The sequence below is a fragment of the Streptomyces sp. CA-251387 genome (assembly GCF_050936625.1).
In the GTDB taxonomy this organism is placed as follows: domain Bacteria; phylum Actinomycetota; class Actinomycetes; order Streptomycetales; family Streptomycetaceae; genus Streptomyces.
In genome coordinates this window covers 4,605,344-4,660,202 of record NZ_JBNJMJ010000001.1, presented here as the reverse complement: position 1 = coordinate 4,660,202, position 54,859 = coordinate 4,605,344, and the positions used below count along the sequence as shown (strand labels likewise).

Annotated in this window: 53 protein-coding genes and 3 tRNA genes (2 of these 56 cut by a window edge); 26 read left to right on the top strand and 30 right to left on the bottom strand. The window is 71.0% G+C overall.

Annotation, left to right across the window (positions count from 1 at the left end; genetic code table 11):
* A protein-coding gene (locus ACQEV2_RS20790; protein ID WP_433043431.1) for a hypothetical protein crosses the window boundary here: on the bottom strand, positions 1-425 show its 5' portion. It extends 7 nt beyond the left edge of the window; only the first 425 of its 432 coding nucleotides appear in the window; it begins with the start codon at positions 423-425; its stop codon lies beyond the left edge, outside the window.
* Positions 426-514: 89 nt separating this feature from the next.
* Positions 515-1,381: a bifunctional DNA primase/polymerase gene (locus ACQEV2_RS20785; protein WP_433043428.1), complete on the bottom strand. Its 867-nt coding sequence runs from the start codon at positions 1,379-1,381 to the stop codon at positions 515-517.
* Positions 1,382-1,760: 379 nt separating this feature from the next.
* Between ACQEV2_RS20785 and ACQEV2_RS20780 the strand changes: the two genes are divergently transcribed.
* The 6 genes from ACQEV2_RS20780 (at position 1,761) to ACQEV2_RS20755 (ending at position 7,921) form a co-directional block, all read left to right on the top strand.
* Entirely contained in the window at positions 1,761-2,087 is a 327-nt protein-coding gene (locus ACQEV2_RS20780; RefSeq protein WP_433043425.1) for a hypothetical protein, read from the top strand.
* Between the two features lie 366 nt (positions 2,088-2,453).
* Positions 2,454-3,431, top strand: a complete 978-nt coding sequence (locus tag ACQEV2_RS20775; RefSeq protein WP_433043422.1) for a bifunctional MaoC family dehydratase N-terminal/OB-fold nucleic acid binding domain-containing protein — start codon at positions 2,454-2,456, stop codon at positions 3,429-3,431.
* Between the two features lie 14 nt (positions 3,432-3,445).
* Positions 3,446-3,922, top strand: a complete 477-nt coding sequence (locus ACQEV2_RS20770) for a MaoC family dehydratase (RefSeq protein WP_433054631.1) — start codon at positions 3,446-3,448, stop codon at positions 3,920-3,922.
* A complete protein-coding gene (locus ACQEV2_RS20765) occupies positions 3,919-5,085 on the top strand; it encodes a lipid-transfer protein (protein ID WP_433043419.1) in 1,167 nt (388 codons plus the stop codon). The genes ACQEV2_RS20770 and ACQEV2_RS20765 overlap by 4 nt, the downstream gene beginning before the upstream one ends.
* Before the next feature lie 289 nt (positions 5,086-5,374).
* On the top strand, positions 5,375-5,935 hold the full coding sequence (locus ACQEV2_RS20760; protein WP_433043416.1) for a SigE family RNA polymerase sigma factor: 561 nt from the start codon (positions 5,375-5,377) through the stop codon (positions 5,933-5,935).
* A gap of 342 nt (positions 5,936-6,277) precedes the next feature.
* Positions 6,278-7,921 carry a long-chain fatty acid--CoA ligase gene (locus tag ACQEV2_RS20755; protein ID WP_433054628.1) on the top strand — a complete coding sequence of 548 codons (1,644 nt, stop codon included), beginning with the start codon at positions 6,278-6,280 and terminating at the stop codon, positions 7,919-7,921.
* 209 nt (positions 7,922-8,130) lie between these two features.
* Here the strand turns inward: ACQEV2_RS20755 and ACQEV2_RS20750 are convergent, their stop codons facing one another.
* Positions 8,131-9,351, bottom strand: a complete 1,221-nt coding sequence (locus tag ACQEV2_RS20750) for an MFS transporter (RefSeq protein ID WP_433043413.1) — start codon at positions 9,349-9,351, stop codon at positions 8,131-8,133.
* 144 nt (positions 9,352-9,495) lie between these two features.
* On the opposite strand from ACQEV2_RS20750, the gene ACQEV2_RS20745 reads away from it, so the two are divergent.
* Complete coding sequence (locus tag ACQEV2_RS20745) at positions 9,496-10,074, top strand: TetR family transcriptional regulator (RefSeq protein WP_433043410.1); 579 nt, start codon at positions 9,496-9,498, stop codon at positions 10,072-10,074.
* A gap of 21 nt (positions 10,075-10,095) precedes the next feature.
* Here the strand turns inward: ACQEV2_RS20745 and ACQEV2_RS20740 are convergent, their stop codons facing one another.
* A complete protein-coding gene (locus ACQEV2_RS20740) occupies positions 10,096-14,685 on the bottom strand; it encodes a PAS domain-containing protein (RefSeq protein ID WP_433043407.1) in 4,590 nt (1,529 codons plus the stop codon).
* A gap of 459 nt (positions 14,686-15,144) precedes the next feature.
* Positions 15,145-15,678, bottom strand: coding sequence for an SSI family serine proteinase inhibitor (locus tag ACQEV2_RS20735; protein WP_433043404.1), 534 nt, complete (start codon positions 15,676-15,678; stop codon positions 15,145-15,147).
* Between the two features lie 171 nt (positions 15,679-15,849).
* On the opposite strand from ACQEV2_RS20735, the gene ACQEV2_RS20730 reads away from it, so the two are divergent.
* From ACQEV2_RS20730 to ACQEV2_RS20720, 3 genes are all read left to right on the top strand, one after another.
* Positions 15,850-15,940 (top strand) — tRNA-Ser (locus tag ACQEV2_RS20730).
* A 199-nt stretch (positions 15,941-16,139) separates the two neighbouring features.
* Positions 16,140-16,212: transfer RNA gene (locus ACQEV2_RS20725), tRNA-Arg, on the top strand.
* Positions 16,213-16,328: 116 nt separating this feature from the next.
* Complete coding sequence (locus ACQEV2_RS20720) at positions 16,329-16,979, top strand: MOSC domain-containing protein (RefSeq protein ID WP_433043401.1); 651 nt, start codon at positions 16,329-16,331, stop codon at positions 16,977-16,979.
* A 105-nt stretch (positions 16,980-17,084) separates the two neighbouring features.
* Here the strand turns inward: ACQEV2_RS20720 and ACQEV2_RS20715 are convergent, their stop codons facing one another.
* Positions 17,085-20,054: a SpoIIE family protein phosphatase gene (locus tag ACQEV2_RS20715; RefSeq protein WP_433043398.1), complete on the bottom strand. Its 2,970-nt coding sequence runs from the start codon at positions 20,052-20,054 to the stop codon at positions 17,085-17,087.
* Between the two features lie 189 nt (positions 20,055-20,243).
* On the opposite strand from ACQEV2_RS20715, the gene rutA reads away from it, so the two are divergent.
* Together rutA and ACQEV2_RS20705 are read left to right on the top strand one after the other, a co-directional pair.
* Positions 20,244-21,311 carry a pyrimidine utilization protein A gene (gene rutA, locus ACQEV2_RS20710; protein WP_433043395.1) on the top strand — a complete coding sequence of 356 codons (1,068 nt, stop codon included), beginning with the start codon at positions 20,244-20,246 and terminating at the stop codon, positions 21,309-21,311.
* The gene (locus ACQEV2_RS20705) at positions 21,308-21,988 is read left to right on the top strand and encodes an isochorismatase family protein (RefSeq protein WP_433043392.1); all 681 of its coding nucleotides are present in this window, start codon (positions 21,308-21,310) and stop codon (positions 21,986-21,988) included. Before rutA ends, ACQEV2_RS20705 begins: the two co-directional genes overlap by 4 nt.
* A 62-nt stretch (positions 21,989-22,050) precedes the next feature.
* Here the strand turns inward: ACQEV2_RS20705 and ACQEV2_RS20700 are convergent, their stop codons facing one another.
* The 3 genes from ACQEV2_RS20700 to ACQEV2_RS20690 form a co-directional block, all read right to left on the bottom strand.
* A complete protein-coding gene (locus tag ACQEV2_RS20700) occupies positions 22,051-22,638 on the bottom strand; it encodes a GtrA family protein (protein ID WP_433054625.1) in 588 nt (195 codons plus the stop codon).
* Positions 22,639-22,914: 276 nt separating this feature from the next.
* Complete coding sequence (locus tag ACQEV2_RS20695; protein ID WP_433043389.1) at positions 22,915-23,298, bottom strand: hypothetical protein; 384 nt, start codon at positions 23,296-23,298, stop codon at positions 22,915-22,917.
* 49 nt (positions 23,299-23,347) lie between these two features.
* A complete protein-coding gene (locus tag ACQEV2_RS20690) occupies positions 23,348-23,830 on the bottom strand; it encodes a MarR family winged helix-turn-helix transcriptional regulator (RefSeq protein WP_433043386.1) in 483 nt (160 codons plus the stop codon).
* 117 nt (positions 23,831-23,947) lie between these two features.
* Here ACQEV2_RS20690 and ACQEV2_RS20685 point away from each other — a divergent pair, with 117 nt between their 5' ends.
* The 8 genes from ACQEV2_RS20685 (at position 23,948) to ACQEV2_RS20650 (ending at position 34,149) form a co-directional block, all read left to right on the top strand.
* Positions 23,948-24,322, top strand: coding sequence for an HGxxPAAW family protein (locus ACQEV2_RS20685; protein WP_433043384.1), 375 nt, complete (start codon positions 23,948-23,950; stop codon positions 24,320-24,322).
* 113 nt (positions 24,323-24,435) lie between these two features.
* A complete protein-coding gene (locus tag ACQEV2_RS20680) occupies positions 24,436-25,320 on the top strand; it encodes a DUF2797 domain-containing protein (protein ID WP_433043382.1) in 885 nt (294 codons plus the stop codon).
* A 272-nt stretch (positions 25,321-25,592) separates the two neighbouring features.
* The gene (locus tag ACQEV2_RS20675) at positions 25,593-26,333 is read left to right on the top strand and encodes a response regulator transcription factor (RefSeq protein WP_433043379.1); all 741 of its coding nucleotides are present in this window, start codon (positions 25,593-25,595) and stop codon (positions 26,331-26,333) included.
* Positions 26,330-27,952 (top strand): ATP-binding protein, encoded by a 1,623-nt coding sequence (locus ACQEV2_RS20670; RefSeq protein ID WP_433043376.1) that lies wholly within the window; start codon positions 26,330-26,332, stop codon positions 27,950-27,952. Before ACQEV2_RS20675 ends, ACQEV2_RS20670 begins: the two co-directional genes overlap by 4 nt.
* A gap of 14 nt (positions 27,953-27,966) precedes the next feature.
* Positions 27,967-29,445 carry a glycosyltransferase gene (locus ACQEV2_RS20665; RefSeq protein WP_433043373.1) on the top strand — a complete coding sequence of 493 codons (1,479 nt, stop codon included), beginning with the start codon at positions 27,967-27,969 and terminating at the stop codon, positions 29,443-29,445.
* A complete protein-coding gene (locus ACQEV2_RS20660; RefSeq protein WP_433043370.1) occupies positions 29,442-31,619 on the top strand; it encodes an ArnT family glycosyltransferase in 2,178 nt (725 codons plus the stop codon). Before ACQEV2_RS20665 ends, ACQEV2_RS20660 begins: the two co-directional genes overlap by 4 nt.
* 128 nt (positions 31,620-31,747) lie before the next feature.
* Positions 31,748-33,229, top strand: coding sequence for an MFS transporter (locus tag ACQEV2_RS20655; protein ID WP_433043367.1), 1,482 nt, complete (start codon positions 31,748-31,750; stop codon positions 33,227-33,229).
* 152 nt (positions 33,230-33,381) lie between these two features.
* Positions 33,382-34,149 carry a TetR/AcrR family transcriptional regulator gene (locus ACQEV2_RS20650; protein ID WP_433043364.1) on the top strand — a complete coding sequence of 256 codons (768 nt, stop codon included), beginning with the start codon at positions 33,382-33,384 and terminating at the stop codon, positions 34,147-34,149.
* A 33-nt stretch (positions 34,150-34,182) separates the two neighbouring features.
* Here ACQEV2_RS20650 and ACQEV2_RS20645 read toward each other — a convergent pair whose 3' ends face one another.
* The 4 genes from ACQEV2_RS20645 to ACQEV2_RS20630 form a co-directional block, all read right to left on the bottom strand.
* The gene (locus ACQEV2_RS20645; RefSeq protein WP_433043361.1) at positions 34,183-34,653 is read right to left on the bottom strand and encodes a PPOX class F420-dependent oxidoreductase; all 471 of its coding nucleotides are present in this window, start codon (positions 34,651-34,653) and stop codon (positions 34,183-34,185) included.
* A 9-nt stretch (positions 34,654-34,662) separates the two neighbouring features.
* Positions 34,663-35,490: a YceI family protein gene (locus ACQEV2_RS20640; RefSeq protein ID WP_433043358.1), complete on the bottom strand. Its 828-nt coding sequence runs from the start codon at positions 35,488-35,490 to the stop codon at positions 34,663-34,665.
* A gap of 106 nt (positions 35,491-35,596) precedes the next feature.
* Positions 35,597-38,119, bottom strand: a complete 2,523-nt coding sequence (locus ACQEV2_RS20635; protein ID WP_433043355.1) for an MFS transporter — start codon at positions 38,117-38,119, stop codon at positions 35,597-35,599.
* Between the two features lie 55 nt (positions 38,120-38,174).
* Positions 38,175-38,624, bottom strand: coding sequence for a MarR family winged helix-turn-helix transcriptional regulator (locus ACQEV2_RS20630; RefSeq protein ID WP_433043352.1), 450 nt, complete (start codon positions 38,622-38,624; stop codon positions 38,175-38,177).
* Between the two features lie 206 nt (positions 38,625-38,830).
* Between ACQEV2_RS20630 and ACQEV2_RS20625 the strand changes: the two genes are divergently transcribed.
* Positions 38,831-39,022 carry a hypothetical protein gene (locus tag ACQEV2_RS20625; RefSeq protein WP_433043349.1) on the top strand — a complete coding sequence of 64 codons (192 nt, stop codon included), beginning with the start codon at positions 38,831-38,833 and terminating at the stop codon, positions 39,020-39,022.
* A 12-nt stretch (positions 39,023-39,034) separates the two neighbouring features.
* Here the strand turns inward: ACQEV2_RS20625 and ACQEV2_RS20620 are convergent, their stop codons facing one another.
* The 9 genes from ACQEV2_RS20620 to ACQEV2_RS20580 form a co-directional block, all read right to left on the bottom strand.
* Complete coding sequence (locus tag ACQEV2_RS20620) at positions 39,035-39,778, bottom strand: hypothetical protein (protein WP_433043346.1); 744 nt, start codon at positions 39,776-39,778, stop codon at positions 39,035-39,037.
* Between the two features lie 49 nt (positions 39,779-39,827).
* Entirely contained in the window at positions 39,828-40,739 is a 912-nt protein-coding gene (locus ACQEV2_RS20615; RefSeq protein WP_433043343.1) for an RNA polymerase sigma factor SigF, read from the bottom strand.
* A 268-nt stretch (positions 40,740-41,007) separates the two neighbouring features.
* Entirely contained in the window at positions 41,008-41,892 is an 885-nt protein-coding gene (locus tag ACQEV2_RS20610; protein WP_433043340.1) for an RNA polymerase sigma factor SigF, read from the bottom strand.
* Positions 41,893-42,079: 187 nt separating this feature from the next.
* Positions 42,080-42,373, bottom strand: coding sequence for a Dabb family protein (locus ACQEV2_RS20605; protein ID WP_433043337.1), 294 nt, complete (start codon positions 42,371-42,373; stop codon positions 42,080-42,082).
* Between the two features lie 22 nt (positions 42,374-42,395).
* A complete protein-coding gene (locus ACQEV2_RS20600) occupies positions 42,396-42,572 on the bottom strand; it encodes a hypothetical protein (protein ID WP_433043334.1) in 177 nt (58 codons plus the stop codon).
* Positions 42,573-42,657: 85 nt separating this feature from the next.
* Positions 42,658-42,742: transfer RNA gene (locus tag ACQEV2_RS20595), tRNA-Ser, on the bottom strand.
* A 55-nt stretch (positions 42,743-42,797) separates the two neighbouring features.
* Entirely contained in the window at positions 42,798-43,229 is a 432-nt protein-coding gene (gene tadA, locus ACQEV2_RS20590) for a tRNA adenosine(34) deaminase TadA (protein ID WP_433054622.1), read from the bottom strand.
* A gap of 77 nt (positions 43,230-43,306) precedes the next feature.
* On the bottom strand, positions 43,307-43,834 hold the full coding sequence (locus ACQEV2_RS20585) for a hypothetical protein (RefSeq protein ID WP_433054619.1): 528 nt from the start codon (positions 43,832-43,834) through the stop codon (positions 43,307-43,309).
* 313 nt (positions 43,835-44,147) lie between these two features.
* Complete coding sequence (locus ACQEV2_RS20580) at positions 44,148-44,363, bottom strand: hypothetical protein (protein ID WP_433043331.1); 216 nt, start codon at positions 44,361-44,363, stop codon at positions 44,148-44,150.
* Between the two features lie 164 nt (positions 44,364-44,527).
* Here ACQEV2_RS20580 and upp point away from each other — a divergent pair, with 164 nt between their 5' ends.
* Positions 44,528-45,163: a uracil phosphoribosyltransferase gene (gene upp / locus ACQEV2_RS20575; protein ID WP_398812124.1), complete on the top strand. Its 636-nt coding sequence runs from the start codon at positions 44,528-44,530 to the stop codon at positions 45,161-45,163.
* A 118-nt stretch (positions 45,164-45,281) separates the two neighbouring features.
* On the opposite strand, the gene ACQEV2_RS20570 is transcribed toward upp, so the two are convergent.
* The 8 genes from ACQEV2_RS20570 to ACQEV2_RS20535 all read right to left on the bottom strand — a co-directional run bounded on the left by ACQEV2_RS20570 (position 45,282) and on the right by ACQEV2_RS20535 (position 51,130).
* Positions 45,282-45,899, bottom strand: coding sequence for a LytR C-terminal domain-containing protein (locus ACQEV2_RS20570; RefSeq protein WP_433054616.1), 618 nt, complete (start codon positions 45,897-45,899; stop codon positions 45,282-45,284).
* 146 nt (positions 45,900-46,045) lie between these two features.
* On the bottom strand, positions 46,046-46,342 hold the full coding sequence (locus tag ACQEV2_RS20565) for a type II toxin-antitoxin system VapB family antitoxin (RefSeq protein ID WP_003999914.1): 297 nt from the start codon (positions 46,340-46,342) through the stop codon (positions 46,046-46,048).
* 426 nt (positions 46,343-46,768) lie between these two features.
* Positions 46,769-46,894 (bottom strand): hypothetical protein, encoded by a 126-nt coding sequence (locus ACQEV2_RS20560; protein WP_433043328.1) that lies wholly within the window; start codon positions 46,892-46,894, stop codon positions 46,769-46,771.
* A 47-nt stretch (positions 46,895-46,941) separates the two neighbouring features.
* Positions 46,942-47,271: a hypothetical protein gene (locus tag ACQEV2_RS20555; RefSeq protein ID WP_433043325.1), complete on the bottom strand. Its 330-nt coding sequence runs from the start codon at positions 47,269-47,271 to the stop codon at positions 46,942-46,944.
* Positions 47,272-47,357: 86 nt separating this feature from the next.
* Positions 47,358-48,029 carry an HdeD family acid-resistance protein gene (locus ACQEV2_RS20550; RefSeq protein WP_433043322.1) on the bottom strand — a complete coding sequence of 224 codons (672 nt, stop codon included), beginning with the start codon at positions 48,027-48,029 and terminating at the stop codon, positions 47,358-47,360.
* A gap of 184 nt (positions 48,030-48,213) precedes the next feature.
* On the bottom strand, positions 48,214-48,798 hold the full coding sequence (locus ACQEV2_RS20545; RefSeq protein WP_433043319.1) for an HhH-GPD-type base excision DNA repair protein: 585 nt from the start codon (positions 48,796-48,798) through the stop codon (positions 48,214-48,216).
* A gap of 25 nt (positions 48,799-48,823) precedes the next feature.
* On the bottom strand, positions 48,824-50,311 hold the full coding sequence (locus ACQEV2_RS20540; RefSeq protein WP_433043316.1) for an FG-GAP-like repeat-containing protein: 1,488 nt from the start codon (positions 50,309-50,311) through the stop codon (positions 48,824-48,826).
* Positions 50,312-50,410: 99 nt separating this feature from the next.
* Positions 50,411-51,130 (bottom strand): siderophore-interacting protein, encoded by a 720-nt coding sequence (locus tag ACQEV2_RS20535; protein WP_433043313.1) that lies wholly within the window; start codon positions 51,128-51,130, stop codon positions 50,411-50,413.
* 85 nt (positions 51,131-51,215) lie between these two features.
* On the opposite strand from ACQEV2_RS20535, the gene ACQEV2_RS20530 reads away from it, so the two are divergent.
* The 4 genes in view from ACQEV2_RS20530 to ACQEV2_RS20515 are tightly spaced (each overlapping or abutting the next) and all read left to right on the top strand, a layout consistent with a single transcriptional unit that may run on beyond the window.
* Entirely contained in the window at positions 51,216-53,360 is a 2,145-nt protein-coding gene (locus ACQEV2_RS20530) for a penicillin acylase family protein (protein WP_433043310.1), read from the top strand.
* Positions 53,353-53,973, top strand: coding sequence for a GNAT family N-acetyltransferase (locus tag ACQEV2_RS20525; RefSeq protein ID WP_433043307.1), 621 nt, complete (start codon positions 53,353-53,355; stop codon positions 53,971-53,973). Before ACQEV2_RS20530 ends, ACQEV2_RS20525 begins: the two co-directional genes overlap by 8 nt.
* Positions 53,970-54,443 carry a cupin domain-containing protein gene (locus ACQEV2_RS20520; protein WP_433043304.1) on the top strand — a complete coding sequence of 158 codons (474 nt, stop codon included), beginning with the start codon at positions 53,970-53,972 and terminating at the stop codon, positions 54,441-54,443. The genes ACQEV2_RS20525 and ACQEV2_RS20520 overlap by 4 nt, the downstream gene beginning before the upstream one ends.
* On the top strand, positions 54,431-54,859 hold the 5' portion of the coding sequence (locus ACQEV2_RS20515; RefSeq protein WP_433043301.1) for an SDR family NAD(P)-dependent oxidoreductase. Its footprint extends 231 nt past the window's final position; 429 of the gene's 660 nt are visible here — the first part of the coding sequence; it begins with the start codon at positions 54,431-54,433; its stop codon lies off the right edge, out of view. Before ACQEV2_RS20520 ends, ACQEV2_RS20515 begins: the two co-directional genes overlap by 13 nt.

The window sequence follows — 54,859 nt, the reverse complement described above, 5'->3', positions numbered from 1 at the left end:
TCGTAATCCCGCGCCAGCTCCTCCCAGGGAACCTCTCGCAGCGCCTCCTCCGCGTCACAGCCGGACGGCACGTGCGGGGTCGGCTGGAACCAGATGATCGTCAGGGCGGAGCGGTAGAGGACCGGGTCGTGGTCGGGGTCGAGGGCCGTGGAGCGGAAGGCGCCGACGCAGGCCACCGAGGGCAGCACCTCGACCGGGCCGAAGGCGCCCGCGTACTGGTCGGGATGCTCGCGCGGCGGCGGGACGAGGTGCACCGGAGTGGAAGGGTGGGCCTGCTCGGCCGCGCGGACGAGGCCCTTGATCTTCATGTCGTTGACCAGCCTGCACGGGTAGCCCTCCAGCATTCCGCCGTACGTCGAGGAGAGCCGCAGCTCGGAGAGGTCGAGCGAGCGGCCGGACGTGAGGACGACGCGGGTCAGCGACATGGTCGGCACTCTAGGGCGGTGGTGCATCGAGCTCCCGTGAATTTCAAGGCCACGTGCATTGCGAAGGCCTGTCAGGCGCCGGCGCTGGTTCAGGGCCGGTGCCCTGTCATCCGCGCCGCCGACGCGATCGTGGCCCGGGCCTCGCGTTCGGTCAGGCCTGTGTTGAGGGCCGCCTCGACGAGGGGCTCGACAAGGGCGGGGCCGATGCCGTCCTCGTAGGCGCGGCAGGCCGCCCAGAACAGGCGGGTGTTGCGCTGTCCCTCATGGGCGGCGAGCACGAACTGGACGAGTCCCTGGCCGTGGCCGCCGGTCGCCGGGGGCGTGAGGTGGTGAATGCGGGGTGGAGGGAGCAGAAGGCGCAGGAGGGCGCGCGGGCAGGGCGCGGGGACGATGTGGGAGGTGCCGGGCGCGGTGCTGTAGACGCCGTGGTCGGTACGGGAGCCGGGGCCGACGAGGTAGCCGCCGGCGCCGCGGATGTCGATGCCGGGCGCGAGGCGGCCCGCCGAGTTGGGGACCACGACGTCCGCCGGGCCGGTCAGCCAGAGGTGGCGGCCGCCGCTGGGGGTCAGGACGACCACCGTGGGCGGAATCGTGAACAGGTGGCGCAGCGCCAGTTCGCGCAGGGCGGCTGAGGAGTCCGTACCGGACTTGGTGTCGAGGTCGATGCCGATCAGGTGGTGGGGCGGCAGGCCGCATGCGATGCCGTAGCCCGTCGCCCAGGGGGCGGCCGCGAAGAGTTCGCGGATGCGGGCGGGGTCGGTGGAGGCGTCGTAGACCCCGTGCCCGAAGCGGCCGCACTCGCCGTGGCAGGGCGCGGGATCGGGGTCGTCGCGGTGCGGGGAGCGCAGGGCCGGGAGCTTCGTCCGGGACAGGGGGATGACGGCCAGTCCGCGTTCGGCGGCTGACAGGGCGTGTGCGAGGGCCAGCGTCGTGGCCTGCCGGTCGGTGGTGGCCATGCCTCTATGTTCGTACGAGTGTTCGAAAAAGGAAAGGGGAAATGACTGCGCCCCGCCGGGCGACGCGCCGGTCCGCGGAGATTGGCCGGAAGCGAGCAGGAACGCTTCACCGCTTGGGGGGCTTGGGATGGAGTTGTCCGTACTGCCCCGACTCGGGAGGTTAGAAGTGGCGAAAGGGGTTTATCGACTTGTCATCACGCTTGAGAGCGAATAGAGGCTTCCGGGGTGGTTCGCCGGGGATTCGGTGGGCAACTCTGATCTCGCGACGTCGTGCAGGACTCCGGGGTGGTCGGCCAACTGCCTTGGGGCGAGCAGTACTTCATGCACTACCTATGCGTCCGGCTGGGGAGCCTGGGCGCACCTGTTCTGGAGGAACAACATGGCAAGCATCCGTACCGCCCGCGTCATCGCGGCCGTCTCCGCCCTCCCGCTCGCCGCCGCTCTGTTCGCCGGCGTCGCCGCGGCGGACAACGGCGCCATCGCGGACGACGGATCCAGTGCGGCCGTCACGAACACCGCCCAGGGCCTCGTGGGCAGCGGGGTCGGCGGCGACAACTACGGCACCTCGTCCACCACTCAGCAGCAGGCGACCGGCTCCGGCGCCTCGAACCAGAGCAACACCGCCCACGTCAACGGCTCCGCGTTCACGGCCGTCAACCAGGGCAACGACAACGCGGCCGTCAACTTCACGCCGCTCTGGTGGTGAGCTGAGGGGGTCGGTGCCCCGGTGCTCAGGCATCGGCCCCCTCGGATGTGTCTCGGGTGTGCTCATGGGGTGTAACGCGTCTGCGCGGCGGTACTTCGGTGCCGCCGCGCAGGCGTTTTTGTGTTGCGGCATAGGCGTTTTGGTGTTGTCGGGGCGAGTGTTCCGGCGTTGCCGCAGGCGCCCTCGGCGGCCTTGACAGTGAGTCGTATCTGACGGACAGTCAGAAACCTTCGTTCGCGAAAAGTCGGGGGAAGTCGCGGGGGTCGCCTGGGCCCAGTGGGAACCGGATCGGCGGCTGCGGTGTACCAGAAGTGTCAGTGCGATGCGCCGTGGGGCGACGAGGCCGGTGAGGACGAGGGGGCGACGATGAGCTACGAGCCGGGGGTGAGCCACGAGGTGGCGGCAGGCGACGCGCTCGAGACGAGGCTGAAGGCCTACGAGGGCGAACCGGCCGCGGTCGCCCGCGCGGGCAAGGACCCCGTCAACGCGCCCATGATCCGGCACTGGTGCGAGGCGATGGGCGACACCAATCCGGCGTACTCGGGCCCGGACGCCATGGCACCGCCCACTATGCTCCAGGTGTGGACCATGGGCGGCCTCTCCGGCCATGCGGGACGCACGCACGCGTACGACGAGCTGCTCGGCCTGCTCGACGAGGCGGGCTACAGCTCGGTCGTCGCCACCGACTGCGAGCAGGAGTACCTACGGCCGCTGAGGCCCGGGGACGCAATCACCTTCGACTCGGTGATCGAATCGGTGTCGGAGAAGAAGACGACCAAGCTCGGCACGGGGTACTTCGTCACGACCCGCACGGACATCCACGTCGGCGCCGACCTCGCCGGCACCCACCGCTTCCGCATCCTCAAGTACGCGCCCATACGCCGGGCAGAGCAGCCGGACCGACAGCAGAAGCCACCGCGCCCCCGCCCCGTCGTCAACCGCGACAACGCCGGTTTCTGGGAGGGCGTCCGGCGGCGCAGCCTGCTCATCCAGCGCTGCACCGACTGCGGCACCCTGCGCCACCCCTGGCTTCCCGGCTGCAACGCCTGCGGCGGCCTGGGCTGGGACACGGTCGAGGCGAGCGGCGAGGGGACGGTCTATTCGTACGTCGTGATGCACCACCCGCCCTTCCCCGCGTTCACGGAATCCGATCACGCCGCCGACACGGCGGGGCCTTACGCCGTCGTCCTGATCGAGCTGGCAGAGGGCGTGCGGATGATCAGCAACGTCGTGGGCGTGCCGTACGACAAGGTGTGGATCGGGATGCCCGTGCGGCTCGAATTCCAGCTGTACGACGACGAGTTGGTGCTGCCCGTCTTCCGTTCCCGGGAGGAGGTCGCATGAACGCTGTGATCACCGTGAACGCCGGTGACGAACTGCCCCCGCTGGAGATCCCGATCACCCGCACGCTGATCGTCGCCGGGGCCGTCGCCTCACGCGACTACCAGGACGTACACCACGACGCGGAGTTGGCCCGCGAGAAGGGTTCCCCCGACATCTTCATGAACATCCTGACGACGAACGGCCTGGTCGGCCGCTACATCACCGACCACTTCGGACCGACGGCCGAATTGCGCAGGGTGGCCATACGACTCGGGGCGCCCAACTACCCGGGGGACACCATGGTGCTGAAGGGCACGGTCGAGGACGTCGACGGCGACACGGTGACGGTCCGCGTGGTCGGCGCGAACGGCATCGGCAGACATGTGACCGGCACGGTGACGGTCACCGTGCCGACGGGGTCGGCGATCACCAGGCCGGCGGGATCGGCGGCATCGGCGGTCACCGGGCTCTCAGAGGCCGCCGGCACTGCGGCGTCGGAGGGCCCGGCATGAGCGTGCGCACACGGGACGCTCTGGCCGGGCGGGCGGCGATCGTCGGTGTCGGGGCCACCGAGTTCTCCAAGGACTCGGGGCGCAGTGAGCTTCGGCTGGCCGTGGAGGCGGTGCGGGCTGCGCTGGACGACGCGGGTCTCACGCCGGGGGACGTGGACGGAATGGTGACGTTCACGATGGACACCAGCCCGGAGATCACCGTGGCCCAGGCCTGCGGGATGGGCGAGCTGTCCTTCTTCTCCCGCGTCCACTACGGCGGCGGCGCGGCCTGCGCGACCGTGCAGCAGGCGGCGCTCGCCGTGGCGACGGGGGTCGCGGAGGTGGTGGTCTGCTATCGGGCGTTCAACGAACGGTCGGGGCGGCGCTTCGGCTCGGGAGTGCAGCACCGGGAGCCGTCGGCGGAGGGCGTGGCGCTGGGCTGGTCGTTGCCGTTCGGGCTGCTCACGCCCGCCTCGTGGGTGGCGATGGCGGCCCAGCGGTATCTGCACACGTACGGGCTGACGCCGGAGGTGTTCGGGCATGTGGCGGTGACGGACCGCAAGTACGCGGCGACCAACCCGGCCGCGTACTTCCACGGCAGACCCATCACCCTCGCCGACCACGCGGCCTCGCGCTGGATCGTCGAGCCGCTGCGGCTGCTGGACTGCTGCCAGGAGACGGACGGTGGCCAGGCGCTGGTCGTCACGTCCGTCGACCGGGCCCGTGACCTGCCCCACCCACCGGCCGTCATAGCGGCGGCGGCTCAGGGCGCCGGCCGAGGGCAGGAGCAGATGACGAGCTTTTACCGGGACGACCTCACCGGCCTGCCGGAGATGGGCGTGGTGGCACGGCAGCTGTGGCGGACGGCGGGGCTGGGGCCGGGGGAGATCGACGTGGGGATCCTGTACGACCACTTCACACCGTTCGTGCTGATGCAGCTGGAGGAGTTCGGGTTCTGCGGAAAGGGGGAGGCCGGGGGCTTCGTGGCCGAGGAGCGGTTGCCGCTCAACACGCACGGGGGGCAGCTCGGGGAGGCATATCTGCACGGGATGAACGGAATCGCGGAAGGGGTGAGACAGGTGCGGGGGACGTCCGTGAACCAGATACCCGAGGCGGAACGGGTGCTGGTGACGGCCGGTACGGGCGTGCCGACATCGGGTCTGGTCCTCGCCACCGACGCGTGACCCGCCGACCCGCTGACGAACGCCGCTGGTCTGTTGCCGACGGATGCCGTCTGGCTTGCCGTCCATTGACGCTCCCCGCCTGCGGTCCATCGACGCTCACCGGCCCCCGTCCACGGATGCCCCGGCCCGCGGCCGACGTACGACCCCCAGGGGTAATCCCGCAGTATGCGTCCCCCGCTCGTCCACCTTCAGGAGGTGGAGTCAGCCCCACCCCTACAACCTGAGGCGGACGCCGCTTCGGCACCTGCGGCCGATCCGCTGGAGCAGGGGCCGCTCATAGCGTGGAGCCATGACCACACCCGTCTGCACCAGCGCTTCCGACGCCGCGCCGCGGGCCTTTCCGAACGCGACGTACCCCTCCTTCACGTCGTATGTGCGGGCCCGCCAGCCGGTGCTGCTGCGTACCGCCCGGTCGCTGACCGCGAACCCGAGCGACGCCGAGGACCTGCTGCAGACCGCGCTCACCAAGACCTACGTCGCCTGGGAGCGCATCGAGGACCATCGCGCGCTCGACGGCTATGTGCGCAGGGCGCTCCTGAACACACGGACGTCGCAGTGGCGCAAGCGCAAGGTCGACGAGTTCGCCTGCGACGAGTTGCCCGAGCCGGAGCCCCTGCCCGGCCACGACGACGACCCCGCGGAACGGCAGGCGCTGCACGACGCCATGTGGCGCGCGATCATGCGGCTGCCGGCGCGGCAGCGGGCGATGGTCGTCCTGCGCTACTACGAGGACCTCAGCGAGGTTCAGACGGCCGAGGTGCTCGGGGTGTCCGTCGGCACGGTGAAGTCGGCCGTGTCGCGTGCGCTGGGCAAGCTGCGTGAGGATCCTGAGCTGGGGCTCGTTCGTTAGGCATCCGGTGCCTGTGTGGCCGGGCCGTCGGCTGGGGGCGCCACGACATGACCGGCGCACTCCTGGTCCTCTCGGCCTGGCGGGCAGCGAGCTGCTGGCCGAGCGTCTGCCGCTCCCAGGGCCCCCGCTTCGGCCCTGACCGGGCCCGCGCCCCAGACTCACCCCTCTCGGCTTCGCTCGCGTGGGGGGACCTCGAGGCCTCCACGACGGGCTGGTTTGTCAACGTGACCTGATCGATCAGCGGCACCTAGTGACATACCGCGTGGTATGTGAGCAGAATCAGCGCAACCTTGACCACCGCGTAGGCAATGTCGCCCCCGGGAGGATGCCGTGCTGAGCACCATGCAGGACGTACCGCTGCTGATCTCGAGGATCCTGACCCACGGGTCCACGATCCACGGCACATCGCAGGTGACCACCTGGACCGGCGAGGGCGAGCCGCACCGCCGCTCCTTCGCCGAGATCGGTGCCCGGGCCGCCCAGCTGGCGCACGCCCTGCGCGAGGACCTGGGCGTGGCCGGCGACGAGCGGGTCGCGACGCTGATGTGGAACAACGCCGAGCACGTCGAGGCGTACTTCGCGATCCCCTCCATGGGCGCGATCCTGCACACCCTCAACCTCCGCCTCCCGGCCGAGCAGCTGGCCTGGATCGTCAACCACGCGGCCGACCGGGTCGTCATCGCCAACGGTTCGCTCCTCCCCCTGCTCGCCCCGCTGCTCCCGCACCTCAAGACGGTCGAGCACGTGGTGGTGTCGGGGCCGGGTGACCGTTCCCTGCTCGCGGAGGCCTCCGTGCAGGTGCACGAGTACGAGGAGCTGATCGCCGGCAAGCCGACCGCGTACGACTGGCCGGAGCTGGACGAGCGCCAGGCCGCCTCGATGTGCTACACCTCCGGCACCACCGGCGACCCGAAGGGCGTCGTCTACTCCCACCGCTCGGTCTATCTGCACTCCATGCAGGTGAACATGACCCAGTCGATGGGCCTGACCGACGAGGACACGTCGCTGATCGTGGTCCCGCAGTTCCACGTCAACGCCTGGGGCCTGCCGCACGCCACCTTCATGACCGGCGTCAACATGCTGATGCCGGACCGCTTCCTGCAGCCCGCGCCCCTCGCCGAGATGATCGAGGGCGAGAAGCCGACCCACGCGGCCGCCGTGCCCACCATCTGGCAGGGCCTGCTCGCCGAGCTCACCGCCAAGCCCCGGGACGTCTCCACCCTCGGCCAGGTCACGATCGGCGGCTCGGCCTGCCCGCCCTCGCTCATGCAGGCGTTCGACAAGCTGGGCATGCGGGTCTGTCACGCGTGGGGCATGACGGAGACGTCGCCGCTCGGCACGATCGCCCGCCCGCCGGCCCACGCGGTCGGCACGGAGGAGGAGTTCGCGTACCGCCTCACCCAGGGCCGCTTCCCCGCCTCCGTCGAGGCCCGCCTCACCGGTCCCGGCGGCGAGCGCCTCCCCTGGGACGGCGAGTCGGCAGGCGAGCTGGAGGTCCGTGGCCCCTGGATCGCGGGCGCCTACTACAACGGTCCCGACGCCGAACCCCTGCGCCCCGCCGACAAGTTCAGCGAGGACGGCTGGCTGAAGACCGGCGACGTCGGCACCATCTCCGCCGACGGCTTCCTCACCCTCACCGACCGCGCCAAGGACGTCATCAAGTCCGGCGGCGAGTGGATCTCCTCGGTCGAGCTGGAGAACGCGCTGATGTCCCACCCGGATGTCGCCGAGGCCGCCGTCGTCGCCGTCCCCGACGAGAAGTGGGGCGAGCGCCCGCTGGCCACGGTCGTCCTCAAGGAGGGCGCCACCGCAGACTTCGAGAGCCTGCGCGCCTTCCTCGCGGACGAAGGCAAGATCGCCAAGTGGCAGCTCCCGGAGCGCTGGACGGTCATCGAGGCGGTGCCGAAGACGAGCGTGGGCAAGTTCGACAAGAAGGTGCTGCGCAGGCAGTACGCCGAGGGCGACCTGGACGTCACCCAGCTCTGACACGCATACGGCGGCCGGGACGAGGTGGGTTCGTCCCGGCCGCCGAGCACTTCACTGCGGTACGGCGCCTTCACCGCGGTACGACCCACCGAGGAACGGCGCTTTCATCGCCGTACGGCTCACGCGCCCTCCGGCATCATCATGGCCGTACACCTCACGCGCCCTCCGGCATCATCATGGCCGTACACCTCACGCGCCCTCCGGCATCATCACGGCCGTACGCCACACGCCCTCTCCGAGAGCGTCACCCCCCACCCCACCACCAGCCAAACCCCCGCTACCGCGCACACCCCGCCCCAGCCCCACTGCCCGAAGGCGAAGCCCGCCAGGGCGGACGCGGTGGCGCCGCCCGCGAAACCGGAGACGACGTAGGCGCTGTTGGCCGTCGCGGGCGTGGAGGTGGTCGTCAAGGCCAGGGTCTGGTTGGCCACATGGGAAGCGACAAGCGCGGCATGGATGGCGACGGCGGCCACGAACAGCGCGGCCATCACCCGTCCGCCAAGCCAGAACAGCGGTACGGACACGGCGGCGAGCAGATACGCGGACCGTACGACCCTGGCGGCGCCGAAGCGGTCGACCAGGCCGCCCGCGAGCGGGGCCACGACACTCGCCGCCAGCCCGAAGAGGCCGAAGAGCCCGGCGGTCGCGGTCGAGAGGGTGTACGGCTCACCGGTCAGCAGCAGGGCCAGCGAGGTCCACACGGCGCTCCAGGCGCCGTACATCCCGGCCTGCCGTATGCAGGCGCGCCACAGGTCGGGGGAGCGGCGCACCAGACCCGGCATCGCGGTGAGGCCCGAGAAGAGACCGCCGAGGCTGCCGGTGCGGTGGGGCTTTTCGGCGGGCAGGACAGCGGCCGTCAGCAGGCCGAGGACGGCGGTGAGGACGGCCGCGCCCACGAACACCCACCGCCAGCCGAAGGCCTGCCCGGCGAGGCCGCCGAGGACACGGGCCGCGACGATGCCGGTGAAGAGCCCGGCGATGACGGCGGCGACATGGCGGGCGCGGCGTTCGGCGGGGGCGCGTTCGGCGACGAGCGGGACCAGTAGCTGCGGGACGACGGTCGCGGCGGAGGCGACGAGGACCGCGGCCGCGAGCGCGGTGGTCCCGGTCGCCGCGGCAGCGACGGCCAGGGCCGCGGTCGTGGCCAGCGACAGCACGGCGACCAGCGGACGCCGGCTCACACGGTCGCCGAGCGGGGCGAAGAAGAGCAGGCCGGCGGCGTAACCGAACTGCGCGACCGACGCGATCCAGGCCACGGCCGAGGGAGCGGTGCCGAAGTCCTGCGCGATGACCGAGAGCAGCGGCGCCGCGAGGTAGATGTTGGCGGCGGTGACGGCGGAGCAGAGAGCGATGAGGGGGAGGAAGAGACGGGACGTCTCCGTCTGGGGGGCCGGTGCCTGGAGACGGTGGGCCGTGGTGGTGGACGGCATGACCGGAGGGACTCCTTCGAGCCGGGACTCCTTCGAGCCTGCTCTAACAACTAACTGGTTGGTTGGCGGACTGTCGAACAGTCTGCGCCACACATCCCTTCCCGTCAACCAAACGGTTGGTTACTTAGCCGCTACTCTGAACCCATGGGAGTAAGGGACCCCGAGGCCACCAAGGCCCGGATCTTCGACGCGGCCGTCGCCGAGTTCGCCCGGTACGGCATCGCGGGCGCCCGCATCGACCGCATCGCGGCCGAGGCCAAGGCCAACAAGCAGCTGATCTACGCCTACTTCGGCAACAAGGCGGAGCTGTTCTCGCAGGTCCTCGGCCGGTGCATGGTCGATCTCGCGGCAGCCGTCCCCGTCGACCCGGACGACATCGAGGGCTGGCTGGACCGGCTGATGGACTACCACGCCGCCCACCCCGAGCTGCTGCGCCTCCTCTACTGGGAGGGCATCCAGTACGGCACCGCCGAACTGCCCGACGAGACCGAGCGCCACGACCACTACACCCACAAGGTCGCCGCGGTGCGGGACGGCCAGGACCGCGGTGTCATCTCCGATGCGATCCCGGCCCAGGACCTGCTGTTCCTGCTGGTCGCGATGGCCAACTGGGCCACCGTCGTGCCGCAGATGAGCCGCATCCTGGTGGGTGCCGAGGACAGCGACCGTGACCGCCTGCGCGCCTCGGTCAAGGAGGCGGCACGCCGGATCATCGCGCGCTGACGTACCCCATCGGGTACCGCGTCAGTTGGTCCCGATCCGCGACAGCAGATCCACGATCCGGGACTGCACCTCACCGCTCGTGGACCGCTCGGCGAGGAACAGCACCGTCTCGCCGGAGGCCAGCCGCGGCAGGTCGGCCTGGTCGACGGCGGCCGTGTAGACGACGAGCGGGGTGCGGTTGAGCTGCCCGTTCGCCCGCAGCCAGTCGACGATCCCGGCCCGGCGCCGGTGCACCTGCATCAGGTCCATCACGACCAGGTTCGGGCGGAAGTCGCCCGCCAGCGTCACCGCGTCGGCGTCGCTCGCGGCCCGCGCCACCTGCATCCCGCGCCGCTCCAGCGTCGCCGTCAGGGCCAGCGCGATCTCCGCGTGCTCCTCGATCAACAGCACGCGCGGCGGGTGCTGCTCGGTGTCCCGCGGCGCGAGCGCCTTCAGCAGAACGGCCGGATCGGCGCCGTACGCCGCCTCCCGCGAGGCCTGTCCGAGTCCCGCCGTCACCATCACCGGCACCTCGGCCGCGACGGCGGCCTGCCGCAGCGACTGCAGCGCGGTCCGTGTGATCGGCCCGGTCAGCGGGTCGACGAACAGCGCGGCCGGGAACGCCGCGATCTGCGCGTCGACCTCCTCGCGCGAGTGCACGATCACCGGCCGGTAGCCGCGGTCGCTCAGTGCCTGCTGGGTCGTCACGTCCGGCGCCGGCCACACCAGCAGTCGCCGCGGGTTGTCGAGCGGCTCCGGCGGCAGCTCGTCGTCCATCGGCTGCGGGCGCGGGGTGTCGGCGACCTCGACGGCACCGCCCGGCCCGTCCAACGGCTCGGGCCCCTCGGCGGCGTTCTCGTCCGGCGCGCCTATGGCGTACGACCGCCCGGCGCCCTCGGTCATCGGCGCCAGCCGCGACTGTCCCGCCTGCGACGGCTGTGCGGGCACGGGCTGTGCCGGCACCGGCTGTGCGGGCACCGGCTTTTCGGCCGGCGGATGAGGCCGCGCCGCCTGCTCCGCAGGGGCGGACGCCCGCGTGGCGGGGTCGGGCGGCGTACCCAGCTTGCGGCGCCGTCCGCCGCCACCGGGCTGGTGCGGAGGGGGCGTGGCCGTCGGCTGTGCCGGTTGCGACGACTGCGGGAGCGCGGGCTGCGCGGGTTGCTGCACCTGCGCCGCCTGGCGCGTGAACGGCACCCCCTGCCCCAACGTCCGCACACTGATCGCCCGACCCTGCGTCGAGTTCGGGTCGACGGGGGCGCCCGGAGCGGCGGCCTCGGCGGGGAGGGGCTGCGCCGCACGCTGCTGCGGGGCCGGGGCTGCCGCCGCGGCTTCGGGGGGCAGCGGGGTGCCCGGAGCCGGGGTGCCGGGGGCGGGCTGGGGCGGGGCCGGGTGCGGAGGCTGGGCCTGCTGAGGGGCCTGCGGATTCGGCGGTACGGGGGTGGCGGCGCTGTTCGGCGGCACGGGAGCGCCGGCCGCGGGCGGGGGCACGGGGGGCATGGCAGCGCCGTTCGCCGGTACGGCCGTCCCGGCGCCGGGGGTGGCGTCCGCCGTGGGCCACGGCTGCGGGGCCGGGACGCCCTGCGGCGGCGTGCCCTGTGCGGGGACGCCGTGACCGGGGGTTGCCTCGGCGGGGAGGGCCTGGCCCGGAACGGGCTGCGGGGGCGTGGCCTGACCGGGCACCGGCTGCCCAGGAACCGGCTGCGCCGGGGCCGCCTGCCCGGGTACGGCCACCGGAAGACCCTGCCCCGCAGTGCCCTGCACGGGCGGCGCACCCTGAGCAGCGGCAGCCTGCGCCGGAACGCCCTGCCCCTGCACGTTCTGCGCCGGAACGCCCTGCGCAGGTGTCCCGGCAACCTCCGCCGACTGCCCCACGGCCCGTCGGCGCCGCCCGGTCGGCGCGGTGGTCGGATGCGGCTGCGGCGGGGTGTGGTCCGCGGCCTGATCGTGCGGTACGGCGTCGTGCCGGCCCTCGTCGACGACGTCACCGGGAGCGCCGTGCCCCCGAACCGGAGCCTGTGCCGGAACCGGAACCGGAGCCTGTGCCGGAATCGGAGCCTGCCCCGGCCCCTGGGCCTGAGGCTGCTGAGCCTGCACGGGTACCGGAACCTGCCCCGGAACCGGAACCGGACCCGGCGTCTGCCCCGGAGCCATCGGCGAAGCCGGAGGCACAGCCGTAGCCGGAGGCATCCCAGCCCCAGCCGGAGTCGCAGCCGCAGCCGGAGTCGCAGCCGCAGCCGCAGCCGGAGGTGAAGCCGGCTCAGCGCCGCCTTGCCCCTCCGCCCCGACAGCGGCACCCCGGTCCGCCTCGGCAGGCGGCAGCGCGAACACCTTCCGGGGCCCCGCCTCCTGCGCCTGCGCGGCACCGCGCTCCGCCGCCGAGGCCAGGGCACGGCGACGCCGCCCGGTCGGCTGAGGAGCCTCACCCGAGTCGGTCGTACCGGTCCCGGAGGGCGACTGAGTGCCGTCACCGGCGGCAGGCAGCGCAGGCGGCAGCGCGTGCTGCTCGCCGCCGTCACGCCGGGCGCGTCGCCCACTGGGCGCGGGCACGCCCTGCGGCGGTACCGTCCCGCCGAGGCCGTTGCCGACGGCCGCGGTCCCCGCCGCATGCTCGGCGGCGGTGACGACGGCCCCCTCGGCGACACCGTCCCCGCTGTCCTCGGCCGGTCGTCCGCGCCGCCGTCCCGTACCGCCGGAGACCTCGCCGCCGCCATCTCCCTGAGGGAGTGCCGCAACCTGGGGGAGTTCCGCGGCGGCCGCGCGCCGGCGCCGCCGTCCGGTGGGCGCCGCACCCTCGGCCTCGGCGCCCCCCTCCGCCTCGGGCACGTCGCCGCTGTCCAGGAAGGCGTCCACGGAGGACCGCCGGGCCCGTCGCCGCCCGCCGCCGGCGCTCTGCTCGGCGCCCACGGCGGCACCCTCGGCCCCGTCACCGGCCTCGGCGTCTGCAGGGTCCGGGGCGGCGGGAACGGCCCCGGCCCCACCCCCGATGGGCACTTCGAGGACGTACGCGCTGCCGCTCATCCCCGGCACCTCGTGCGTCTGCAGCACGCCGCCATGAGCCCGCACGATCCCGCGCACGATCGGCTCGTGCACCGGGTCTCCCCCGGTGTACGGCCCGCGCACCTCGATCCGTACGACCTCACCGCGCTGCGCCGCCGCGACGACCACGGTGTTGTCCATGTAACCGCCCGCCGACACGGGCGAGTTGCCGGTCGCGTCGACCCCCGCGACATCCGCGACGAGATGCGCGAGCGCGGTGGCGAGGCGCTGCGGGTCGACCTCGGCCTCGATGGGCGGCGCGTGCACGGCGAACTGCACCCGCCCGGGCCCGATGAGCTCGACGGCCCCGTCGACGCCCGCGGCGACGACGGCGTCGAGCATCACCTTCGTACGGGAGATCGCGTCGCCACCCGAGTCGAGCCGCTGGTAGCCCAGGACGTTGTCGATCAGCGTCGTGATCCGCGAGTACCCGGCCGACAGATGGTGCAGCACCTGATTGGCCTCGGGCCACAACTGTCCCGCGTCGTCCGCGGCGAGCGCGGACAGCTCGCGGCGCAGCTCGTCGAGCGGCCCGCGCAGCGAGCGCCCGAGCAGCGTCAGCAACTGCTCGTGCCGGCCCGCGAGCGCCTCGTACCGGTCCTTCTCCCGCTCCCCGAGCGCGGCGTACCGCTCCTCACCGGAGGCGAGTTCCTCCTGGTGCCGCTCCTGCAGCTCCTCGATCTCGGCCACGTGCTTCTGCCGCAGGGCGGTCAGCTCGGAGGCGTGCTCCTCGGCGAGCCGCTCCATCTCCTCCTCATGCCGCTTCTCCGCGGCGGCCTTCTCCTCGACGAGGGTGTCGTAGGGCCGCCGGTCGGCGAAGGTCATCACGGCGCCGACGAGCTGGTCGCCGTCCCGCACGGGCGCGGTCGTCAGATCGACGGACACCTTGTCCCCGCCCTTGGACCACAGCACCTGACCGCGGACGCGGTGCTTGCGGCCCGAGCGCAGGGTGTCGGCGAGCGCGGACTCCTCGTACGGGAAGGGAGACCCGTCCGCACGCGAATGCAGCACGAGCGTGTGCAGCTCCCGCCCGCCCAGATCACTGGCCCGGTAACCCAGTATTTGAGCGGCGGCCGGATTGACGAGCACGATCCGCCCGTCGGTGTCGGTCCCGACGACCCCCTCCGAGGCCGCCCGAAGAATCATCTCGGTCTGCCGCTGCGAACGCGCCAGCTCGGCCTCGGTGTCGACGGTCCCGGTCAGATCCCGTACGACGAGCATGAGCAGCTCGTCACCGCTGTACCCGTACCCGTCGTAGGCCTGTTGCCCGTTCTCAAGATTCGCGGACGTGACCTCGACCGGGAACTCGCTCCCGTCCGTCCGCCGGGCCATCATCCGGGTCGGCTTGGTCCGCCCCTGCGGGTCCATGTGGTCGGGCCGCCGCATGGACCCGGGAATGAGCTTGGAGTCGAAATGCGGCAGCAGATCAAGCAACCCGCGCCCGACCAGAGCGGTCCCCGGCGCCTCGAAGGTCTCCAGGGCGATGGTGTTGGCGTTGACGACGGTCCCATTGGCGTTGACCAGCAGCAACGCATCGGGAAGCGCGTCGAGTATGGCTGCGAGGCGAGCAGCGCCTCGGGATGGCCTGCTGCTCACGAGACGCTTCCTCCCTGTTACCGCACCTTGCCGACCGCTCGGGCCATCTTGCCAACCGGCCCGCAGCGTGTCACGCGAGGGAGTCTAAGGGCTGGGGTTGCGCTCGCGACGCCGGATGAGAGCGAGGTCGCACGACGAAGTGACCCAGAACGTATGACCGCCCGTGCAGAAGTCCTGCCCGCGTTCCTGCCCGCAGTCCTGCCTGCTTCCTTCCAGCACCGCTCCGGCTTCGCGAGACCTTCGCGGGACATTTACGGAGCCACTGCTTCCCCCTTGGAAAGCCTGTACGAAAGCTGCAGGGCCGACGTACCGGAGCCCCCGCTTCCCGCTCCCGCGGGGGAGGGCGACGGCGGGCTGGGACCAGCACCACCACAACCGCCGCTCCGGCATACGCCGCCCCGCCAACCCCTGATCGCCCCTCCTGCTACGCCCCCCTCCGGCCTACGCCCCCCCTCTGGTCTACGAGCGCCCTTCCGGCCGTAGATCGGGAAGAACCGGCACAAGCCGATCCCACCGGCCGATCTGGCACCCGTCACTGCGGTCGTACCTGGCGTCGACGGGACGCCCGCCCCAGGTCCCGGTGACATGAGCGGTGGCCGGCCCGCCGTACTGCATGGTGCAGAAGCCGCCCTCCGGCACGGCAGCGAAGGCGTCCTTGCCCCACCGGGTGCCGCGATCGAGCGCGGCACAGGCGTCGACGGCGTCGGGGTGGTTGCCGTGGGCGGGGTGGCAGTACAGCTCATAGGTCCCGTCAGCACCATCGCCGGCGTCGCGGACGGTGATGGTCAGGTGGTGGTCGCCGGAGCGGCCGGGGTCGTGGCGGGACGCGAACGTGAGAGGGAGTGGCAGCCCGGCCTGGGCGGACGTGGCCTGGACGTATGCGGAGGCGGGCGCCACGGAGGAGGAGCCGGCGGCGACGAGTGATCCGGCGGCAATGAAGAGCAGCCGCCGCAGATGCCGCCCGGCCGAGGCGGAACGATTGACCTGCAACATGACCTGACCAACGCCGCCCGGCCCCCGACGTTGCGCCGCGCGCAGCACGCCGGGAAGGGCTTTGCCCTGCGGCCTCCCTGCCTAGTACCGTGGACGTCGATTGGTGACACCCCGCTCGACTGTGTCATCATCTGCACGCACCAATCGCGCGCTCGCGCGAGCGGCTGTGCTGGAGGCGTCGCCTAGTCCGGTCTATGGCGCCGCACTGCTAATGCGGTTTGGGCCTTAAAGCCCATCGAGGGTTCAAATCCCTCCGCCTCCGCGCTCGATCACGAAGCCCCGGTCCACTGGACCGGGGCTTCGTCGTTCCACCCCTCGCGGCATTCCCCCTTCCAGGGGCATTTCCGCAGGTCACAAGGGGTACGGCAAACGGATTTCACATGGCGGCGCCGGTCATGTAATGTTCTTCCTGTCGCCGCGAGCGGGCCGGAAGGGCCGGGAGCGGCGAGAAAACAGAACAAGCACTCGTAGCTTAACGGATAGAGCATCTGACTACGGATCAGAAGGTTGCAGGTTCGAATCCTGCCGAGTGCGCACAGGTCAGAGGCCCCGGAGAGATCCGGGGCCTCTGGCGTTTCCGGGGGCGTACAGCGGTGAGGGTCGGGAAAACGTGTCGCCGCCGGCTGCGGCCCGGCCCTACCGTCGTCCGCATGAAGCTGTTATCCGTCAATGTCGGCAAGCCCCAGCCCAACCACTGGAAGCGGCTCAGCGCGACGGGCATCGACAAGCGGCCCGTGGAGGGGCCGGTTGCCGTGAGTGCGCCGGGGGCCAAGGGCACCGGGGCGGTGGGGCTCGCGGGGGACCGGGTTTATGACGTGCGGAATCATGGCGGTGACGACCAGGCCGTGTACGCCTATGCCCGTGAGGATCTCGACGGGTGGGAGGCCGAGCTGGGGCGGTCGCTGGCCAACGGTGTCTTCGGGGAGAACCTCACGACACTCGGGCTCGATGTCAACGGTGCGGTGATCGGGGAGCGTTGGCGCATCGGAGCCGACGTGGTGCTGGAGGTGTCGTGTCCGCGGATCCCGTGCGGGACGTTCCAGGGGTGGCTGGAGCGGGACGGCTGGATCAAGGAGTTCACGCGGGCCGCCGTGCCGGGAGCCTATCTGCGGGTGGTCGAACCCGGTGACATCCGTGTCGGCGATCCGGTCGAGGTCGTTCACCGGCCCGTTCACGACGTGACCGTCGCCCTCGCCTTCCGCGCGATGACACTCGAACCGGACCTGCTCCCGCGCCTGTCGGCCGCCGAGGCACTGCCGGAGGAGATCAGGGAGCTGGTTCACAGGCGTACGGGGGGATAGGCACCAGCCACCTCGACCCGTACCTGCAACGCCGTACCTGTAATCCCTCCGCTCCCTGCAACGCCGTACCTGCAACCTCTCCGCTCCCTGCGACCCTGCCCGCGCTCACAACTCCTGGTCCCCGAACGCCAGCGCGTCCAGATCCCCGTCGAAGCCCTCCCCCAGCCCCGCGATGCTCAGGAACATCCGCTCCAGCGGGCCGGCCGCCTCCGCATCCGACTCCGTCCCCTCCCGTACCGCGTCCGGCGTCTGCACGGCCTGTTCCGTCCAGATGCACTTGCCCGTCGGCGTGTACCGCGTCCCCCACCGCTGCGACAGTGCCGTGACCAGCTGAAGCCCCCGGCCTCCCTCGTCCGTCTCCGTCGCCCGGCGTATGCGCGGCATCGTCAGGCTGCCGTCGAAGACCTCGCAGATCAGGTCGGCGCCGTGGAGGAGACGGAGGCGGAGCGGGCCCCTCGCGTGGCGGATGACGTTGCCGACGAGCTCGCTCGCCAGTAACTCGGTCGTCGGGGCCAGGGCCTGCAGTCCCCACGCCGCCAGCTGGTCGCGGATCAGGGCGCGGGCCTGGCCCGCTGCCCTGGGGTCCTCGGGGAGGGGCCAGGAGGCCATGCGGGAGGTGGGCAGCGCGTGGAGGCGGGCCAGGAGGAAGGCCGCGTCGTCGGCCGCCTGGTGGTCGGAGGGGAGCAGGGCGGAGGTGATCCGCTCGCAGAGGTGCTCCAGGTCCGCCGCCGTGCCGTCGGCGTGGGAGGTGCGCAGGACGTCCGCGAGCGCCGCCATGCCCTCGTCCATCTCGCGCTTCGACGACTCCACCAGGCCGTCGGTGTACAGCACCAGCACGCTGCCCTCGGGGACCGGGATCTCCGTCGTCTCGAAGGGGGGTTCCGCCGCGCCCAGGGGTGGGTCCGCCGACAGGTGCGGGAACGCCACCGTGCCGTCCGGCTGAAGCAAGGCCGGGGGCGGGTGGCCCGCCCTGGCTATGGAGCAGACGCGGGTCGTGGAGTCGTACAAGGCGTACAGGCACGTCACGTACGACTCCTCGCCCATGCCGCCGACGATGTCGTTGAGGTGGCTCATGATCTCGTCGGGCGGCAGCTCGAGGTCGGCCAGGGTGTGGACGGCCGTACGCAGGCGGCCCATGGTGGCCGCCTCCGGGAGGCCGTGGCCCATGACGTCGCCGACAACCAGGGCCACCTGGCCGCCCGAGAGCGGGATGATGTCGTACCAGTCGCCGCCCACGTCCATGCCCTGGCCGGCCGGGAGGTAACGGGCGGCGGCCGTGCAGGCCGGGAGGGCGGGCAGGTCGCGGGGGAGCAGGCTGCGCTGGAGTTCGCGGGACCGGGTGTGCTCGGCGTCGAAGAGGCGGGCCCGTTCCAGGGCCTGGGCTACCAGGGCGCTGGTCGCGGTCAGGAGGGTGCGCTCCTCGTCGGTGAGGCGGCGCGGGTGGTCGAAGGTGACCGCGCAGATGCCGAAGGTGTGGCCGGATGCGGTGAGGGGGAGGAGCGCCCAGGACTGTTTGCCGGCGCGGGAGGGCAGGTCGGCCAAGTCGGGGTAGCGGGCGGTGAATTCCTGCGGGGAGGACATGAACAGCGGCGTGCCGTTCAGTATCGCGTCCCACAGGGGGCTGGGCTGCGTACGCTCACGGCCGTCGAGTACGGCGAGGACGTCGTCCGGGTAGCCGACGGAGCCGACGGTGTGCAGCCGGTCGCCCTCCACGGTCTGCACCACCAGACCGGTCGCCTCGAACGGCGGCAGCACCCTGCGGGCGACCGCGTCCACCACGTCCTTCGAGGTCGTCGCCTTGGCGAGCGCCGTCGTCAACTCCGCTATCCGCGTCGCGCGTTCGGACGCCGCCCGCTCGGCGGACCGGCGCTCCTCCTCCAGCCGCCGCTTCTCGGTGACGTCGGTGAAGTAGATCGTCCGGCCGTCGGGGCCCGGAACCAGCCGGAGGTGGCACAGGCGGCCGTTCGGCAGCCGTACGTCGAAGCTGACCGACTTCTCCGCGGCGGCGGCCTGCCGGCAGCGGATCTCCAGGCCGGGCACCTGCTCGGCGGCGGGCAGGTCCCACAGCAGGCGGCCGATCAGCTCCGCCTCGGAGAAGCCCAGGGTGCGTTCGGCCTCCAGGTTGGCGAAGGTGATCCGCCAGTCGTCGTCCATCGCCAGGAAGCCGTCGCTGATGTGGCGCAGGGCCCGGCCGAGCGCGTCACGGGCGGAGCGGGGCTCGTTGCTGTCCCAGCCCATGCCGATCATCCGGTGGGGCTCGCCGCTCTCGTCGTACGTCGCCTTGCCGCGGGCCTGCGTCCAGCCCCAGGTGCCGTCGAGTTTGCGTACCCGGTACTCGGCCTCGAAGACGCCACCGGTGCGGATCGCGCGGTCCGCCGCGGCCAGTGTCGGTGCCAGATCGTCGGGGTGGACGCACCGCATCCAGTCGTCGACCTTGCCGGTGTAGTCCTCCGGCCGGGTGCCGTACAGCTCCAGGGCCGCCTCGTCCCAGATCAGGTCGCCGGTGCGGATGTTCCAGTCCCAGGAGCCGACGCTGACCTCCTTCAGCGCCTGACGCAGGCGCTCGCCGTTCTGATCCGGCTCTGCGGGGCGTGAGGGGCCGGTCGGCGGCGGTGCCTGGACCATGCGGTCCTCGGTCCAGGCGATGACGGCTCGCAGGAACTCCCAGTGCTCGCGGGACGGTTCGCCCCGGTCGCCCATCAGCACGCTGAGGGCGCCGGTGCTGCGACGGTTGCTGTACATCGGCAGCGCGGCCAGGCCGGTGCCGGGCCAGGCGGCGTCCGGGGTGCCGACCGCGCCGGACGGGCTCAGCGGGACCCAGACGCCGTTCCCCTCGTGCAGTGCGCGGGCCGGGGCCAGCGGGCCCTCCTGGTCGATGATCTCCCAGCTGCGGGTGAGGGCGGGAGGGAGCCCGGCCGTCGACACCAGGCGCAGCGCGGACATCGGGCCCCGGAGATGGATCATGCCGCCGAGCGCGCCCAGTTCGCCCACCGCGTGCTGCAGGGCCAGCCGGAAGACCTCGCTTTCCGCGACACCGGGGGCCACCGTGCCGAGCAGTGCCAGCCGAGCGTTCATGTTGCGGACTTTACCGTTCCGGGCTCAACCGAATCGATGCTTCGCAAGATCCTTACGCCCCTCCCCCGGCGGCTCGACGGGAAGTCAACAGCCAGTATTTGCAGTCGAGTTGGAACGTCGAGTCGACGCGTTGCGTTGAAGTCCACGGCTTGGCATCACCCGGTAGCCCCCTACCCGCTGAGGAGCGGCATGGACATCGGCGTCTTCATCCCCATCGGCAACAACGGCTGGCTCATATCGAAGAGTTCGCCTCAATACCTGCCCACCTTCGAGCTGAACAAGGCCATCGTGCAGAAGGCGGAGGAGCACGGGCTCGACTTCGCGCTGTCGATGATCAAGCTCAAGGGGTTCGGTGGCGAGACCGAGTTCTGGGACCACTGTCTGGAGTCGTTCACGCTGATGGCGGGCCTGGCCGCGGTGACGGAACGGATCAGGCTGTACGCCTCCACGCCGATCCTCGTCCTGCCCCCTGCGATCGTCGCCCGCATGGCCGTCACCGTCGACTCGATCGCCCCCGGCCGCTTCGGCGTCAACATCGTCACCGGCTGGGCGCCCGGCGAGTACTCCCAGATGGGCCTGTGGCCCGGCGACGAGCACTTCGGCAACCGCTACGACCGGGCCGTCGAGTACGTCACCGTGATGAAGGAGCTGTGGCGCGAGGGTGTCAGCAACTTCAAGGGCGAGTTCTACGAGATGGACGACTGCGTGCTGTCGCCGCGCCCGGCGAACGGGCACATCGACATCGTTGCCGCGGGCCAGAGCAACACCGGCATGCGGTTCGCCGCCGAGCACGCCGACTACAACTTCATCCTCGGCAGCGGCGTCAACACCCCGCTCGCCTTCGCCGGCACGACCGCCACGCTCGTGGACGCGGCGCGGGAGACCGGCCGGGACGTCGGCGCGCTCTCCCTCTTCATGGTCATCGCGGACGAGACCGACGAGGCGGCCCAGGCCAAGTGGCGGGACTACCACGACCATGCCGACCGCGCGGCACTGGCGTACATGGCGGGCGAGTCGGCCTCGGACACCACCGCCGACGACTCCTCGACCGCCCGGACCATCGTGCTGCCCGAAGGCGCGGTGAACTTCAACATGGGCACGCTCGTGGGGTCGTACGAGACCGTGGCACGGATGCTCGACGAGGTCGCCGAAGTCGACGGCACCAAGGGGATCATGCTGGTCTTCGACGACTTCCTGGAGGGCATCGAGAACTTCGGCACGCGCATCCAGCCGCTGATGAAGTGCCGGCAGGTATGAGCGGGTTACGACGGGCGGCCTCGCGGGGAGCTGCGCGGGAGGTCTCGCGGGAGGCTTTGCGGGACGAGGACTACGAGCGTGCCGGTCTGGTCGGGCAGTTGGCTCCCGGTACGTCCCCCGCCCTGCTCCTGGTGGACCCCGCCCGCGCCTACGTCGACCCCGACTGCCCGCTGTACGCCGGGGTCGAACCGGCCGTAGAGGCGATGAAGGCGCTGCTGGCGGCCGCACGGCGAGCGCGGATACCGGTGGTCGTCACGCGGGTGCGGTTCCGGTCCGACGGCAGGGACGGCGGCGTCTTCTACCGCAAGGTGCCCACGCTCCGGGTGTTCGCGGAGGGAAGTCCGTACGGCGACTTCATCGACGGACTCGCCCCGGCGGCGGACGAGTTGACGATCACCAAGCAGTATCCGAGCGCCTTCTTCGGTACGCCGCTCGGGGCCTACCTCACGGCCGCCGGAATCGACACGCTGCTCCTCGGCGGCCTCTCCACGAGCGGTTGCGTGCGTGCCACCGCGCTCGACGCGATGCAGCACGGGTTCGTCCCGGTCGTCGTGGAGGAGGCGGTCGGCGACCGGGATCCGGATGTGCATGCGGCGAACCTTTTCGACATACGGCACAAGATCGGGGAGGTGTGGCCGATGGGGCGTGCGGAGGAGTACCTCGCACGTCGGCCCTAAGTCACGCGGGGAGAGGAACATCCCGCAACAGTGGGGAAGAGGAACACCCCTGATGACAGCGGTTATGCGACGGACGGGAGCATCGGGGCGTACGCGGGACGCTGGGCGCCGGTGCGGAGGACGTTGACGGCGTCGGCGGCGGAGAGCGGGGAGAGCGGGGAGAGCGGGGAGAGGGCACCGCGGGAGTGAGTCGGCGTGGTCGCGGTGGGCACTGTGATCGCCGGAGCCGGCTCCCCCTCCTTCTTCCGCTCGGCGAACACGAACAGCCGCAGGACCAGGAACCGGCCGATACCGGCCAGCCCGGAAGCGGTGAGGTAGACGACCTGCTCGCGGAGCAGCGTGGGGGACGGCTGGACGGCGTGGAGCATGAGCATCGCGGCGCTCGTCACGAGGTAGGCGGCGGTGGCCGAGCCCGCCGACTGGAGGTGTTCGCGCAGCCCCGGGCGGCGTCCGGTGCCGAAGGTGAACAGGGCGTGCAGCTCGGTGCACAGGAGGGTGGAGGCGATGGTGATCAGGGCGTTCGCCAGCGCCCACGGCATCGCCGTGCCCAGCAGCGGCACGGCGGCCCCGGCGAGGAGCCCGACACCGCCGCCGCACACCACGAACCGGAGGAAGGAGGAGAGAGGGCCGGGCTTCGACGGGCCCGGCATGGGCGGGCGGCTCGGCTTCGACGGGCACTGCGACTCCATGGCGGTTCCTTCCGGGCCGGACTGATCCTCTGAGGGACACAGCTCATCCCGGCGCGGCTTCAGCGCTGCCTCAGTCGGGCTTCAGCCGGTTTCGACGCGGCTTCAGCCGGGATCAACCGAGGCCAACGATTCCGTTGTCCGCCCGCGAAAACGATGGAGTGATCTACCGGACCGATGGTGGGGCAGGCTCCACCATGGGGGTCGGGTATTGCCGAGGTTGAGTGGCGCCGATGCCGGTTACCCCATGATCGTCACGAAGCCGCCGCGCGACGTGCCGGAGCCCAAAAGCTGGGCCCAGTCGAGAACTTCGGGTATCCGCTCGACCGACAGCACCACCGCACCACCGGCCCGCTCGGCGTCCCCGCACCAGTCCCCCATGTCACCGGGCCCGGCCGCGTCGAGGACCGGCGCGGCGAGCGAGGGGACCATGAGGCCGTATTCCCCCGGTCCGTCCACGACGCACAGGGTGAGTTTGGGTACGACGCCCCAGCCCGCGCACAGGGGCATCTGCCCGTCGGACGAGTCGAGGGCCGGCAGGGCGTCGTGGACGGAGGCGCCGGCCAGGAGCAGGACGGGAGTCTCACCCCGCACGAAGAGGGTGTTCTCGGGATCATGAAGCATGCGGCCACTATCTCCCAGTCGTGGATCAGGCCGGTGAGCAGGCCGGTCGTCAGGCCTCGTCCTGGTCGCGCAGCTCGTCGATGTAGGCCTGCGCGAGGCCGGTCGTGCGGGTGAACCAGTCCGTGAGTACGGCGATCTCGTCGGCGGAGTAGGAGGCGAAGAGCTCGTTCAGGCGGGCGTAGTAGGGGCCGTAGAGCTCCTCGGCCCGGGTGACCGCGGAGGGGACGGCGGCCACGCGGACGCGGCGGCGGTCGTTCGGGTCCGGGCGGCGGGTGATGAAGCCGGCGCGTTCGAGGCGGTTGAGGATGCCGGTCATCGCGCCGGTCGTGACGTGCGCGTGCTCGGCGAGTTCGCCCGCCGTGAGGAGGTTCTCGCCGGCCTTCAGGACGCAGGCGAAACAGAGCAGGTCGGTGATGTTCAGGCCCAGCCGCTGGGCCATTTCCTGCTGGCCGAGCAGGTGGGCCGCGATGAGGGAGTCCATCGCCTCCAGCGCCTGGGCCGGGGTGGCGGTGGGGCGCGGCGTGGCTTGCATCTTCCTGATTACCTTAGCGTGTGAGATGTTAAGGGCCTAAACTTCTCACGCCGTGAGGGAATATGGGTCCCTCCGACGCGGGTGAGTTCCGCTGCCCTACGAGAGGGAGGCAGGCACGTGAGCCAGTATGACGAGGGGCATACGGTCGCAGGATGGACCGGAACCGCGATCGCGACCATCGGTTCCGCTGTTCTGGGGGCGGGGATATGTACGGTCTCGGCGGCGCTGATCGCCGGCGGCCTCGGCATCACGGCGGCGAGTGTCCTCGTCACCTGGGCCCTGCACCTCGCCGGCTGGGGCAAGCCGCCGGGCGTCCGGCCGCGCGGTCAGTGGCGGATGGGGGCGCGTGACCTGACCGCACGGGACGGGCACGCGGAGTGCTGGGGATGCCGGCTGGCGGGGCGGGGGCGGCGTACGGCGGTGGTGGCGTCCGAGGTGGTTCCCGTGGCGGTCGGGGAGCCCGAGCCCGCAGCCGCCGAGGCGGGTCGCTGAAGCCGGCTGCTGAGGTCGGTCGTCGAGGTCGGTCGCCAAGGTCGGTTGCGGAACCGGCGTCGCCGGTTCGCCGACCCGGCGTTGTCAGTGGTGGCATCTAGTCTCGAAGAGCGATGGCACAGGCGTGGAGATGCTCGGGGCTGCGGTGGTCGGCGGACGGCCCCGCACTGGCGTGGGACGGCGGTCGGCGCTCCGCGCTGACCTGGGGGAAACGGGTGGCCTTCGGGGTCGCGGAAGGGGGAGTGCGGACATGCGTGGGAGCACGGGGGCATGCGTGTCCGGTGCGGGCGGTCGTGCCGGGGCGGAGCACGGGGGCGCGGTGCGAGGAGTGTGCGCGGCTGGATCGGGCGCACTCGGTGGCCGCGGACACCATCGCGGACGACCCGCGGCCGTACCACGTATATCTGGCGTGGTTCGGCCCCGGCATGACCAAGGTCGGCATCACCGCCCTTGAGCGCGGCTCGGCACGGCTGCTGGAACAGGGCGCGGTCTGCTTCACCTGGCTGGGCGCCGGCCCACTGATGGCGGCACGCCGCACCGAGGAAGTGCTGCGCGCGGCCCTGCGGGTGCCGGACCGGATTCCCTACGGCGACAAGCGGGCGGTGCGGTCTGCGCTGCCGCGCTCGGCGGCGGAGCGGGCGGCAGAGGTCGTGGACCTGCATGCCAGGGCCGTGTCCCTCCCCGGCTGGCCGGAGTCCCTTGAGCGGGAGCCCTGCGAACCGGTCGATCACGCGGGGGTGTTCGGGCTCGGGGATCTGCCGGACGCGGCGGGGGAGGTGACCGAGCTTGTCGCGGGCGGGGTGGTGAGCGGACGGTTGGTGGCGGCTGCCGGGCCGGATCTGCATGTGGAGGCGGGCGGCGAGGTCGTCGTGGTCGATACGCGGTTGATGCAGGGCTGGGAGTTGCTTCCCGTCGCGGGCCCTGCCGGAGACGGCGAACTCACCCTTCCGGTAAGGCGGTTCAAGCGCGAGTTGGATGCACAGGACAGCCTGTTCTGACCGGGGAGAGGGGCGGAAAGGGCGGTGACGGTTAGGAGTTGGATCCCTCCGGGACCCCGTGACATGAGCGATCACCGCATGGCACCTGTCGCCCTGTCGCCCCTGTTCCTGCTCACGAACCTCCGTACTACGCAGTCGTGTTCGCCTCTCTATTCGGGGCATCGCCGGCCCAGGACTTCCCAGGCGTTCCCTGAGAACCTCCTGTGCGTTTCTCAGGAAAATCACAGGTTGTCGAAAGGGCTCTCTCAGCGGGCACCGACAAGGTGTTCACCATGACCACGACCTCGCCCCAGGGGCGCACCGAACTGCTGAGGCCGGACGGGAGCCCCGTCCGAGTGCTTGTGGTGGACGACGAGCTGTCGATCACCGAACTGCTGTCCATGGCCCTTCGCTATGAGGGCTGGCAGATCCGGAGTGCGGGGGACGGCACGGGTGCCGTGCAGACCGCGCGGGAGTTCCGGCCCGACGCCGTCGTTCTGGACATGATGCTGCCGGACATGGACGGGCTGACCGTCCTGGGGCGGTTGCGGCGGGAGCTGCCGGACGTGCCGGTGCTGTTCCTGACCGCCAAGGACGCCGTCGAGGACCGTATCGCCGGGCTCACCGCCGGTGGGGACGACTACGTCACCAAGCCGTTCAGCCTGGAGGAGGTCGTCGCCAGGTTGCGTGGACTCATCCGCCGCTCCGGTGCTGCCGACCGGCGGTCGGACTCCGTGCTGGTCGTCGGGGATCTCACCCTCGACGAGGACAGCCACGAGGTGTCGCGCGGCGGGGAGTCCATCCACCTCACCGCCACCGAGTTCGAGCTGCTGCGCTTCCTCATGCGCAACCCGCGGCGGGTGCTCAGCAAGGCCCAGATACTCGACCGCGTCTGGTCGTACGACTTCGGCGGGCAGGCCAATGTCGTCGAGCTCTACATCTCCTACCTGCGACGGAAGATCGACGCCGGTCGCGAGCCGATGATCCACACCCGGCGTGGCGCCGGTTACCTGATCAAACCCGCAGCGTCATGAGAGGACGACGACGGCCGCGTGCGCAGAAGCGGCAGCGGCGGGCGGGGCAGCCGCGCACCCTGCGGACGCGGCTCGTCGTCGCGTCCGTGGTGCTGATCGCTGTGGTGTGTGCGGTGATCGGTACGGTGACGACGCTGGCCCTGCGGACCCAGCAGTACAACCAGCTGGACACTCAGTTGAGCGAGGCCGTCGGGCGTGCGACGGGATTCGGGAAGCCTCCCATCGACCCCGACAAGGAAAACGCGACCGACGACATCGCAGACAAAAAGCCGCCTTTCAACCTCAGCGACTTCGTCAAACGCGGCAAGCCGGGCACGATCATCGCCCAGGTCCAGAACGGCACCATCACCGACGCCAAGGTCGGTGAGAAGTCGGAGGACAGCACCGACGTCAGCGGGATGGTCGACAAGAACCTCACCGATGCCGAGATCGAGGACCTCAACACCGTTGCTCAGGACGGTGAGAAGCACACGATTGATCTGGGCAGTCTCGGCGAGTACCGCGTCGAGTACCGGACCACCGCCGACGGCACCCGCAGCTACTACGTCGCCCTTCCCACCGACGAGGTCGACAGCACCCTCAACACCCTGATGATCATTGAGCTCAGCGTCACCGCCGCCGCTCTCGTAGCCGCCGGTATCGCGAGCTCGGTCCTCGTCGGCGTAGCCACCCGCCCCCTCCGCCGCGTCGCCACCACCGCCACCCGCGTCTCCGAACTCCCCCTCCACACCGGCGAGGTCAACCTCAGCGAACGCGTCCCCGAGTCCGAGACCGATCCCCACACCGAGGTCGGTCAAGTCGGCGCCGCGCTCAATCGCATGCTGGACCACGTCCACGCCGCCCTGCACTCCCGCCAGCAGAGCGAGATGCGGGTACGGCAGTTCGTGGCCGACGCCAGTCATGAGCTGCGCACCCCCCTCGCCTCCATCCGGGGGTACGCCGAGCTGACCAGACGCGGCAGAGAAGAGGTCGGGCCGGACACCCGGCACGCGCTCGGCCGTATCGAGTCCGAGGCGGGCCGGATGACGCTGCTCGTCGAGGATCTCCTCCTCCTCGCCCGGCTCGACGCAGGCCGCCCCCTCCAGTTCGAGCAGACCGACCTCGTCCCGCTCGTCGTGGACACCATCAGCGACGCCCGCGCGGCCGGCATGGACCACAACTGGCGCCTCGACCTGCCCGACGAACCGGCCCTCGTGTCGGCGGACGCGGCACGTCTGCAACAGGTGCTGGTCAATCTCCTCGGCAACGCCCGCAACCACACACCGCCCGGGACGACGGTCACTGCCCGTGTTCAACGGAGGGGCGCGTGGATGTGTATGGACGTGGAGGACAACGGCCAGGGCATCCCGGCCGATCTGCTGCCGCACGTCTTCGAACGGTTCGCGCGCGGCGACTCCTCGCGCTCGCGTTCCTCCGGCTCGACCGGCCTCGGCCTGGCCATTGTGCAGGCCGTGGCGACCGCGCACGGCGGTGCCGTGACCGTGGACAGCGTGCCCGGACGGACCGTGTTCACGGTGCATCTGCCGGCGCTCCCCGTGCCGCCGAGCCCCGAAATGAGCTGGCAACAGCACTCACAGGCACAGCACAGCGTCACCACATGGGCGGAACAGGGCGCTTGACGAAAGTCGGTCCCATGCGAACCGACTCTTCTCCCGGCACCCTGCCGGCGCGGGAGCACCTCCCGGCCGGAGACGCCGGTACGCCTGTCCTGGACGTAGTGATCCCCGTCTACAACGAGGAGAAGGACCTCCAGCCGTGTGTGCTGAGACTGCATGATCACCTCAAGCGCACCTTCCCGTACGCGTTCCGCATCACGATCGCGGACAACGCGTCGACGGACACCACCCCCCAGGTGGCGTCGCGGCTGGCGGCGGAGATCCCGGAGGTCACGTCCTTCCGGCTGGAGCAGAAGGGCCGCGGCCGTGCGCTGCGGACGGTCTGGTCCGCCTCGGACGCCCCGATCCTCGCCTACATGGACGTGGACCTGTCCACCGACCTCAACGCCCTCCTGCCGCTGGTGGCGCCGCTGATCTCCGGTCACTCGGACCTCGCGATCGGCTCCCGGCTGGCCCGCGCCTCCCGCGTCGTGCGCGGGCCCAAGCGGGAGTTCATCAGCCGCGCCTACAACCTCATCCTGCGCGGCTCGCTCCAGGCCCGCTTCTCCGACGCGCAGTGCGGTTTCAAGGCCATACGGCGAGATGTCGCGCAGGCGCTCCTGCCCCTCGTCGAGGACACCGGCTGGTTCTTCGACACCGAGATGCTGGTGCTCGCCGAGCGCGCGGGACTCCGTATCCACGAGGTCCCGGTCGACTGGGTCGACGACCCCGACTCGACCGTCCACATCGTGAAGACGGCGACCGACGACCTCAAGGGTGTCTGGCGGGTCGGCAAGGCCCTGGCCTCCGGTTCGCTGCCGCTGGACCGGCTCACCCGCCCCTTCGGCGACGATCCGCGCGACCGCGAGATCAAGGACGTACCCAAGGGCCTGGCCCGCCAGCTCGTCGGCTTCTGTGTCGTCGGCGGCCTGTCCACCCTGTTCTATCTGCTGCTGTACAGCGGCTTCCGGGTCTTCACCGGTTCCCAGATCGCCAACGCGCTCGCCCTGCTGGTCTCCGCCATCGCCAACACGGCCGCCAACCGGCGCCTCACCTTCGGGGTGCGCGGCCGCAGCGGAGCCGTACGGCACCAGGCGCAGGGCCTGGTCGTCTTCGGCATCGGACTCGCCCTGACCAGCGGCTCGCTCGCCGCCCTCAACGCGGCGACCTCCAGCCCCGCGCACTCCACCGAACTCGCGGTCCTTATCGCCGCCAACCTCGCGGCGACCGTGCTGCGCTTCCTGCTCTTCCGGGCGTGGGTGTTCCCGGACCAGCGCGACACCCCGTCGACGGTGGTCGCCTCGCACGCCCCTTCCTCGCCGACGTACTCCACCCAGCCGTACCCGCAGAACCACGGCCCGCTGCCGCAGCGCCCGATGGCGAAGCAAGCGCCCCAGTACCCGTACGACACCGCACAGTTCCGCGCCGGTGAAGCCGCGGACGGCACCTGGCGGGACGCCACCCTGCAGCTGCAGCCGGTGCGCCCGCACGACACCGACTCGAGGGACTCCCGATGACCATCCAGTACGACCAGACGAGCCAGACGGGCCGGACGAGCGAGACGAGCCAGACGAGCCAGACGACCTACGACAGAGGCACCAACCCCGACACCTGGGGGCTGCCCCTGACACCCCCGGCCGCCGCCCCCGCACCCGACTCCGGTGAACCCAAGCAGCCCTTCGTACGGCGGCTGTGGCGCGGCCGCCCCGAGGACCCGCGCTGGGCCCGCCCGGCCTTTCTCGGCCTCCTCCTCGCCACGCTCCTCCTCTACCTCTACAACCTGCGTGCCTCCGGCTACGCCAACTCCTTCTACTCGGCGGCCGTTCAGGCGGGCAGCCAGTCCTGGCAGGCGTTCTTCTTCGGCTCGCTGGACGCGGCCAACGCCATCACCGTCGACAAGCCCCCGGCCTCCCTGTGGCCGATGGCCCTGTCGGTGCGCCTCTTCGGGCTCCACTCCTGGGCGATCCTCCTCCCCGAGGTCCTCATGGGTGTCGGCACGGTGGCCGTGGTCTACGCGGCCGTACGCCGCCGGTTCAGCCCCGCCGCCGGCCTGATCGCGGGCGCGGTGCTCGCGCTCACCCCCGTCGCGGCGCTGATGTTCCGGTTCAACAACCCGGACGCGATGCTGGCCCTGCTGATGGCCGTGGCCTGCTACTTCGTCATCCGGGGCCTGGAAGACGGCCGGACGAAGTGGCTGGTGTGGGCCGGTGTCGCGATCGGCTTCGCGTTCCTCGCCAAGACCCTGCAGGCCTTCCTGATCCTGCCGCCGCTCGCGATCGTGTACGCGGTCTGCGCGCCGGTGCCGGTGAAGAAGCGCATCGGTCAGCTGGCCGCAGGCCTGGTCGCGATCGTCGTCTCGGGCGGCTGGTGGGTCGCGATCGTCGAGCTGTGGCCCGCCTCCTCCCGCCCGTACATCGGCGGCTCGCAGAACGACTCCTTCCTGGAGCTGACCTTCGGCTACAACGGCCTCGGCCGCCTGAACGGCGAGGAGACCGGCAGCGTCGGCGGCGGTGGCGGCAACGGCGGCGGCAACTGGGGCGAGACCGGCTGGGACCGGCTGTTCAGCTCCAGCATCGGCGGCCAGATCTCCTGGCTGATCCCGGCCGCGCTGATCCTGCTGGTCGCGGGTCTGGTGGCCACGCGCAAGGCACGCCGTACGTCGGTGACGCGCGGTTCGTTCCTCGTCTGGGGCGGCGCGCTGGTCACGACCATGCTGGTCTTCAGCTATATGCAGGGCATCTTCCACGAGTACTACACGGTGGCCCTCGCCCCCTACATCGCCCCGCTGATCGGCATGGGCGCCGCGCTGCTCTGGGAGAAGCGGGACAAGGCGTGGGCGTCGCTCACCCTGGCCGGCGCGATGACGGCCACCGCAGCCTGGGGCTACGTCCTGCTCAACCGCTCCTCCGACTACCTGCCCTGGCTGAAGTGGCTGGTCCTGGTCGGCGGTCTGGCCGCCGCGCTGGGCCTGATCTTCGCCGGCAGGCTCGGGCGTCAACTGACCCTGGCCGTCGTGGGCCTGGGCCTCGCCGCCGCACTGGCCGGCCCGACGGCGTACACCCTCACCACGGTGAACGAGGGCCACACCGGCTCGATCGTCACCGCCGGTCCCGCGGTCGCGGGCAGCCGGGGCGGGCCGGGTGGCGGCGGCCCCGGTGGCGGTGGCGGCTTCGGCGGCGGCATGCCGGGCCAGCAGGGCCAGAACAACCAGCAGGGCGGCCAGAACCAGCAGAACGGCAACGGCTTCCCCGGCGGAGGCATGCCCGGCGGTCAGACCGGTGACGGCGGCCGCATGGCTGGCGCCGGCGGCATGGGCGGTCTGCTCAACGGCGCGAGCGTCAGCGACGAGGTCAAGGAGCTGCTGGAGAAGAACGCGGGTGACTACACCTGGGCCGCCGCGGCCATCGGCGCCCAGAACGCCGCGAGCTACCAGCTCTCCACCGGCGACCCGGTCATGGCGATCGGCGGCTTCAACGGCACCGACCCGTCCCCCACGCTGGCCGAGTTCAAGAAGTACGTGGAGGACGGCAAGATCCACTACTTCATCGCGAGCGGCAGCGGCGGCGGCATGGGCGGCAGCAGCAACGGCACCTCCTCGCAGATCAGCTCCTGGGTGCAGGAGAACTTCGAGTCGGTGACGGTGGACGGCACCACCTTCTACGACCTGACGCAGCCGAAGAGCGACAGCTGACGGTTCCTTTCCGACGGGCGGTGGCCCGGGGCACGCAACGGCCCCGGGCCACCGCCCTCTTCCGTCCTGCCGGAGCTGACGAAAATCTGCGTTGTACGCCGTATGGGAACTGTTCTACGGTGTACAGCATGACGGCATCCCCCCAGGAAAAGGCCCCGGCGGCCGAGAGCCAGGTCCAAGGCCACCCCCAGCGGTGGCTGATCCTCGGTGTCCTCTGTCTCGCGCTGCTCACGGTGATCCTCGACAACACCGTTCTGAACGTGGCGATCCCCTCGCTCACCCGGGAGCTGGGCGCCGCCACCTCGGACATCCAGTGGATGATCAACGCGTACTCGCTCGTGCAGTCCGGTCTGCTGCTCACGGCGGGCAGCGCCGCCGACCGCTACGGCCGCAAGAAGATGTTGGTCGCGGGCCTGGCGCTGTTCGGGACGGGCTCGCTGGTGGCCGGGCTCGCCGACTCCACGGGCCAGTTGATCGCGGCGCGGGCCGGGATGGGCGTCGGCGGAGCGCTGCTGATGACCACCGTCCTGGCCGTGGCGGTGCAGATCTTCACTCCCGAGGAGCAGCCGAAGGCGATCGGCATCTGGGCCGCGGTCAACTCGCTCGGCTTCGCGGCCGGACCGCTCGTCGGCGGCTTCGTGCTGGACCACTTCTGGTGGGGCGCGATCTTCCTGATCAACCTGCCGGTCGCCGCGCTCGCCCTGGTGGCGGTCGTGGCGCTGGTGCCCGAGTCCAAGAACCCCCAGGGTGACCGCCCCGATCTGCTCGGCGCCGTGCTGTCCACGATCGGCATGGCCTCCCTGGTGTTCGCGATCATCTCCGGCCCCGAGCACGGCTGGACGTCGGGCCGGGTGCTGGTGACGGCGTCCGTCGCGGTCGTGGTGCTGGCCGCCTTCGCGTATTGGGAGAGCCGGATTCCCTATCCCATGATCGACATGCACTTCTTCAGGAACCGCCAGTTCACGGGGGCGGTCTCGGGTGGCGTACTGATCACCTTCGGTATGGGCGGGTCGCTCTTCCTGCTCACCCAGCACATGCAGTTCGTGCTCGGTTACGAGCCCCTCGAGGCCGGGCTGCGGACGGCTCCGCTCGCGCTGATGATCGTGGCGCTGAATTTCACCGGTGTGGCGGCGAAGTGGGCGACGCGTCTCGGGACCCCGGTCGCCATCGGGCTCGGCATGGCGGTGATGGCGGGTGGCCTCGTTTCCATCGCCACGGTGGCCTCCGGCGGTTATGCCGGCACGCTGCTGGGGCTGGTGCTCATCGGTGCCGGGGCCGCGGTGGCGAGTCCGGCGATGTCGCACGCGATCATGAGTGCGATTCCTCCGGAGAAGGCGGGGGTCGGTGGGGGGATCAACGGGACGGTGGCGGAGTTCGGTACGGGGCTGGGGGTTGCCGTGCTGGGGGCGCTGCTCAGCTCGCGGTTCGCGGCGGATTCCCTGCCGGGGGCGTTGTCCTTGGCGGACGGCGAGGCCGAGAAGGGGCGGATTCTGGACGCGTTCTCGTCCGGGCTGGAGACCAGTCTGCTGGTGGGGGCGTTGGCTGTATTGCTCGGGGGATTGGTCGCCGGTGCGTTGTTGCGGCGGGCTGAGAGGGCAGATACCGCCTGAGAGCTCGGGCCATACGGTTGTTGGCGGCTGCGGGTTGTATGTGGTTGATCGCGCCCACGCGGCGGAGCCGCATATCGATACAGCCCCGCGCTCCTTCAAGGGCGTTGGCGCCTAGCATCTTGATCAGTTCAGGGAGTCGAGGAAGGTGCGCCATGGGTAGGGCAGCCCGGCAGTCCGCGCGGACCAGCGTCTGGTTGGAAGGCAAAGACCGGCGCGGCGGACGTGGCGGCGGACAGCCCTCCGGCCTCGACCGCGAGCGGATCACCTCCGCGACCGTGCGGCTGCTGGATGCCGAAGGGCTGGCCAAGTTCTCCATGCGGCGGCTGGCCGCCGAGCTGAACGTGACCGCGATGTCCGTCTACTGGTACGTCGACACCAAGGACGACCTCCTCGAACTCGCCCTCGACGCCGCCTTCGGCGAACTCACCCTGCCCGACCCGGAGGCGGACGAGGACTGGCGGGACCAGCTGCGCGCCCTGGCCCGTATGTACCGCGACCTGCTGGTCCGCCATCCGTGGCTGTCACCGCTGATCGGCACCTACGTCAACATCGGCCCGAACAGCCTCGCCTTCTCCCGGCAGGTGCAGCGGATCATCCGTAAGACCGGGCTGCCCGCGCACGGTCTGGTGGCCGCCATCTCGGCCGTCTTCCAGTTCGTGTACGGCTTCGGCACGATCGAGGGCCACTTCATCGCCCGCAGCGCGGCCTTCGGCATGACCCCCGACGACTACTTCCACCACGCCATGAGCACGGTGACGCAGTCCCCGGAGGCCGCCGACATCGTCCAGGATTCCGCGGAACTCATGGAGGCCCGAGGCGGCGACACGGTCGAGGAGATGTGGGAGCGTGACTTCGAGTTCGCCCTGGACCTACTGGTGGCAGGCATCGAGGCGATGGTCCAGAAGGCCGGGCACGAGTAGCGCCCCCTCACCACCCGCGCTATGGGGCGACCCTCAATCTCCCTCAACAAGCCGCGCGGGGAACCCCCCGGTCGCCACCGGACCCCACCTCTCCGGCGTGACCCGAATGATCGACTTCCCCTGCTTCACCATCGCCGCCCGGTACTCGTCCCAGTCCGGATGCTCCCCGGCGATGTTCCGGTAGTACTCCACCAGCGGCTCCACGGACTCCGGCGGGTCGATGACCTCGGCCGATCCGTCGATCTGCACCCAGGGGCCGTTCCAGTCATCGCTGATGACCAGGACGCTCACCCGCGGATCCCGCTTCGCGTTCCGCGTCTTGGCCCGCTCGGGATACGTGGAGACAACGATCCGCCCCGAGTCGTCGACCCCGCAGGTCAACGGCGAAGCCTGGGCGCTTCCGTCCGCTCGCCGGGTCATCAGGATGGCGCGGTGACGGGGCCGTACGAAATCGAGCAACTCTTCGAGAGAAACGCGGGTGTTGGTCGCGATGTTCGGTGCCATGGCCTCAGCCTAGAGGCCCGGAGGCAGAGACTCCCCTTGTACCGCCTGGATGTCCAGCTCCACCTTGAGCGTCGTCCCGATGGCCGCGATGCCCGCCTGCACCACCTGGTTGTAGTTCATCGCGAAGTCGTCCCGATGGAGTTCCGCCGTCGCCCGGAACGCCGCCCGCGTCCCACCCCACGGGTCGGCCCCCGTGCCCAGGTAGGCCAGGTCCAGGTCCACCGGCCGTACGACACCGTTCATGCCCAGCTCGCCGTGGACCGTCCAGCGGTCGGACCCGGGGGCAGCCGAGAGCCCCGTCGAGCGATACGTGATCTCGGGATGCCGCTCCACATCCAGAAAATCCGGCGACTTCAGATGCCCGTCCCGCATCCCGTTCCCCGTGTCGATCGAGTCCGCCCGGATCACCGCCTCGACCCGGGACTTGGTGGCGTCGTCCGGCGCGATCTCGACGGCGCCCGTGAAATCGGTGAAGCGACCCCGCACGCTGGAGATCCCCAGGTGCTGGGCGACGGCGGCCACGCTGGAGTGCGCCGGGTCGATGGTCCACGGTCCGGGCGGCGGCAGCTCCGTGCCGCCCTGCCGCGCCAGCGTCACCGTGCCGACCTCGACCCGGCCGCTCGCCGTCACGAGGGCGCTCGCGGCGGCCGGCGCGTAGCCGACGGCGGTCACGATGACGGTGTACGCCCCCGCAGGCAGCGGATTCGGATCCCGTACGGCTCCCTCCGCGTCCGCCTCCAGCCGCAGCACCTGCGCTCCGGTCATGTCGGTCACCGTCACGACCGCGTGCGACACGGCCCATCCGTCCCGGGTGCGGATCCTCGCGGTCAGTCCCATCCCGTCCAACTCCCTGCGAATACTTACAAATTGGTCGTAAAGAACCGGCCCGTGGCGGGGCGCACCTCCGCTCAGAGCGCGCCGCCCGCCACGGGCCGGGGTTCTGCTACTCGTCCGGGTGGGCGAGTTCGATGTCGTGGTCGTCGACGCCGCGGCCGGTGACCGTCAGCGCCGTCGCCACCGGCGGGTAGCCCGTCGCGATGACCGTGTACTCGCCGCCGTCCAGGTCGGTGAAGGCGTACGCCCCGTCCGTACCGGTCGTCGCCGTGCCGACCACGTTGCCCGCTGCGTCGACCAACGTGACCCGCGCGTCGGCCAGCGGCCCGTGCGGCGCCCGTACGACGCCCTGGACCTGGGCGCCGGCCTCCAGGTCGACCTCGATCCGGGTGACCCCGGTGCCGCCGACCTCGACGGGCAGGGCCCGCGGCCGGAATCCGGCGGCGTTCACCGCGACGGTCACGGCACCCGGCACCAGCTCGGCGAAGCCGAACTCGCCCTGCTCACCGGTGGCGGCGGTGGCCAGCAGATCCCCGCGGACATCGGTGACGATCACCATCGCGTCCTTGACGGGCAGCGCGCCCCCCGCGGCCCGAACGACGCCGCTCAGCCCGCTGGTGCCGCTGAGCAGGATGTCGTACGTCACCGGCTCGTCGCCGTTCACGACGATCGTGGAGGCCTGCGGCTGGAAGCCGTCGGCGGAGGCGATCAGGACGTACGAGCCCGCGCCGGGCGCTTCGACGGCGTACGCACCGTCGGCCTGCGCCACCGACCGGCCGAGCTGCCGTCCGGCGAGGGAGATCAGCGTGACCGCGGCCTGCGGCACGGGCGCGCTCTCGGCACCCCGGACGAAGCCGCGGACCGGGATGCCGCCGGAAGAGCCGGAGGAACCGGAGGTCTCGCCGGGCCGGGCCACCGTGGCCACGGCGGTGAGCTGCCGGGTGCCTTCGGGAGCGGCCTCCGTGTCCGAGGTGACGGCCCAGCTCGGGACCCGCACCTCGGCGGGGGTGGATGCGGGGACCTCGGCGGCCTCCGGAGCGTCCGCGGCCTCCGGCTCGGCGGCCTGCGCCAGCGCGCCCTTCGTCCTCAGCGGGACCTCCTTGATGAACAGGGAGAACAGCAGGGCGAGGAAGGCGATCGGCGCGGCGTACAGGAAGACGTCCGCGACGCCATGGCCGTACGCGCTCTCGATGACCGTGCGCACCGGCGCCGGCAGGGCGTCGAGGTCCGGGATCTCGCCGTGGCCCGACGAACCCTGCACGCCGAGCTTGGTCAGGCCCTCCTCGGCGTAGTGGGTGATGCGGTGGCTGAGGACCGCGCCCAGCGCCGAGACGCCCATCGCGCCGCCGAGGGAGCGGAAGAAGTTCACCACCGAGCTGGCGGCGCCCAGGTCGCTCGGGGCGACCTGGTTCTGCGTGGCCAGGACCAGGTTCTGCATCATCATGCCGACGCCGAGGCCGAGAAGGGCCATGAAGATCGCCACGCGCCAGTACTCGGTGTCGTAGCGGATCGTGCCCAGCAGCCCCAGGCCCGCCGTCACCAGCACACCGCCGGCGAGCAGCCACGCCTTCCAGCGGCCGGTGCGGGTGATGACCTGGCCGGAGACGGTCGAGGAGATGAACAGGCCGACGATCATCGGGATCGTCAGGACGCCGGACATGGTCGGCGACTCGTTGCGGGCCAGCTGGAAGTACTGGCTGAAGAAGATCGTGCCGGCGAACATCGCGATGCCGACGAAGAGTGAGGCCAGCGAGGCGAGGGTGATGGTGCGGTTGCGGAACAGCCGCAGCGGGACGATCGGCTCGCTCGCCTTGGTCTCGACGAAGACGAAGATCAGCAGCAGCGCCAGCGCGCCACCGGTCATCGCGTACGTCTGCCAGGACAGCCAGTCGTACTTGTCACCGGCGAAGGTCACCCAGATCAGCAGCAGGCAGACCGCGGCCGTGATGAAGAAGGCGCCGGCCCAGTCGACCTTGACCTTCCGCCTGACGACCGGGAGGTGCAGGGTGCGCTGCAGCACGATGAGCGCGATCACGGCGAAGGGCACGCCCACGTAGAAGCACCAGCGCCAGCCGAGCCAGTCGGTGTCGGTGATGACGCCGCCGATCAGCGGGCCGCCGACCATCGCGGTGGCGAAGGTGGCGCCGAGGTAGCCGTTGTAGCGGCCGCGCTCACGCGGGGAGATCATCGCCGCGAGGATGATCTGGGCCAGCGAGGACAGGCCGCCCATGCCGATTCCCTGCACCGCGCGGAACGTGATGAGCATGGCCGGGTTCTGGGACAGACCGGCCGCCGCGGAGCCGGCCACGAAGATGACCAGCGCGATCTGTATCAGCAGCTTCTTGGAGAAGAGGTCGGCGAGCTTGCCCCACAGGGGTGTGGACGCGGTCATCGCCAGCAGTGACGCGGTGACCACCCAGGTGTAGGCGCTCTGGCCGCCGCCGAGGTCCTTGATGATGTCGGGCAGGGCGTTGGAGACGATCGTCGACGACAGGATCGCCACGAACATGCCGAGCAGCAGCCCGGTCAGCGCTTCCATGATCTGCCGGTGCGACATCGGAGCGCCGTGGGCGGGCGGGCCTCCTGAGTGCTTGGCGTGGGCCCGCACACCGGCTGGTGTGGTCGTTGCCATGGGCTTCCTTCTCTTACTGGCTCTCTGGCTGTCTGGCTCTGTGGCTCAGCGGCCGTTACTGGGTGATCGCGGGTGTACGGCAGTCGTCGAAGCTGGCCCTCAACCGGGCCATGAGCCGGGTGAGCTGGGCGACCTCGTCGTCGGTCCAGTCGCTCAGCCGCTCGGCGAGCAGGTGTGTGGTCCGCCGGGACATCTCCCGGACCCGCTCCTCACCGGCCGGGGTGAGGTGCAGGATGCGGCTGCGTTTGTCCGCCGGGTCGGGAGAGCGCTCGATCCAGCCGCGCTCGGCGACGTGGGCGACATGGCGGCTGGTGACCGACATGTCCACGGCGAGCAGCTCGGCGAGCCTGCTCATGCGCATCTGTCCATGGCGGGACAGCAACGTCAGTACGGCGGCGGAACCGGCGGGGCAGTCGGACGGCAGAGTCCGTCCCATCTCCCGCTTCACGGCGCCGAAGGCGCTGAACTGGCGGACCAGTTCCTCGTACTGCGCCTGCTCGGCCATCACACCTCCGGTATTTGTTGCTTAGGGCAACCATAGGCCTGTTTGGTTGCTACAGGCAAATAAACAGGGATGTAAGCGCCGCAAAAACTTGGCAAAGGCAAGTATTGCGACCGTAAATGTGCAGGTGGAGTGGGTCCTGCGGCCCCCTGTGCAGGGGCGGAGCCCCCACTTGGGCCGAACGGGCGGATTCGCTAGGGTCTCAGGCCATGGCTAACACCCACGGCCCCCAGGGCAACCACGACCCCGCAGGCAGCACCCAGATGTTCCGCGCCTTCGTCGACGAGGGCCCGCAGGGCGGTCGTCAGCAGGCGTCATCGGGTCCCCGCGTCGGTCTCATCGTCGGCGTGATCGCCGCGGTGGCGATCGTGGCGGCGGTGGCCTACCTGGCGTTCATGTAAGCCCTACGGCCCCTACTCCCACCGGACGGTGACGTCCCGCGTCTCGATGTGCATGCCCAGCGGCACGCGCCAGGCGTCGACGCACACCGTCCAGGTCTTCTCCTTGCGCGCCCCGGCCCCGATCGGCGCCGGGAGCTCCTCCGTCGACTCGACCGTCGCCCAGTCGATGCCGAGCGCGCCGATGATGTGGGTGCCGAAGGTGACGGTGCCCGAACGTACGGCTGTGCCGCCGGAGTTGTGGAAGTCGAGCGTCACTTTCTCGCACCAGCGCTGGTCGGTGGGGTTCCGTGCCGGGTCGCTCACGCTGAGCTTTGCGGGCGCGTCGGGTGGCGCGGGCGCCGAGGGCGTGGGTGAACTGCCGGGCGGGGCTGCGGAGTCGGTCGGCGTGGCCGCGGGTTCGGGGTCGCCACCCGGTGGTTGGGCGGAGGGCTCTGTTCCCGCTGGAGAAGGTGTCACCGTCACCTGACTCCCGCTCTGCCCGGGGGAGTTATCGGCGCCGCGAGCCTTGTCGCCCACGCTGTCGGCACCGCTCGTCGGCCCGTCGAGCGGCACCAGCGTCACCTCGCCCGTCGGCAGGGCCGCCGTATCGGAGACCCGCGGTGGCCCGCCCGCCGCTCCGGTCGCGACGTACCCGTCACCATCCCCGCCGCCCCCGCACGCGGCCAGCACCCCGCCCAGGCAGACGACGGCCGCCGACGCGCCGAACAGGGCGCACCGACGGCCATGTGTCCATGTCGTCCATGGTGAGCGAAGCATCCGGCCATGGTGGCTGACGCTCCGTCAATTATGAAGGGTCCGGAAGGGGTCAGTCGGAGATGAGGCCTTCCCGCAGCTGCGCCAGGGTCCGGGTGAGCAGCCGGGAGACGTGCATCTGGGAGATGCCGACCTCCTCGCCGATCTGCGACTGGGTCATGTTGGCGAAGAAGCGCAGCATGATGATCCGCCGCTCGCGGGGCGGGAGTTTGGCCAGCAGCGGCTTGAGGGACTCGCGGTACTCGACGCCCTCCAGCGCGCTGTCCTCGTAGCCGAGCCGGTCGGCCAGGGAGCCCTCGCCGCCGTCGTCCTCCGGGGCCGGGGAGTCCAGCGAGGAGGCCGTGTACGCGTTGCCGACCGCGAGGCCGTCGACGACGTCCTCCTCGGACACGCCCAGCACGGTGGCGAGTTCGGTCACCGTCGGGGAGCGGTCCAGCTTCTGGGAGAGCTCGTCGCTGGCCTTGGTGAGCGCCAGGCGCAGCTCCTGGAGCCGGCGCGGGACGCGCACCGACCAGGACGTGTCGCGGAAGAACCGCTTGATCTCGCCCACGACCGTCGGCATCGCGAACGTCGGGAACTCCACGCCCCGTTCGCAGTCGAAGCGGTCGATCGCCTTGATCAGGCCGATGGTGCCGACCTGGACGATGTCCTCCATCGGCTCGTTGCGCGAGCGGAACCGGGCGGCCGCGTAGCGCACGAGCGGGAGGTTGAGCTCGATCAGGGTGTCCCGGACGTAGGCACGCTCGGGGCTGTTCTCGTCCAGGGCGGCGAGCCGCAGGAACAGGGAGCGGGACAGGGTGCGGGTGTCGATGTTCGCCGAAGCCGGCAGAGCCGGGACGTCAGCGGCCGGCAGGGCCGGGGCCGGGATGGCCTCAAGGGCCGAAACGTCGTCGAGCGCGGCGTCGGGCGCGGACTCGCTCTTCGTGAGCGTGAGCACCTTCGAGCTGCCCTGGTCTGCGGACATGCCACCCCCTTTGGGTCGCGGGACGGTCGCGGCGAACGCTCCGATCGAGGAACGCCAGCCTTCACCTGAATACCGGAGCCGAAGCCACGGCAAACGCGCTTCCCGAAGAATGTCACATGTCGGCAACACGCTGTAGTGACATGTCGACATGTGAGACTCGAATCCGCCCTGGATAAAGGGGGTCTGACAGTCTTTCAACGCAGAACTGTCGGGATCCGCCCTGGTGAGCGATTCGCTCGCGACGGTTACCGGTCGATCCTGTTTGCGGTTACGCGTCGATCCGGTTCGCCGAACGCAGCCGCTGGAAGCTACGCGCGAGTAGCCTCGAAACGTGCATCTGGGAGACCCCGAGTTCCGCACTGATTTGCGACTGGGTGAGGTTGCTGTAGTAGCGCAGGAGAAGGATTCTCTGTTCGCGTTCGGGGAGCTGCACCAGCAGGTGCCGGACGAGGTCCCGGTGCTCCACGCCGTCCAGGGCGGGGTCCTCGTAGCCGAGCCGGTCCAGCAGTCCGGGCAGCCCGTCGCCCTCCTGCGCGGCCTCCAGCGAGGTGGCGTGGTACGACCGCCCCGCCTCGATGCAGGACAGCACCTCGTCCTCGGTGATGCGCAGCCGCTCGGCGATCTCGGCGGTCGTCGGGGTCCGCCCGAAGGCGGTGGTCAGGTCCTCGGTCGCGCTGTTGACCTGGACCCACAGCTCGTGCAGCCGGCGCGGTACGTGGACCGTGCGGACGTTGTCGCGGAAGTACCGCTTGATCTCGCCGACCACCGTCGGCATCGCGAACGTCGGGAACTGCACGCCCCGGTCGGGGTCGAAGCGGTCGATGGCGTTGATGAGCCCGATGGTGCCGACCTGGATCACGTCCTCCATCGGCTCGTTGCGGGAGCGAAAACGGGCGGCCGCATAGCGCACGAGCGGGAGGTTCGCCTCGATGAGCGCCCCGCGCACGCGGTTGTGCTCCGGCGTGCCCGGCTTCAGCTGCTTGAGCTCGCCGAAGAGCACCTGGGTGAGCGCACGGGTGTCGGCACCACGACTGCGGGGCGGCGCGGATACGGGAGGGTCCTCCTGACCGGGTGTTTGCGGGGTGGTGGCTTGGGGGGTCGGGGCTTGAGGCGCAGTACTGGCCGGCACGGTCAACTCCACCTCGTGATCCATCAACTCATCGGTCAAAAGCGGTCATAGCATCACAAGACAGTTCATTGTGTTCAAGCACCGCATAATTCCGTGTTGGGGATGAATCGGTGCGCAAGACACGCGAAAGCCCCCCGCCGTTACGGCGGAGGGCTGCGGGGGGATCCAGGGAGGCCCGGGACGATCTGGGCGGATCGGGCGGTGCTGCGGCTCAGTATTCGTAGTCGGCGATCACCCAGGTGGCGAACTCCCGCCACAGGGTGACGCCCGCCTGGTGTTCGGGGTGCTCCACGTACGCGCGCAGGGCGGCCGTGTCGTCGAAGGCGGAGTTGATCGCGAAGTCGTACGCGATGGGGCGGTCGCTGATGTTCCAGCCCAGCTCCCAGTGCCGGATCTCCGGGATCTTGCCCTCCAGCGAGCGGAAGGCCTCGACGCCCTCCACGACCCGTGGGTCGTCGCGCTCGACGCCCTCGTTGAGCTTGAAGAGGACGAGGTGGCGGATCATGGGCACTCCCAGGAGGTACGGCCTACTCGGCCCCGTCGGCGAGCCAGGTGAAGAACTCGCCGATGGCCTTGGCGGCGTCCGATATGCCCTCGAAGCCTATCTGGACGTAGTCGGCGGCCTTGGCCGGGTCCGTGATGATCACGTAGAGCACGAAGACCACGAGCACATAGACGGCGGCCTTCTTCGAATTCACCGCCATCGCGGCCTCCCCAGTCACTCTCGTCCCAACGACCGCACATGATCGCACGAAGGGCCCCGTCTTTCGACGGGGCCCTTCGGGAGAGCGGTAGCGGAGGGATTTGAACCCTCGGTGACTTGCGCCACACTCGCTTTCGAGGCGAGCTCCTTCGGCCGCTCGGACACGCTACCGAGGGAGACCTTACAGCACGGTGGGGCCTGCTCCGAAATCGGTATTCGGGGCCCGTCACCGAGCCCGGAAGAAGGCCGTGAGGAGACGGGCGCATTCCTGGGCGAGCACGCCCTCGATCACCTCGGGGCGATGGTTGAGCCGCCGGTCGCGTACGACGTCCCAGAGGGAGCCCGCCGCGCCGGCCTTGTCGTCGCGGGCGCCGTAGACGACCCGGTCCACGCGGGACTGCACGATGGCGCCCGCGCACATGGTGCAGGGCTCCAGTGTGACGACGAGCGTGCAGCCGGACAGCCGCCACTCGCCGACCTTCGCCGCGGCCCGGCGGATCGCCAGCACCTCCGCGTGGGCGGTCGGATCACCGGTCGCCTCGCGCTCGTTGTGGCCGACACCGAGCACGGTCGTCCCGTCCGCGGACAGCACGACGGCGCCGACGGGGACGTCCCCGCCCCGGACGGCCAGTTCGGCCTCGTCCAGGGCGAGCCGCATCGCGGCCCGCCAGCGATCGCGTACGGGGTCGGGCACCTCGGGCACCTCGTCGGGCGCCGACCCCCTCTCGAACGAGGTCAGCGGACGGTCTCCAGCACCTCCGAGGCACCGAGCGCCTCGGCGATCGCGTTCAGCGCGTCGTCGGCGTCCAGGGCCTTCAGCTCCTTCTCGCTGACACCGAGGTCGTCGAGGATCTCGCTGTCGCCGACGGGGCCTTGCGGGACCGCCTCGGCGGTGCCGCCGTCCTCGTCGTCGGAGTCGCCGTCCGGCTCCTCCGTGCCGTCGAGGTCGAGGGCGTCCAGGTCGGGGCCGTCGTCGCCGGGCTCCCGGCCGAGCAGTTCGTCGGTGAGCAGGATCTCGCCGTAGCTGCTGCGGGCGGCTGCGGCGGCGTCCGAGACGTAGATACGAGGGTCGTCCTCGCCGTCGACGCGGACGACGCCGAACCAGGCGTCCTCCTGCTCGATGAGCACGAGCACCGTGTCCTCGTCGGTAGAGGCTTCCCGGGCCAGGTCGGCCAGATCCGACAGGGTCTCCACATCGTCGAGCTCTGTGTCGCTCGCTTCCCACCCGTCTTCGGTGCGCGCGAGCAGTGCGGCGAAGTACACCGTGACTCTCCCACTGGTCATAGGCGTGCCGGTTGGGCTTCCCCCCGGCGGAGGTTGCGGGCGGGGAGGCTCGGGGTCCGAGGCCCACCCACTCGGAATCGTGGCAGAAACAAGGCGTTCAGGGGACGTCTTCGGCTCCCTGTGTCCGGCAGTTTTGATCGCGTTGGCCCGCGGAGTTCCGCGAGCACGTCCGTGAAGGACTCCAGCACACTCGTTGCCGCCACGTGCGGATCGTACGCGGCTTTCCAGGCGTCCACGCACGCCCACCGCTCAGGTGCCCCCGAGAGCCGCGGATCTTCCTTCGCGGCTCGCTCTACCAGCGGAACGTTCGCATGCGCATCGCGTGCCGCAGGCGGGCCGCCTTGGCGCGGCGCGGCTGGACGCGGTCCCGGAGTTCGCGGGCCTCGGCGAGCTCCCGCAGGAACTGGGCGCGGCGACGGCGGCGCGCGGCGTCGGTCTCCTCCTGCGCGTCCCGCGTGTCCCGCGGGGGACCTGCGGTGGGATCTGCTGGGGACTCAGGTTCAGGCATAGGCTCACCACCCCCGGTACGTCCCTCCCACTTTCCCTCCGATGGGCGGTTTGATGCCAGCGCTCGGGTGATGCCGTGGCCTCGGATGCATGGGTGATGCGTTGGCCTTGGGCTTGCTGCGCGTGGGGACGCCGGGCGCCCCCGGCCCGGTTACTGTTGTGGACATGCGTCTCCACGTCGTCGACCACCCCCTGGTCGCCCACAAGCTCACCACGCTGCGCGACCAGCGCACCGACTCCGCGACCTTCCGCCGGCTCGCCGACGAACTGGTCACCCTGCTCGCCTACGAGGCCACGCGGGACGTGCGCACGGAGGCGATCGACATCGAGACTCCGGTCGCCCGCACCACCGGCGTCAAACTGTCCCGTCCCCGCCCGCTGGTCGTCCCGATCCTGCGCGCCGGCCTCGGCATGCTCGACGGCATGGTCCGGCTGCTGCCGACCGCCGAGGTGGGCTTCCTGGGCATGATCCGCAACGAGGAGACGCTCGAGGCCTCCACGTACGCCACGCGCATGCCGGAGGACCTCTCCGGCCGCCAGGTGTACGTCCTGGACCCGATGCTCGCGACGGGCGGGACGCTGGTCGCGGCGATCCAGGAGCTCATCAAGCGGGGCGCCGACGATGTCACGGCCGTGGTGCTGCTCGCCGCGCCCGAGGGTGTCGAGCTGATGGAGCGGGAGCTGGCGGGGACGCCGGTGACGGTGGTTACGGCGGCGGTGGACGATCACCTGAATGAGCACGGGTACATCGTTCCCGGGCTGGGGGACGCCGGGGATCGTCTTTACGGCGCGGCCGAGTAGAGAACGCCTCTTCGCCGTAGGGGCGCGGTTGTGTGGCGGCTACCGGTCCGCTGTGGCTGGTCGCGCCCACGCGGCGGAGCCGCATGTCGATACAGCCCCGCGCCCCTCAAGGCGTTGCTCAGCAGCTCTGCTTTGATGTGCTGGGCGTTGGTTTCGGGTTGCTCAGCGCGGCCAGTGCCTTGTCTGCGTCCGCCTTCTTCGTCAGGGCCTTGAAGGCGTTGCCGAGGATCAGGTCGACCGACGTGTTCTTGCGCGCAGCATCGGTGCGGTGTTCCGCGGATGCGAGCTGCGTGGCGAGGACCGGGAGCGACGTGTTCTCGGACGACGCCGGGCCGAGCAGTAGCCCGGTGCCCTTGACCTTCTTGTCGAACTTCTCGGTCGCGTTGCCCACGTCACCGATCTTGAAGCCCCGCTTCTTCAGCTCGTCCGCCGTCTGCTTGGCGAGCCCGCTGCGGGTGGTGGCGTTGAAGACGTTGACCGTGATCCCGCCCGGCTTCGGCAGGGGCACCTTGGCGGTGGCCGAGGGGGTCGCCCCGGTCGAGCAGTCGGACTTCGGGCCGACTGCCGAAGCCTTTCTGCCGTTGCCGGTGAAGACGTCGATGAGCTGCAGCGTGCCCCAGCCCATCATGCCGAGTACGGCGACGGAGGCGACGGCCATGACGACGAGCCTGCCGCGTCGCCGGGGCCGGCGCATTCGCGGGTACTTGTTCCCCCGAATTCGGTACTGGCCGCCCATGCCCGGGGGAGTCAGCATGCTCATGGGGCGCAGCGTAGTGCGCCCGAGCGGCGATGCCTACTAGATGATCATTCGATGCCGCTCAGTCCAACCCAAAAGGGGCAACACGTTGACGTGCCGGGGTCTGCCCGGGGTCGGCCCCGGGATCAGTCCAGTTCCAGGACTCTCGCGTGCAGCACCTGACGCTGCTGCAGCGCAGCGCGCACCGCGCGGTGGAGGCCGTCCTCCAGATACAGGTCGCCCTGCCACTTCACGACGTGCGCGAAGAGGTCGCCGTAGAACGTCGAGTCCTCGGCGAGCAGGGTTTCCAGATCGAGCTGGCCCTTGGTCGTCACGAGCTGATCGAGGCGGACCGGGCGCGGCGCGACGTCCGCCCACTGCCGGGTGCTTTCCCGGCCGTGGTCGGGGTACGGCCGGCCGTTTCCGATGCGCTTGAAGATCACACGGAAAGCCTACCGGTCCAGACGTTCCGGGCGCAGCCATGGCGACGGAGTGCAGCGCCGGAAAAAGTGTCGCAAACCGGGGTGGAACGGCGACGTGTGAGGGAACCGTGTCCCGATCGGAAGCCGCAACGGGCCCGAACCGAAGCCGGGGTGGCGGACCGGGGGCGATTCGAATGCCTGTCGGAGCGGGGGCGGCGGTGACGTCGGGAGACCGGGAGCGTCGGTTCGCCCGAATGGGGGGGCGGTGGCTTTCTCGGGACGCGGGGTGCGCTCTGTTCAGGGGGTGCGCCCTGGGGGTGCGGTCTGCGGGCGGTATGCACAGGCTGTGGACAGGGGCCGGGGTGCGGGATCACCCGGTGGGTCTTCGGGGGGGGGTGCGGCGGAGGCGGTGGCTCCGGTGGGAGTCTGGCCTCCGCCGCGCCGGTGTCAGCCGCGCTCCCGCTTCTTCGGGGGCTGCTGCGGCTTCTCCTGCTTCACCTGCGGCTTCGGTGCGTTGCGTACGGCCTCCGCGCGCAGCAGGGCGCGCAGGACCGCGTAGTGGTCGGTGGGCATGGCTGTGCTCCTCGTGTCGTGCTGACTGGCCTCGTTGCGGGGGTCTGTCAGCAGCGCAGGACCACAGTGCGCAAGATGTGCGGGATGTACGGCGGCCGCGGCGGCGCGGCCTGGGGGTGGCACGCCGGGACGACGGGCGCGGGCGTCGGCGCGGGCGCGGGCGCGGCACGCAATCGTGCAGGGCTGCGCCGGTCCGTGCGGGCCGGGGGGCGCAGGAGCGTGTCCAGGACGTCCTGCTCGGCGACCTCGGCGGAGACCTCGGCCACGGTGGGGAGGGCGTGCGCCTGGGCGTGCGCGCCCGGCACCAGGAAGGCGAGCAGCAGCGCGAGGATCCGCAGCCGGATACGGCTGCGTGGGAGGCTTCGCGCGGTGCTCACGGGAGGTCATCTCCCCGGTGGCCGTACGACGGTCATCGTGTCGGGCCGGAGATCCGCCCGCTCGGCGTACCGGTGCGCGGCGCGTATCACAACTCGTGCGGGACCTGGCGGGCCCGTTCCCGCATCCGGAACCCCGTGACGATCTCCACGGCGCCGACTGCGACCAGCCACCATCCGCCGAGCAGTGTGAGCACGGTGACCGACTGGATGGGGGAGTCGATCAGCACGATTCCGCCGACGGCGGTGACGACGCCGAGGAAGATCTGCCAGCCGCGGGCCGGCATGGACCGGTCGGAGGCGGCGGCCAGGGTCTGGGTGATGCCGCGGAAGAGCCAGCCGATGCCGATCCACAGGGCGAGCAGCAGGATCGACTGCATCGGGCGGCGGAAGCAGAACAGGCCGAGGAGGACCGACAGGGAGCCGCTGATGAAGGCCAGCACGCGCAGGGACGTCGTCTTGTGCGTGCCGAAAGCGGCGATCAGCTGGAGGACGCCGCTGATCAGGAGGTAGAGGCCGAAGAGAACACCGGAGGCGAAGAGCGAGGCGTCCGGCCACACCAGGATCAGGATGCCCAGGACCAGGGAGGCGACGCCGGTGAGCAGGACGACCTGCCAGGCGGCGCGGGACAGGGCGTGCAGGGGGCCCTCGAAGGGGGGCTCGGGCTCGTGGGACATGCCTGGCCCGGGTGGATGGCCTGAGTGGACCCGGCGGTCGTCGTAGTCCCGGCCCCAGGGAGAGCCGGTCGGTGCCTCGCTCATGGTCCATGCTTGGACCGCGCCGGCTGGGACCGCCATTTGGGGCGGGCCACTCGACTGACGGGTGCCTCCGGCGTTCGAGGACGAGGCCCCTTCAGGGCCGAAGCGGGGTCTGGGGCCGCATGCCCCCAGCAGGGCTTATGCCAACGCCGGGCACGCCAAGCCGACGGCACCAAGTGGCGCGCTTCTACTTGCGGGCCGCCTTCGCCGCCGCCTTCATCTCCTGTTTGTGGGCGCGTACCTTGGCCAGCGACTCGGGGCCGGTGATGTCGGCGACGGAGCGGAAGGACTTCGGTTCGCCGTAGGAACCCGCGGCCTCCTGCCACCCCTTGGGCCGTACGCCCAGCTGCTTGCCCAGCAGTGCGAGGAAGATCTGTGCCTTCTGCTTGCCGAAGCCGGGCAGTTCCTCCAGCCGGCGCAGCAGCTCCCGTCCGTCGTCGACGCCCTTCCAGACGAGCTCGGCGTCACCGTCGTAGTGCTCGACGAGGTACTGGCACAGCTGCTGGATCCGTTTGGCCATGGAGCCCGGGTAGCGGTGCACGGCGGGTTTGTCGGAGAGCAGGGTCGAGAACGCCTCCGGGTCCTGGGCGGCGATGTCGTGCGCGTCCAGGTCGTCGGTGCCGAGCCGGTCCGCGATCGTACGGGGGCCCTTGAACGCCCACTCCATCGGAACCTGCTGGTCGAGGAGCATCCCGACCAGCGCGGCGAGCGGACTGCGGCCGAGTAGTGCGTCGGCCTCGGGGTCCTGGGCGAGGTGAAGCATGACGTCCATGACCCCGATCATGCCCCTGCCCGCGTCAGTTCTCCACGTGAGGGCTGGTGAGGGCGGCGCCGAAGTAACCCTTTATCCCGCGTACGGTGATGCCGGAGCTCTTGCCGCACAGGTTGGCCGAGCCGTTCAGGACGGGGCCGGATGCCGAGCCGCGGGCGACCCAGACGCAGCCGTCCGAGTTCTCGGTGGGGGCGCCGACGACCGTCTCGGCCTTGCCGTCCTTGTTGAGGTCGGCGAGGTGGACGGCCGCGCCGAACCCGTCGCCGGTCTCTGCCGTGCCGGGGACGCCTGCGGTGTCCTGGGTGTATCCGGCCGCCTTGGCCGTGGTCAGGCCGGATGCCGAGCCGCGGAGGAGGACGGCGGTGCCCGCCGAGGCGCGCGACCCGATGGCCTCCTCGGGGGAGCCGACGAGGACATCGGCGTACCCGTCGGCGTCGACGTCGCCGATGCTCAGGGACTGGCCGAACCAGTCGCCCCACTCCGCGCTGCCGGGGACGCCGGCCGTGTCCTGGTGGAAGACCTTCGGCTTCTGCTCGGGGGTGATGCCCTGGGCGCTGCCGTAGAGGACCTGGATCTCGCCGCCCCGGTGGGCTGCCGGGGTCGGCGCGTTGAAGTGGGAGTCGTCGCCCGCGATGCCGGTGACCAGGTCGCCGTAGCCGTCGCCGTTGAGGTCGCCGATCTGGCCCGCGTGGCCGTCGGCGTACGGAAGTTCGATGCCCTGGTTGACGAAGGGGTCGTCGGCGCCGGGGGCGCCCTGGTCGAGGGTTACCGGACCCCGGATGTCACCGTCGGTGGGGCCCGCCAGATAGAAGCGCTCCGCCCTGCCGTCGCCGTTCACATCGCCCATCACCACGCCACGGGCGTTCTCCCGCCACTCCAGATAGCGGGAGGCGGCCTGGCCGGTGCGGGTGAAGGGGCCGCTGTAGGACGCGACGTTGCAGCCCGAGCCGATGCCGACCTCCGGGGCGCCGTCGCCGTTCATGTCGCCGGCCGCGATGGACATGCCGAAGCGGCAGTAGGTCCTGTCCTCCCCGTACCCGGTCGGAGGGGCGATGTTCGCGCCGCCCGTCAGCCCGTTCGGACCGCCCCACACCACGGTCACCGAGCCCCGCGACTCGGCATCACCGACATCCTCGCCCGGGGCACCGACGAGCAGGTCGGCGTAGCCGTCCCGGTCCAGGTCGGCGCTTGCCACCGTCCTGCCGAAGCGGTCGGACTCCTCGGCGGTGCCGGGGATCCCGGTGGTCGCCTGGGTGATGACCATGCGGCGGGTGGTGCTCACCGAGGACGCCGAGCCGTAGAGCACGACGACCGCGCCGGCCTCCTCCACCATGCCGTTGGCGGCGCCCGGTGCCCCGACGGCCAGGTCGCGGTAGCCGTCGCCGTTGAAGTCGTCCTGAACGGCCGACGTGTTGGCGCCCTTGTAGGGGGCGGCGGCGGACGATGTCACGGGGGTGAGCGTGACGGCGAAGGACGCGGTGAGCACGGCTGCCGCCGTGACTGCTCTGCGCAACGGGACTCCTCGACTCGTGCAACGGACGTCCCACTCGACGCGTGAGTCACGGGAATAGTTGTACGGCCGCTGGAAAGTCGTACGGCCCTCGACGCCGTGTCAGGGCCGCCAGTATCCGAGCGCGTTCACTCGCTGCTTCGGCACGCCCAGGTCCTTGCGGACGTACGACGTCAGGGCGCGGGTCGTCGCCGTGTCGCAGGCGATCCAGACGTACGGGTCCGGCGTGGCCTTCAGCAGTTCCGGCAGGGCCTCCTTCACCTCGGCCACCAAGTGGGACCCCGCGTCCCGCCTAGGGAGCGTGCGTACGTCGTGGTGGGAGGGGTCGGTGCGGAAGGGGAGGCCGTTCTGGTCGCCTTCGAACCACACCGTCGCGGGGGTGGAGTCCAGGGCGGTGAGGAGGGAGTTGAGGGCGGGGAGGGAGGCCGGGTCGGCGACCGCGAAGACGTGGGAGGGGGCGGGGTCGGGGTCGGTGAAGCCCGTGCCGTGGATGGTCGCCTCGATCGTGTCGCCGGGCTTCGCCGAGCGGGCCCAGTCGCTCGCGCGGCCCTCGTGCAGGGCGAACTCCAGGCTGAAGGTGCCGGCCGTCGGGTCCGGGTCGACCAGGGTGTAGGCGCGCTGGTGCGGCTTGCCCGCGTTGTCGAACCAGAGGCGGACCCACATGGTCGGGTGCACGCCGGTTGCCGCGAGCATGCCGCCGTCCGTGAGGTGGACCCGGCGGTAGTGCGGGGTGACGTCCTCGGCGCCGGTCACCGTGAAGACGAAGTCCTTCGCGCGCAGCAGCTTCAGGACCGCGCCCTCCCAGCCGTGCCCCTGCCCCATGGTGTCTTCACCCTTCGCGTACGATTCCTGCGCTGATCACGAAATACTTAGGCAAGGCTAACCTAAAGCTGAGGAGGGACACAGGGTGACCGGCGAGATCTACCGTGACGCCTGGGGCGTTCCGCATCTGCGTGCCGGCGGGGCGGTCGAACTCGCCCGCGTCCAGGGCCGCGTCACCGCCCTCGACCGGGCCTGGCAGCTGGAGGTCGAGCGGCACCGGGCGCGCGGCACCTCCGCGTCCTTCCTCGGTGCCGAGGCCCTGCCCTGGGACCGGTTCGTCAGACGGGCCCGCCTCGACGACACCGCGAGACGCTGCTTCGCCGAGCTGGAGAGACGGGACGCGGAGACGGCGGGGTGGGTGCGGGCGTATGTCGACGGGGTGAATGAAGGGCTGGCCGAAGGAGCCCGTCGTACGCCTGAGTTTGCGAGGGTAGGGGTCGCTCCCGGCCGTTGGGAGCCCTGGACTCCCCTCGGTGTCTGGCTCGGCATCCACATCCTCTTCGCCGGCTTCCCGGCCAAGCTCTGGCGCGAGCAGGTCGTCCGGCATCTCGGCGCGGACGCGGTGGGGCTGTTCGCCACCGACGGGCCCGGTACCTCCGGCAGCAACGGCTGGCTGGTGAGCGGGGAGCGGACCGTCACCGGGCATGCGGTCATCGCGGGGGATCCCCATCGGTTCATCGAGGAGCCGGGCGTCTACCAGCAGATCCATCTGTCCTGCCCCGAGTTCGACGTCGTCGGTCTCGCCGTCCCCGGCATCCCGGGCATCGCCCACTTCGGGCACACCGGCACGGTCGCCTGGGCCATCACCAACGCCATGGCCGACTACCAGGACCTGTACCGGGAGCGGTTGCGGCGTACGGGGGCGGGGGTGGAGGCCCTGGACCCGGACGGGGTGTGGCGGCGCGCGGCGCGGCACACCGAGGTCGTGGAGGTGGCCGGGGAGGAGCCGGTCGAGGTCGAGGTGATCGAGACGGGGCGGGGGCCGGTGATCATCGGAGGGCCGGAGGGGCTGGAGAGCGGGGTGGCCGAGGAGCAGCCCGAAGGGACTCGTCCCCCCGCTCCCCCGGAGGGGGCGATTCCGGACGGGCTGGTGGTCCCCCTCGCCGTCGCCCTCCGCTACCCGCCCCGCGTCACCGGCGACCTCGGTTTCAGTGCGCTCCTTCCCCTCCTGCGCGCCCGCCGGGTCGCCGACGTCGACGGTGCCGTCGAGCTGTGGGCCGAGCCCGTCAACGTCGTCCAGGCCGCCGACGCCGAGGGTGGTCTGCTGCACCGCGTGGCCGGGAAGGTGCCGGTGCGGGCCGAGGCCAACCGGGTGCGGCTGGTGCCCGCCTGGGAGCCGGGGCACGACTGGCAGGGCTGGCACGAGACGCCCCGTGGCGGGCTCACCGACGGCGTCGCCGCCATGGCCAACCAGCGCGGCCTGGCCGGCCCGCTCGGCGTCGAGTTCGCCCCGCCCCATCGCGCCGACCGCATCACGGAACTGCTGGGGCAGAAGGAGCGCTGGTCGGCCGCCGACATGCCGGCGATCCACATGGACACCCGACTGGCTTCCGCGGAGCCCCTGTTGGAGCTCCTGCGCACGGTCGGCACCCTCACCCCCGAGGCCGACCGCATCCGGCAGACCCTCCTGGACTGGGACCGCCGCATGGACGCGGACAGCGAGGCCGCGGCCGTGTACGCGGCGGTGCGCGCGGCGGTCGTACGACGACTCGCCGCTCACCCGGCCTTCGCCGCGCTGTCCGCACCGCCCGCCTACCCGGAGGTCCTCCTCCCCTGGCTGGCCCTGCTGCCGCGCGTCGGTTTCGCCCTCGAACACCTCCTGCGCGCCGAGGAGTTGTACGGCATCGACCGCGCCGGCACCGTCCGCGCGGCGGTGGAGGACGTGGCCGCCGGGCAGCCCACCGGAACCTGGGGCGACACCCACCGCCTCGCCCCCTGGCGGGCGCTCCCCGACCCTTCGTACGACGCGCCCGGCCTCTCCGGCGACCACGACTGCGTCCTGTGCACCTCCGCCGTCCCCGGCCTCACCGACCTGAGCGCGCGCGGCCCCGCCGCCCGCTACGTCTGGGACCTGGCCGACCGCGAGGCCAGCCTCTGGGTGGTCCCGCTCGGCGCCTCCGGCATCCCCGGTTCAGTCCATCACCGCGACCAGCTCCCCTTGTGGCTGAAAGGAGATCTGGCTCCGGTCGTCACCGATTTCAACCAGCTCGAGAAGGAGTCCGATGTCTGAGCCGACGATCGTCCGCGAAGTCGTCCGTGAACCCGTCCATGAACAGGTCGTCGACGGCTTCGGCACCGTCCGCATCCGGCCGCTCGACCCGCAGGCCGACGCCGAGGCCGTGCACGGCTGGGTCCGTGAGGAGCGGGCCTCCTTCTGGGGCATGAACGGCCTGACCAGGGACCAGGTGGTCGACGTCTACGCCCACATGGACACCCTCGACACCCATCACGCCTTCCTGGTCCTGCGTGACGCCGACCCGGTCGCGCTCCTCCAGACGTACGAGCCGGAGGCCGACCGCGTCAGCGAGTGCTACGACGTCCGTCCCGGAGACATCGGCGTCCACCTGCTGCTCGCGCCGGCCGGTCCGGGGGGCGCACGGCCCGGTTGGACGGCCGCGCTCCTGACCGTCATCACGTCGTACGTCTTCCTCACCCTGCACCGGCAGCGGGTCGTCGTCGACCCCGACGTGCGCAACGAGAAGGCCATCGCCCGCTTCCTCAAGCAGGGCTTCACGGCGGGGCCGGTGGTCGTGCTGCCGGAGGTCGATCTGCCTGAGGTGTACATCCCGCGAAAGGATGCCCAACTCGCCTTTCTCACCCGGGAGGTAGCCTTCCCGGCGTGACCCCAGAAGACCTCGTCGCGCACTACGGACTGGAGCCCATCCCGCGCGAGGGCGGGCTGTTCCGCCAGACCTGGGCGGGACCGGAGCTCGCCGACGGGCGGCCGGAGGGCTCGGCGATAGTCGTCCTGCTGACCGCGGACGACTTCTCGGCCCTGCACCGCCTGCCGTCCGACGAGGTCTGGCACTTCTACCTGGGCGACCCCCTGGAACTTCTCCTCCTCGCCCCCGACGGCACATCGCGCACCGCCGTGCTCGGCCCCGGCCTCCTGCACGGCCAGCACATCCAGCTCACCGTCCCCGCCGGAACCTGGATGGGCGCGCGGGTGGTGAAGGGCGGATCCTGGACCTTCTTCGGCTGCACGATGGCGCCCGGCTTCACCTACGAAGGCTACGAACACGGCGACTTGGCGGAGCTGACGGCGCGCTATCCCTCCGAGGCCGCCCGTATCGCGGCACTGTGCCGCCCATGAGCGGACTCCTCGAAGGACAGGTCGCCCTGGTCACGGGCGCGGGCGGTGGCATCGGGCGGGGGATCGCGTCGCGGTTCGCGCAGGAGGGGGCCGCGGTCGTGCTGCATTGCCGTACGGCCGTGGAGGCGGCGGGCGCCGTGGCGTCCCGTATCCGGGAGTCCGGTCGGCGGGCCGTGGTGGTGCGGGGTGATCTGACCGACGAGGACGCGTGCCGGCGGGTGGTGGGGGAGGCCGCCGAGTGGGGTGGCGGACGCCTGACCGCGCTGGTCAACAACGCGGGGGTGCAGCCGACGCAGGAGCTGCCGGGCATGACCGCGGCGGAGTGGCGGGCGGTTGTGGACGCCAACCTGTCGAGCGTCTTCGCGTGCACGCAGGCCGCGGTCGACGCCCGCTCGGCCGCCCTGGAGTACGGCCCC

Excerpts from the sequence above, each read along its gene's own strand:
- ACQEV2_RS20570 (WP_433054616.1), bottom strand. The coding sequence starts at position 45,899 with ATGGGCGGCCAGTACCGAATTCGGGGGAACAAGTACCCGCGAATGCGC.
- ACQEV2_RS20705 (WP_433043392.1), top strand. The coding sequence starts at position 21,308 with ATGAGCGGGTTACGACGGGCGGCCTCGCGGGGAGCTGCGCGGGAGGTC.
- tadA (WP_433054622.1), bottom strand. The coding sequence starts at position 43,229 with ATGCGGCTCGCCCTGGACGAGGCCGAACTGGCCGTCCGGGGCGGGGAC.
- ACQEV2_RS20605 (WP_433043337.1), bottom strand. The coding sequence starts at position 42,373 with ATGATCCGCCACCTCGTCCTCTTCAAGCTCAACGAGGGCGTCGAGCGC.
- ACQEV2_RS20535 (WP_433043313.1), bottom strand. The coding sequence starts at position 51,130 with ATGGGGCAGGGGCACGGCTGGGAGGGCGCGGTCCTGAAGCTGCTGCGC.
- ACQEV2_RS20695 (WP_433043389.1), bottom strand. The coding sequence starts at position 23,298 with ATGCTTCATGATCCCGAGAACACCCTCTTCGTGCGGGGTGAGACTCCC.
- ACQEV2_RS20580 (WP_433043331.1), bottom strand. The coding sequence starts at position 44,363 with ATGCCTGAACCTGAGTCCCCAGCAGATCCCACCGCAGGTCCCCCGCGG.
- ACQEV2_RS20775 (WP_433043422.1), top strand. The coding sequence starts at position 2,454 with ATGAGCTACGAGCCGGGGGTGAGCCACGAGGTGGCGGCAGGCGACGCG.
- ACQEV2_RS20600 (WP_433043334.1), bottom strand. The coding sequence starts at position 42,572 with ATGGCGGTGAATTCGAAGAAGGCCGCCGTCTATGTGCTCGTGGTCTTC.
- ACQEV2_RS20625 (WP_433043349.1), top strand. The coding sequence starts at position 38,831 with ATGGCTAACACCCACGGCCCCCAGGGCAACCACGACCCCGCAGGCAGC.
- ACQEV2_RS20765 (WP_433043419.1), top strand. The coding sequence starts at position 3,919 with ATGAGCGTGCGCACACGGGACGCTCTGGCCGGGCGGGCGGCGATCGTC.
- ACQEV2_RS20720 (WP_433043401.1), top strand. The coding sequence starts at position 16,329 with ATGAAGCTGTTATCCGTCAATGTCGGCAAGCCCCAGCCCAACCACTGG.
- ACQEV2_RS20640 (WP_433043358.1), bottom strand. The coding sequence starts at position 35,490 with ATGGGACTGACCGCGAGGATCCGCACCCGGGACGGATGGGCCGTGTCG.
- ACQEV2_RS20615 (WP_433043343.1), bottom strand. The coding sequence starts at position 40,739 with ATGTCCGCAGACCAGGGCAGCTCGAAGGTGCTCACGCTCACGAAGAGC.
- ACQEV2_RS20665 (WP_433043373.1), top strand. The coding sequence starts at position 27,967 with ATGCGAACCGACTCTTCTCCCGGCACCCTGCCGGCGCGGGAGCACCTC.
- ACQEV2_RS20735 (WP_433043404.1), bottom strand. The coding sequence starts at position 15,678 with ATGTTGCAGGTCAATCGTTCCGCCTCGGCCGGGCGGCATCTGCGGCGG.
- ACQEV2_RS20545 (WP_433043319.1), bottom strand. The coding sequence starts at position 48,798 with ATGGACGTCATGCTTCACCTCGCCCAGGACCCCGAGGCCGACGCACTA.
- ACQEV2_RS20620 (WP_433043346.1), bottom strand. The coding sequence starts at position 39,778 with ATGCTTCGCTCACCATGGACGACATGGACACATGGCCGTCGGTGCGCC.
- ACQEV2_RS20780 (WP_433043425.1), top strand. The coding sequence starts at position 1,761 with ATGGCAAGCATCCGTACCGCCCGCGTCATCGCGGCCGTCTCCGCCCTC.
- ACQEV2_RS20715 (WP_433043398.1), bottom strand. The coding sequence starts at position 20,054 with ATGAACGCTCGGCTGGCACTGCTCGGCACGGTGGCCCCCGGTGTCGCG.
- ACQEV2_RS20610 (WP_433043340.1), bottom strand. The coding sequence starts at position 41,892 with ATGGATCACGAGGTGGAGTTGACCGTGCCGGCCAGTACTGCGCCTCAA.
- ACQEV2_RS20755 (WP_433054628.1), top strand. The coding sequence starts at position 6,278 with ATGCAGGACGTACCGCTGCTGATCTCGAGGATCCTGACCCACGGGTCC.
- ACQEV2_RS20700 (WP_433054625.1), bottom strand. The coding sequence starts at position 22,638 with ATGCCGGGCCCGTCGAAGCCCGGCCCTCTCTCCTCCTTCCTCCGGTTC.
- ACQEV2_RS20560 (WP_433043328.1), bottom strand. The coding sequence starts at position 46,894 with ATGCCCACCGACCACTACGCGGTCCTGCGCGCCCTGCTGCGCGCGGAG.
- ACQEV2_RS20660 (WP_433043370.1), top strand. The coding sequence starts at position 29,442 with ATGACCATCCAGTACGACCAGACGAGCCAGACGGGCCGGACGAGCGAG.
- ACQEV2_RS20745 (WP_433043410.1), top strand. The coding sequence starts at position 9,496 with ATGGGAGTAAGGGACCCCGAGGCCACCAAGGCCCGGATCTTCGACGCG.
- ACQEV2_RS20675 (WP_433043379.1), top strand. The coding sequence starts at position 25,593 with ATGACCACGACCTCGCCCCAGGGGCGCACCGAACTGCTGAGGCCGGAC.
- upp (WP_398812124.1), top strand. The coding sequence starts at position 44,528 with ATGCGTCTCCACGTCGTCGACCACCCCCTGGTCGCCCACAAGCTCACC.
- rutA (WP_433043395.1), top strand. The coding sequence starts at position 20,244 with ATGGACATCGGCGTCTTCATCCCCATCGGCAACAACGGCTGGCTCATA.
- ACQEV2_RS20550 (WP_433043322.1), bottom strand. The coding sequence starts at position 48,029 with ATGAGCGAGGCACCGACCGGCTCTCCCTGGGGCCGGGACTACGACGAC.
- ACQEV2_RS20680 (WP_433043382.1), top strand. The coding sequence starts at position 24,436 with ATGGCACAGGCGTGGAGATGCTCGGGGCTGCGGTGGTCGGCGGACGGC.
- ACQEV2_RS20645 (WP_433043361.1), bottom strand. The coding sequence starts at position 34,653 with ATGGCACCGAACATCGCGACCAACACCCGCGTTTCTCTCGAAGAGTTG.
- ACQEV2_RS20750 (WP_433043413.1), bottom strand. The coding sequence starts at position 9,351 with ATGCCGTCCACCACCACGGCCCACCGTCTCCAGGCACCGGCCCCCCAG.
- ACQEV2_RS20655 (WP_433043367.1), top strand. The coding sequence starts at position 31,748 with ATGACGGCATCCCCCCAGGAAAAGGCCCCGGCGGCCGAGAGCCAGGTC.
- ACQEV2_RS20785 (WP_433043428.1), bottom strand. The coding sequence starts at position 1,381 with ATGGCCACCACCGACCGGCAGGCCACGACGCTGGCCCTCGCACACGCC.
- ACQEV2_RS20650 (WP_433043364.1), top strand. The coding sequence starts at position 33,382 with ATGGGTAGGGCAGCCCGGCAGTCCGCGCGGACCAGCGTCTGGTTGGAA.
- ACQEV2_RS20525 (WP_433043307.1), top strand. The coding sequence starts at position 53,353 with ATGTCTGAGCCGACGATCGTCCGCGAAGTCGTCCGTGAACCCGTCCAT.
- ACQEV2_RS20690 (WP_433043386.1), bottom strand. The coding sequence starts at position 23,830 with ATGCAAGCCACGCCGCGCCCCACCGCCACCCCGGCCCAGGCGCTGGAG.
- ACQEV2_RS20635 (WP_433043355.1), bottom strand. The coding sequence starts at position 38,119 with ATGGCAACGACCACACCAGCCGGTGTGCGGGCCCACGCCAAGCACTCA.
- ACQEV2_RS20670 (WP_433043376.1), top strand. The coding sequence starts at position 26,330 with ATGAGAGGACGACGACGGCCGCGTGCGCAGAAGCGGCAGCGGCGGGCG.
- ACQEV2_RS20630 (WP_433043352.1), bottom strand. The coding sequence starts at position 38,624 with ATGGCCGAGCAGGCGCAGTACGAGGAACTGGTCCGCCAGTTCAGCGCC.
- ACQEV2_RS20760 (WP_433043416.1), top strand. The coding sequence starts at position 5,375 with ATGACCACACCCGTCTGCACCAGCGCTTCCGACGCCGCGCCGCGGGCC.